Here is a 57,671-nt window from a genome sequence, read left to right on the forward strand (position 1 = left end):
AAGCTCAACGCAATCGCAATGATCACCAGCAGGATCATTTCATAACTCAGTGCATGAATTATCCTTCTTTTGGACATCAACATTTTAAAACTCGTTCATTTAGATGAAAGCATTTTATTTTGATAATATTGATCAATCGAATTAGATTCTTTCAAAAGTTTTGATAAATGAATATTAATCAGGAACAGCTGATCATTTTTAAGACCGTGATTGAAAGCGGCTCATTTTCTGCCGCGGCCAGAAAGCTCGGCAAAGTTCCTTCGGCGGTCAGCATGTCGATTGCCAATCTGGAAATTGACCTCAATTTATTGCTTTTTACACGTATTGGTCGTGAGCCAGTTCCCACACCCCAAGCCCTGACCTTATATGAAAAAACCGAACAACTCTTGATTGAAATTAACCAGTGGAAACAGCAGGCTTTTGCCCTGAGTCAAGGTCTGGAATCTGCCTTAAATATTGTGGTGGTTTCTGAACTGCTGCATACACAATGGATTGACTATATTTCACTGCTGGAAAAACAGTTTCCTGAACTGCAAATCAACATTTTTTCCGCGCCACAGGAAGATGCATTAAAAATGCTGCTCAACCAGACTGCGCAATTGGCACTCATGTTTGAACGTGAACAGCTGGAAGCGCGTGAACAGTTTGTCGAACTCAAACGTGAGGCCTTGGTGCCTGTTGCAGCGATCAACTCTCCATTAGCCAGATTTGAACAGCTGAGCTATGAGCAAATTTTGCAAAGCCGGCAAATTGTGGTGGCAAGTCGCGACCGCAGCATCAAACCGGAACTGTTATTTTCAAAAAGCTACTGGCGTACAGATAACCATTTATCTGCTTGTGCCATGATTCAGCAAGGTCTGGGATGGGGTGTTTTACCTTTAGAAATGTTAAATCAAAATCCACATATTCAACAGCAACTTAAAATTCTTAATTTTCTGGATTTCACTCCGAAATTTGAATATTTTGTCGACCTGGTCTGGAGTCGCGAAATCCAGCTCGGCGCAGCTGCTCATTTTTTGATTAATCACATCCGAAATTCAAGAAAAAACATAAAATAGACAGGCCTTATACGCGCTTTTTACTTTGGATAACAGTAGATTGTGATATAACAAATAAACGGGAAATAACTTTAAGAACCACACGACAATGACTCAATCAGCTTTAGATCAATTAAAAAACCTCACCACCATTGTTGCCGACAGTAGCGATTTTTCCGCGATCGAAAAATTTCGCCCGCTTGATGCAACCACCAATCCTTCGCTGATTACAGCTGCGGCAAATCAGCCCGAAAATAAGGAACTGATTGAAGCTGCCTATGAACAGGCGAAATCTGAAGGTTATAACGGCGATCTTCTGGTCGAGCGTACCATCGATATCCTGACGGTCAAGTTTGGTGTGGAAATTCTAAAACTGATTCAAGGACGTGTTTCTACTGAAGTGGATGCAGCCCTGTCTTACGATACTGAAGCCACCATTGCCAAAGCCAAAGAGCTGCTGGAATTATATAAAACCTACGGTATCGATCAGAACCGTATCCTGATTAAAATTGCTTCTACCTGGGAAGGCATTCAGGCAGCAAAAGCCCTCGAGGCTGAAGGAATTCATTGCAACTTGACGCTGTTATTCGGCTTGCATCAGGCCCAAGCCTGTGCGGATGCCAACGTCACCCTTATTTCCCCTTTTGTTGGCCGTATTCTGGACTGGTACAAAAAAGCAGAAAATGTCGATCATTATCCGATTGAGAAAGACCCGGGTGTACTTTCAGTCAAACAGATTTACCATTTTTATAAACAGCATTGCATTCAAACAGAAGTGATGGGTGCAAGTTTCCGCAGTATCGATCAGGTACTGGGATTGGCGGGTTGTGACCTGCTCACTGTTTCTCCAAACCTTTTGGCAGAACTGGAACAGGATCAGCGTGAAGTGGTGGCCCAGCTTTCCAGCGATCATGCTCAGGCGCATTGCCAGCATCAGGTTGAGCCTTTAAGCAAAGAAAGTTTTAAAGCCCAGATTGAAAAAGACTTAATGTCTTCACAACTCTTACAAAGCGGCATTGACGGATTTATTAAGGCACGTGAGCAGTTAAGTACTTTATTGCGCCAGTCTTTTGGCCTGGATGCTGAAATTAAAGCTTAATTGACTCATATCTTCCCCTAAAAAAAGCCGATTTTGTTATAGTGAACAGGTCGGCTTTTTTTATGATTTGAGAGTTTATTTTGTTCGGCATAACCGATCTTAGCACCTATATTATTGGCACCACCCTAATTGTATTGCTACCCGGCCCAAATTCACTGTATGTGATGTCCATCGCTTCGCGTTTCGGAATAAAAGCCGGCTATAAAAGTGCTTTCGGTGTCTATACCGGCGACCTGATTTTAATTCTACTGACGGCATTGGGTGCAGCCTCATTACTACATGCTTTCCCCTGGGTATTTACCTTACTGAAGATTATTGGTGCAATTTATTTAAGTTATTTAGGCATAAAATTACTGATTGCTGCATATCACAGCTGGAATGCACTGCCTTCAAATGCCCAGATAGCAACAGTAAAAGAAAATATTGAACAGCTGCAACCCTTTAAAACTGCGCTGACCATCAGTATTTTAAACCCCAAAGCCATTCTCTTTTATTTGTCTTTTTTTGTGCAGTTTGTCGATCCGGCTTATGCTTATCCGGCAGTTACCTTTACTGCACTAGCAGTGATCTTGCAGATCATTAGCATGAGCTATTTAACCATTCTGATTTTTTCTGGTGTAAAACTGGCGTCTTATTTTACTTCCCGTTATAAAGTGACAGCCTCATGTGTAGCAGCTGTGGGGCTGTTATTTTGTGGTTTTGGTATTAAGCTTGCCACCTCAACCTTGTAATTTTTAGGCGCATCAAAGCAAATTAAACTTATCAACAGCATATAAATTATGGCGATGATGGCTTTTCGGCTAAAAATGAAAGGCGTATGATTAGTACACTTTTCATCATTATAAGATGATCACAGCAAAGGATTTATGCAAAAATTTCTAGAAGACTTTTCCGTCCCTGCGGTATTTGCAGGTTTTATTACTTTTCTGGTTGGGATCAGTGTTTCATCGGTATTGGTGATTCAATCGGCCCAATTACTGGGCGCATCTACTGAACAAATCACATCTTGGTTCTGGGCATTGGGCTTAGGAATTGGGCTGTCAGGTTTGATTCTCTCCTGGAAATTTAAATATCCGGTTGCCACCTCATGGTCTACTGCTGGACTGGCGCTTATTTTAGCCACCGGCAGTGGTTATAGCTTGCAGGAAGCCATCGGTGCATTTCTGGTTTGCGGTTTGCTCAGTGCCATATTAGGTTTTTCTGGTATTTTTCAGCGCGTGTTATCCTATATTCCCCAGAGCTTAACCAGTGCCATGTTAGCGGGGGTACTGCTCAAATTCGGCATTGCGCTTTTTGCCAGCATGCAAAATGATTGGGGATTCATCCTTTCATTATTAACCGTCTATATTCTGTCTAAACGCCTGTCACCGCGTTATAGCATCGTCATTACGGTGATTGCCGGACTGCTGCTGTGCCCCATATTCATGCAGTTCCATCCAGCAAACATTCAATTTAGTTTAGCCCAGCCGGTATGGACAACGCCTGAATTTAGCTGGTCGGCCACTTTGGGTTTAGCGCTGCCTTTATTCGTCATTAATATGGCATCCCAATATTTACCGGGTCTGGCCATGATCAAGAGTTATGGCTATGAACCAAATATCAACCAGCTGATTGGCTGGACAGGTACGGCGCAAAGTGTTTTGGCACCGTTCGGATGTTTTTCCGTAAATATTGCCGCAATCAGTGCTGCAATCAGCCTGGATGATCAGGCACACCCCGACACGAAAAAGCGCTACATTGCCGGAATAAGCTGCGGCTTTTTTTATATCCTGATGGGTTTGTTTGCGGCAACGCTGACCAGTCTTTTAATGTCATTCCCTAGCGTGTTTATCACCGCACTAGCAGGTATTGCTTTATTCGGGACCATTGGACACAACATTGCACTTGCTTTTCATCAGCCTGCTGAACGCGAAGCTGCATTATTAACTTTTTTATTCAGCGCTTCTGGAATCCAGTTTTTTGGTATAAGTTCAGCATTCTGGGGGTTAATTTTTGGTATTGCCGTATCCATCATATTCAAGTTTAAAGTCGCCAAATCCTGAAAAATAAACATCTTCTGGACCATTCATAATCCAGTACAGGGTTATGCAGGATATTGATTTTTTTAATATTTCTTCTTAAGCTATGCCTGATGGCATAGGCAATTCCTAAAGGAATGGTTTTAAGTACTTGCAATAATAAATAGAATGAAATGACATCAAACACAAATACCAGCAGATCCGGTCCCAGTTTGCCAAAGCCTTCGGGCTGGACCAGAAAAGTTGCACCGGTTACTTCTGAAGGAATAGCCAAACCCAATAAGATATAAGCCTATAAAATAGCATTCATCTCATCTCTTCCTCAATCTGTCTTTATAAGGCTATCTTACCTAGATTAAGTCTTTTCCAGTCTTTGAAATATTGAATGATCTAGAAATTAGACAATAAAGCAGAAGCACTATATTTTTGTATAAACTGGATTGTTTGCTGAAAGGTCTGCTGACTGGCCTTTTTACCCATCATAAACTGATACTCATGCACTAGAAACTCTTTAGATTCCGGATAAAAAACCTCGGTTACCGGTATTTTCTGGCGAAGCAAAGCATTTACAAAAGGTACCGACTGGGTCTGGGTCAAAAAGTCTTTATTTCCTCCACTAATGAATACCGGAGGATAATTCACGGTTAAATATTGAATGGGAGAAATACTTTTTAAAAAATCCGCATCATCCTTTTTATTGCCCGTATAAGCCTGGACCAGATTAACGATGCCCCATTCGATGAGTTTCACTTTATCCGGAGCAGTATTAATGAAGGCATTCAGATCATAAATACCACAATGCAGGATCAAGCCTTTAATTTGCTCCCGTTGAATAAACGGTGTAATGGCAGACTGCCGGGAAAAATCTGGATTACTGATTAAAGCGGCATAATGGCTGGCTAAATTGGCGCCTGCCGAATCGCCCGCCAAATACATGCGCCGGGCATCAATATGGTAAATCTTGGCATGCTCGCTAATAAATTTTAATGCCTGATTAATTTGCAAGAGCTGCTCAGGATAAATCATTTGCGGCGCAAATTGGTATTCGACTGAAACCACGTTATAACCTTGGTCAGCCAATCGTTTAAAGTAGCCTCGAGCATGTTCTTTAGAGCCTGAAATCCAACCACCGCCATGAATCCACACCACGGTAGGCCGAATTCCCAACGCTGCAATATCATGCGGTTGGTAAATATCCAGATGCAGTGCCGGATTTTGCAGATAGACAATGTTGGTTTGCACCAACACTTCAGGAGCATGCCGGTCAATAAACTTTTTTTGCACATTGGTCGATGCATTAAACACACTGGCAATGACCTTGCTATTGCTTTGTATATTCTGGCAAGCACTACTGGAGAGTGCAGCAATGAAACATAAACTTAGACTAAAGGATTTGGAATACACAGTTTGCCCTATCAACTTCCCCTCAGAATCTAAAAGGAATCATTATATTTTCAAGCATTTTAAAGATTGTTTAAACATTTGAAAATACTGGTTTTAATATCGAGTTTTTGAGTCGGTTTTAAATGCAAAGCAGAACACACTTATATTTATGATTTTTATATAATTTAATGAATTTTAAAACATTTTTCACAGAGTAAATTGATCAATCCGACACAATATGCTATCTATAAATAATAGCTACATAATAAACTCTAAGGAATCATTCTTATGTCTTATCAAAATATTTTAGTTCCTGTTGATGGTTCTGAGATTTCTTTCTCTGCGGTTAAAAATGCAGCTCAAATTGCCAAAGCGTTTTCCAGTCAATTAACACTGATCAGCCTGGTTACTGAAGACCCATTTTCTGAAGCAGATTTCTATTATCCATCTCCTATCATGAAAGAATATTTTGTTCAGGCTTATGCCAATGCCGAAAAAGCATTGGAAAAAGCCAAAGCGATTGCCGCTGAGTATGGCGTGATTGCAACCCCTCAAATCATTAAAGGCAACATCTCGGAAGAAGGCATTCTTGAAACGGCTGAAAAATTGAAAACCGACCTGATTGTGATGGGTTCTCATGGGCGTAAAGGTTTTCAAAAATTCCTCATGGGCAGCTTTGCTCAGGATGTTTTAAAAACCACCAAGCTTCCTGTTTTAGTGGTAAAAGAATAAGTTTAAAAAAAATGAGCCCTTAAAAATCCAGGGCTCATTTTGGTTTCCTGTTTTCATGACATGATTATCCAAACTGGCTATATCATTCGTACTTTTATCTATTCAGCTACATTCATAAGGAAATTTCATGACTTATAAACATATTTTGGTTCCAGTAGATGAATCCCCTATTTCTTATGCAGCTGTTGAACAGGCACTGGCTTTAGCCAAGCCTTTAAATTGCCAGGTCACCATTACCAGCGTGATTGCTGTTGATCCTTTTGTTGGTGTTGATTTTTATAAGGTCGCACCGGCAATTACCGATTACTTTATCGAAGCTGAAAAAAATGCACAGTTAAACCTGGCAGAAATCAAGCAATCTTTCATTCGCGATGGCATTACAGTCGATACCAAAATCGTTCGCGGTGTATCACCTGCTGAAGGTATTATGCAGGTTGCCGATGAAGTGGGTGCCGATTTGATTATTATGGGCTCACATGGTCGTACCGGATTTAAAAAATTAGTGCTGGGAAGTGTGGCTCAAGAAGTCTTGACCCAGTCTCCAATTCCCGTACTGATTATGAAAGTCTGAACCATAAAAAAGTCCCTGTAATCAGGGACTTTTTATATAGGCATGTCTATCATTGGCTTCTGCTGACCTCCATGCACTTGATCTCAAGCGAGTGAACGGTCTGGGTCATATTTGCCAAAGAAGCGATCTTGAATCAACATTAAATATAGCCACAACAAAATTTATGTTTTGGAAATATGCTGATGCAAGTTTTGCAGATAAATTTCTGCCTCAAGTTTGCTGGTAAAGTTTTTTTGATAACTCCCCATTGCCTGAATATTGTTCGGTGTATATTCAATCAGCACAGCAAAATTTCCGTCAGCCGCATTTTTTGAAACCCGAATTGCAATGATATGCTGAGAATTTAGGTAAAAACCATCTTCAATTTTAACTAACAAAACCAATCTCCAGTCTATTTAGTAAAATGACAGGCTAATGCAATCACAGTCTGTTAAATGATAAAAGCTCACCTGAAGATGAGCTTTGACCTGGCTATTTTAAGCCATAACAGTGATTTATTCGACACTTTTGAAGTAATTATACAATATGAATTATGTCTTACTCTGACAGGATTGAATTAAGTCAATCTAAACATAAGCAGCATTTTCAGCCCTTACAATGCTTGAAATATCAACAAAAAAGCCTTTTCCCAGTCTGCACCAAGAAAAGGCTTTTCATGATTCAATCAATGCTCGGTTAGATACTCAACATACTGTTCAAGGTTTCAGAAACGTTTTTCGATTTCACTTGTGGTTTTAAGGCCTCAAGTGCTGCTTTGACTTCACTGCGCTGTGGTTCAGCCAAGGTATACCAGCGAGAAAGCACTTGTAATAAACGTGAACCGACAATCGGGTTTTTCTCATCCAGATATTTGGCCAGATCAATGTAGTGCTGAACACCAAAACTCCAGGTATTGACCGGATTAGCATTTAAGCCGCCACTGACCGAACGAATACGGTTAGGATTGCCCAAATCGTAGTCCGGATGTGAAGTCAGGTATTTGATGGTTTCTGCATTTGCTTTTGGATGCGCTGCCTGAACCATAAACCATTGATCTAGCGACAAGGCTTCATCTTCAAAGCGACTGTAGAAGTCTGCCAAGACTTCCTCGGCTTGTGGTGCATCATTCCAGACCAGAACTTTAAGCGCTCCCAAACGTTCCGACATGTTACCAGTATGATACTGCTCATAAGCGAGGTCAAAGGCATAGGCATCGCCCTGACGCGCCATCATACCCAGCATGATATTTCTGAGTGCACGTACACCCATCGCCTGAGAGAATTCACGTTGATTATCTGGGTCTAGCTCCAGATAAGTCTCTTTGCAGAATGTACCCAGTTCACGTGCCAATGTGTCCAGCAAAGCATTACGCTGTTCCTGAATTTTGGCAGGATGATAATCGGCATCAATACGGCTACCCAAATAGCCTTCAGTCGGGACATCTAGCAAACGTGAAGCCAATAATGGATCTTTCTCAATGACTTCAGGCAAAGTATTTTTCATGGCCTGAATATAAATGCCAGCATCATGACCTTCCAGCAAAATACGTTCCAGCAGGGTTTGAGTGGCCTGCCACTGGTTGAAACCATTGGTTTCATATTGCATCAAGAAAGCCAGTTCTTCGTCTGAATAGTTGAATTCAAGATTGACCGGTGCCGAGAAATTACGCAGCAATGAAACCACGGGTTTTGCCGTTAGGCCGCTAAATTCAATAGTTGCCTCATTTTGATCAAATAAATACACGCCATCTTTTACGCCATTTTCAAACAGCGCTTCAGATTGCAGCGTATATTGCTCACCTGTTTCCGCATTAAACAGTGCTAAAGCGACCGGGATAGGAACCGCTTTCAGGTTTGGATATTTTGCATTCGCTTTTAAACTTTGTTTAAAGCTTAAGCGATAGGTTTGAGTTGCAGCATCGTACTCGCCTGTGGCTTGCAGTTTTGGTGTACCCGGCTGGTTATACCAGATCAGGAATGCAGATAAATCGACACCTGAACCGACTGTCAATGCAGACACCCAGTCTTCAACCGTTACCGCCTGGCCGTCATGACGGCGGAAGTATTCGTCTGTGCCTTGACGGAATTTTTCCTTGCCAAGTAGCGTCGACATCATGCGGTTAATTTCCGCACCTTTTTCGTACACAGTTGCGGTATAGAAGTTGTTAATTTCTACAAAGTGATCTGGACGTGGCGGATGCGATAACGGACCGGAATCTTCAGGGAACTGGTGGGCTTTGAGTACAGCAACGTCATCAATACGTTGTACTGCCGCGGACTGTAAATCTTCCGAGAAAGACTGGTCACGGAATACGGTTAAACCTTCTTTCAGGCATAGCTGGAACCAGTCACGGCAAGTAATCCGGTTACCGGTCCAGTTGTGGAAATATTCATGCGCAATCACCGACTGTACCCGCATAATTGCTGCATCAGTCGTGTATTCCTCATCGGCAAGCACGCATGAAGTATTGAAGATATTCAGACCTTTATTTTCCATGGCACCCATGTTAAATGCACTGGTTGCCACAATCATGTAATTGTCCAGGTCATAGGGACGACCATAATGTTCCTCATCCCATTGCATGGAATGTTTCAGTGCTTCCATGGCAATGTGACATTTTGGAATATCTTTTTCTTCGGCATAAATTTCCAGCGAAACGTTACGGCCTTCAGAGGTCACATAGGAATCTTTCAGTACCGCCAAATCACCAATCACGCAGGCAAATAAATAACTTGGTTTTTTGGTCGGATCCTGCCAGATGGTATAGTGGCGGCCTTCACCAGCCTCGCCCGCTTCCATCAGGTTACCGTTGGCTAACAGTACCGGAAATTTTTTATCAGCTTCGACACGTGTGGTAAATACAGACAGCACATCCGGACGGTCTGGATAGAAGGTAATTTTACGGAAGCCTTCAGGCTCGTTTTGCGTTACAAACAAGTCGTCACCTGCCTGATACAGACCTTCCAGCTGGGTATTGCTTTCCGGGTGAATAACCACTTCCGTTTCCAGAATGACTTGATCTGGTGCATTGGCAATCACCAGTTGTTCTGAATCGAGGCTGTAATCCGATGCAGTCAGCAGCTTGCCGTTTAAGCTAATGGATTTTAATTCCAGATCACGGCCCAGCAGCACCAAATCTCCGGCAGTCTGGCGCTGCATCACCAGGTTTGCATTGACCTGGGTATGATCGCTATATACCTGAATATCCAGATTGATTGAATCCACCAAAAAAGAAGGTTTTTGATAGTCTTTTAAATAAACTGTTTGGTCTGCTTCAACCACCGGGTTTGCCGCGATATTCATATAATGTCCTAATCCTGTCGTTCTTAAGCCAAGACTTTGTTGTTGTGAAATGCTTCGATCATACGACAACTTTCGCAATCTGTCTGTGCCATTGATTTAAGTCATATATGGGCATGTTCCTTTCAGTTTTCAATTCAAATTGCGCACATTGGTACGATTAATGTCCTTATTGATGACTTAAGGTGCATAAATGAAGCACATGCTACACATCAACATTGTGTATGCCCTTACTTTCCAGCTATACCTTCGAAGGTCGAGATAGTGCTTTTTGCATATATATTTGTATAACTTTAACTTTTTCAGATTAGATAAAAAGACTTAACCCAAATTGACACTCATTTTCAAGATGACTACATTTTGAGCACGCTTTTTGCTTGTATTCATCTGTGTAAAGCGCACTATAAAATTAAAGCAAAACCAGAAGAGGTGTATTATGTATTTAAAAGACCATATTGTTCGTGTCGAAAATATCAAAACCATGCAAAACCTTGATGCTGCCGGAATTGATCACAAAGTAATTGCCATGTTTCTGAGCTGTGAAGGTATTCCGATGCAATCGGCGGACATTTGCGCAATTTTAAACAATTACGATGCCCTAGGAAGCAGAAAAATTCCGTCCAAAAAAGTTCAGGCCTTGATCAATGCAAAGCAGCTAGGAGAGGAGGATGAGTCACTGCCTTGCCCTGCCTCTTATTAACCGGAAAATGACCTACTGATTCAACCCCCATCCTTCTGACTCAACCCTATCTTTATTGTGTCATGGTGGAGATGAAAGATCTGGTCTTCATCTCCACATTTCTCAATGCATTGTAAAACTTAGGCTATTTTTTCAGCTCCATACTGTGTGGCTCGCCGTGCCTAGCGAATTATTTTCCATTCAGCACTATTCCATCACGTCACGGCAAAAGACAGGTGTATAATCGGTGCAATGATTAACCCGACTTGTGATCGATTCCTTCCATGCTTCTTCAAATTCTGCAAAAACAGCTCGATGAAAGTACATCATGCCCTTTATGTCAGGCATCCATGTTCTGGATAGAAGCTGAGCAGTACGATCAGGCAATGAATTTTCATGAATGCAGCCACTGCCATCACCGTCTGTTTCAGGACGGTCGCGGCAACTGCCACTGCGACACCTGTCTGGCCAAGCGTAAAAAAATGCTGGCTGAAACACGCCTTCAGGAACAACGTCAACTCAAGTCCAAAGAAAAAGATGCTGTTGAATACCGTCTGGATCAAATCAGCTTTTTAAATAAATTGTTTTTGCTCAGTATTCTGGATAATCAGGTGCAGGAATATACTACGCATCATGAATATATAGACTGGGAAAATATTAAATATCATTCCCTTACACCGAATTACCTGTTCCAGAATTATTTGATCAAGCAACTGGTAAAAGAACAGATCCTGATTGCCAAAGATTTTGCCTCCGAAGCCAGTCAGTACTATGTCAATGTGCGTTTGGACGGTTATTCGGAACCGAGTCTGTTTAGCATTACCCAGCAACTCAGAAACTGGTTTTATGAAAATCTAAGCTTGGGCGTACCCTTCAAGAATGCCGATGAAGTCAAAAATGCACTATACTTGGTACTGTATCAGGAAATTATTCAGTTCGCCCAGTTTTACTGTCGTACCTGGGGCATTCAGATTGCCGGGAATAACAGCTTTCAAACGTTCTGCTATCGCCTGATGGATTCTCTGGCGGTGGGTCAGATCTACTATCTGGTACAAACTGCTTTAGAATATTTGCATCAGCAAAAAGCCTTGCAACCACGCAATGAAAATTTTATTAATACCAATTTGTTAAAGAAAACCTTACAGCAATATCGTGAACGGTCCGTGACTGAAAAATGGGAAACCTCCACCCTGCCTCGTCCACACAATATTCCTTTTAGCAAGATGAGCGAAATCCTGTTGTTCCGCTTTCTGGGCTATGATGAAAGTATTTTTTTCCAGCCCATCTGGAAGTTATGGAAAAAAATTGAATCGCGATTAAGTTTTTATTCACAAAAACGCTGTATGTATTGTGGTTCTAATGAACTTACTGTCGATTATGATGCTGAAAATTATGTGACACTCTGCTGTCGAACCTGTAAGCATCAAGACCACTATTTTACCCAATAGAATTTCACCCGCTAAACGGTGAAGCATATGTCCAGTTTCTCCGACTCCACCCTATACAATTTAAGGAATAATCCCATGCATCAAACTTCAACATTGGTCGAGCAGATTGTTGAAGCCTGGACACAACTGCAAAGCCAGCAGCCTTTGGTGCAATGCATGACCAACAGTGTTGCAGCGAATTATGCAGCTAATGTATTGCTGGCTGCAGGTGCCTCGCCAGCCATGATTGACAATCCGTTCGAAGCCGAAAGCTTTACCACGATTGCCGCTGCACTGAGCATTAATTTGGGCACCCCAACTCAGGAACAGATGCAGGCCATGCAAATTTCTGCACAAACGGCGCAGCGTACCCATACTCCGTGGGTGCTCGACCCAGTTGGTTATGGTCCCATTCTAAAATGGCGCTCGGACATGGTGGATGAATTACTGCAATACCATCCCACGGTCATTCGCGGTAATGCTTCCGAAATCAGTACGCTTGCAGGCAACCAGGTAGAATCCAAAGGCGTGGATAGCACTTTGGACAGTGCCGATGTCTATCATCAGGCTAAAGTACTGTTAGCCCATGCTGACTGTATTGCCATTTCTGGTGAATCCGATTTTATTTTGACTAAAGAGCTAGATGTCGTAATTCAGGTCAATGGCGGTTCTTATTTACAGCCCAAAGTCACTGCGACAGGTTGTGCACTGGGTGCATTAATCGCAGCTTATTGCGCTGTTACGTCACCAACGATTGCGACGATTGCAGCCCATACCCATTTTGCCATTGCCGGAAAATTGGCATTCGATCAAGCTCAAACGATCGGACATTTTAATGTGGCCTTTATGGATCACATCCACAGTTTAAATCCGGACTTCATCCGGCAATATGCGGATCTTAAAATTCTTGCACTTTAAGTTTAGTCTTCTTTCCTGTTACTAAGGTTGACCTGGCTCAGATTGTAATGACCGGGTCTAAGCTTATATCCATGCAATATCGGTATAAAATGTGAATGATAATGAAAATTTAATAGACTTTCCGGTCTATAAATAAATTAAATAGAGTTTCCAAAATCGTTTGCAAATCCAATTTGCAGATACAGAGCAAACCCATGCCATCAAAATAGTCAGGGACATGCTGCATAAAAAAATTGCTATGCGGGGTGGCTTTATTTCTGAGACGTTGAATATGTTCGGGTGTCGTTTGGGGCATGACATGAGGATAGACAAAAATATCTTCTCGACGTTTTTGCACTTCAGATTTACGCTGCTGAATCTTTTGGAGAACTGTTAAATATTGTTGAGGAATTTCTTTGCCTACACGCGGAAAGAAATGTTGTGAGCGGGATGCAAAATAAGTATAAATTTTAGGCTGTATGATGGTCGGCACAAACCATAATGGAATGACGGGATGTCGAATCCGGTGATTGATTGCAACCCGGATTGCGGTTTTAAGGGTTCTGTTGCCTTTACGATAAGCCGGTAAAATACTCGCCCGGTAACTCACCACAAAGATAGGCTGTCCCTCCAGAGAAAGCTTAAGCACAGGAATAATATTTTGCCCCACCCGTGTATCTTTATGATAATAATGAACCACCAGAACAGAAACGGCATCCTGATCATAGACAAAATTATAAATTTCTTCCTCGCACGAATCCGGAAAAATTTGCCGATCAAATTCACAGATCACTTTAAAAAAACGATGCTTTTCTTCAGATGCAAGTTTTGCAAAATCGACAATCGTTTCTGTAATACGCATCAAATTGATCCAATTTTTTGATATTTATGAATTATTACTGATTTCAGCTGACTTAAATATCACTAGAAATGGTGATTTAAATCCAATTCATCCATTTTTTCACACGGTTGCCGCATGACTGCACCCTCCTTGGATATAACAGTAAAGCACAATAAAAAAGCCCAACAGATCAAGTCTGTCAGGCTGTTTCGATTGGTCAAAAGAGTGGATTAAAAGATATCAATCTCTGGTTTCAATCTTAAATCATCCACTTTATTCAACGTGACTTACTCATACTATCTAAGGATAGCTAATAAGCACGGACTTAATCCGGTTCTCTTCCAGTTCAGTCACTTCAAAGTAAATGCCACGATATTCCAGTTTAGCTCCCAGACTGACTTTACCGTGAGTTTTTTCCAGAATCAGACCGGCAAGGCTGATATAACCTGCCTCTTCTTCAACCAAATCCAGCATACCCAGCTCCAGTTCCAGCTGATACACATCAAGCATGCCAGAAGCTTTCCAGGTATGGTCATCAATTTTCACCAGATCAAGCTGCTCATCGGCATCCGGAAACTCGCCAGCAATCGCCTCAAATACATCCAGAGGAGAAATCAGACCTTGCACATTACCAAATTCGTCACTCACCAATACCAATGAACCTTTCGAGCTACGCAAGGTATTAATGGCATCGATGACTTTCATTTTTTCAAAAATATAAATTGGACGATGGCGTTTGATTAAAGCCTTGAGCTGTTCTGGATCTTCCAGTACATCAAGGAGCTCTTTAGCCCGAACCACGCTCAGAACCTTATCCAGGTTGCCCCGGCATACTGGAAACAGGCTATGCGGTACAGCAAGTACCTGTTCACGAATCTGTTCAGCGCTGTCATCCAGATTCACCCAGGAAATCTGGCTTCGAGGTGTCATAATCGAGGCAACTGATCTTTCTGCCAGGGTTAATACTCCCCCAATCATGTAACGCTCTTCATCAGCAAAGGTTTCTTGTGCTTCAAAGTGTTGTGCACTATCAGCCATGGTTTCCACTTTACCACCCATCAATTTCAGGATGGAATCTGCGGTACGATGCCGTAATGGAATTTTGGATTCATGCTTTGTAGCATTGCGTTTTGAAAACTGGTTAAAGGCTTCAATAAGAATAGCCACACCAATACCTGAATAGATATAACCTTTAGGAATGTGGAAACCAAAACCTTCGGCAATCAGGCTGATCCCGATCAGTAACAGGAAGCTTAAACACAGGATGACGACAGTCGGATGGCGGTTGACGAATGCCGTCAATGGCTTAGAAGCAATCAACATGACAATCACGGCAATGGTCACAGCAGCCATCATCACGTAAATATTATCCACCATCCCCACTGCGGTAATGACAGAATCCAGGGAGAAGACTGCATCCAAGACTATAATTTGCGCTACTACCGCCCAAAAACCGGCATAAACAACTGAGGATGTCGATTGAACTTCAATCTTGCCTTCCATTTTTTCATGCAGTTCGGTCACGGCTTTATAGACCAGGAATAATCCACCAAAGAGTAAAATCAAATCCCGACCTGAGAAGGATAGACCTGCAATTTCAATAATGGGTTTTGTGAGTGTCACTAGCCAAGAAATAACGGATAGAAGCCCCAAACGCATAATTAATGCGAGAGAAAGGCCAATAATACGTGCTTTATCACGTTGTTCAGGAGGAAGTTTTTCTGCCAAAATGGCAATAAAGACAAGGTTATCAATACCTAAAACAATTTCTAAAATAATAAGGGTTAGTAAACCCACCCAAATTCCCGGATCTAACAAAAACTCCATTAGTTCACATCTCCGTTTTCACGAATTGGGTTAAAAACAAATTTAAACCGGCACGGCGAGGGATCCATATAAGTGACCTTTTCAACAATAGATAAATTTATTATGCACAATCTGTTAAATTTGTAATTAAATTTTTGTATTGTTAGCGCTTTAATCTTAGCCAGATATACAATTCGGCCTATTTTGACGCTTTTACTTCATCTCTTCATCTGATTTTTGGCTTGAGAAAATATCAGTTTCTCTCATTAACAAGATCAGCCTCCGAAGCTTTTTTCACCCGAATATAAAGATAACCAGGATGATTGAATTGAATCAATGAAAGCTAAATTCAACCAAACAGGCTTCCACTCCAGGCAACACATTTACAGCACGTGTTAATCTAACCAATGAAAAGTATTGACCGTATAGATAATTTCCAAAATGTGCCCTCAACCAGTAATGAAGGGGTAGCTTAATTTAGATTTCTTATTTAATTCATGTCAGGTGCGGTCGATGAGCGTTCGTAATTGCCAAAAGTTTAAAATGTCCTGGCTGCTCACTCCCAATATGACATCCTTACAGCAAGGTTATTTTCAGAACTTATCCAAATCCTCAGGCCCGGGTAGAAGTGTAAATTTTGCTCAACTCAGGATATTGCAGGGTATTGCCAGATTTCATCAAGATAAAGCCTCCTGCAGCATATCCGGACTCAACGATCCGGCTTAATTTTATTTTTTGTAAGGAAACTTATAATAATAAGTTTGCTTATTGCAATATAAAAAACTTGATATATATTAATATCAATAAAAAATGTGTGTTGTTTGGCAAAATCCGATTTAAATAAGACGCTTTTCAACAAATTAAAATTACAACAATCTTAGGGAGGCTTTTCTCCATGACTAAAAAGTACAGCAAATTCCTACCTTCCATTGCTGAAGATTTCTCTTTGGAAAATTTTCCTTATTATTGGGTCACTCAAGTGCATGCCCAATACATACAAAATGTAGATCACGCTTTGAAAAAATATGGTCTGGACAATTCACGTCGCCGTATTTTACTGTCGCTAAAATCCAAACCGCATGCCAGCGTGTCAGACCTCTCAGAAATGGTCATTTCCAAAATGTCGACCACCACCAAAATCGTCTATCGCTTAAAAGATGAAGGACTGGTTGAAACGTATTCATGTGAAGATGACGCCCGTATTACCCGAGTGGTTTTAACGGATAAAGGGCAACAAATGACCAATAAGATTAATGACCTGACCAATGTGGTTCTGGAACAATCTTTTGAAGGCCTCACTCCCCTGCAAATTGAAAAGATGATGGAAAGTTTAAAATATATTTTTAGAAATTTAGCCCATTAAGTTGGGTTGAATTCACAAATCAACAAAATTATTTTTTAGTTTTACTTTACAATATTGTAAAATATATTGTTTTCTCTTTAAATTCATTAAAAATAAGTTACAATAATAAAATACAATTACAACAATTTCTGGGGAGAAAATACAGATGACAAAAAAATACAGTAAATTTTTACCGTCTACAGATAATTTCGATTTGGAAAATTTCCCCTATTACTGGGTAAGCCAAGTCCATGCTCAATACGTACAAAATGTTGATCATGCATTAAAAAAATATGGTCTGGACAATTCACGTCGTCGTATTTTACTCGCTTTAAAATCTAGACCGCATGCCAGCGTGTCAGATCTCTCAGAAATGGTGGTGTCCAAAATGTCGACCACCACCAAAATCGTCTATCGTTTAAAAGATGAAGGTTTAGTTGATACTTATTCTTGTGAAGATGATGCACGCATAACCCGCGTAGTGTTAACCGATAAAGGTGATCAAATGACGCAGAAAATTAATGACCTGACCAATGTGGTTCTGGAACAGTCCTTTGACGGTTTAACTCCTTTACAAATTGAAAAAATGATGGAAAGTCTGCAACATATTTTTAAAAATTTATCACGATAGTTTAATTTTAAATTTCAGTTAAATACTGACTTTTTCTATTTTAGACTTCGAAAAAATACAAAATTAATACATTTTATTCTATTTTTTAACGAAAATATTACGTTAATAAATTAAAAGTTGAATTTAAAACAACGGGGAAAATAAGAAAATGACCAAGAAATATAGTAAATTTTTACTTTTATCCAGTGAAAATTTTGATTTAGAAGAATTTCCCTACTACTGGATTACTCAAGTTCATGCGCAAGGTGTAAAAAAACTAGACCATGCCCTGAAAAAATATGGCCTGGACAATTCGCGTCGCCGTATTTTACTGTCTCTAAAATCCAAGCCGCATGCCAGCGTATCAGATCTCTCCGAAATGGTGGTGTCCAAAATGTCGACCACCACCAAAATCGTCTATCGCCTAAAAGATGAAGGGCTGGTTGAAACGTATTCATGTGAAAATGATGCCCGTATTACCCGAGTAGTCTTAACAGATAAAGGACAACAAATGACCCTGAAAATTAAGGATCTGAGTAATATTATTCTGGAACAATCCTACGAGGGTCTAACTCCTTTACAAATTGAAAAAATGATGGAAACCCTTAAACAGATTTTTAAAAATCTATCGTAATAATCGAGGCTTAATCGAAAAAATTCAGCTGGGGGCTCATTTTTTCAATTTTTGCTTTTGGAACATGTGAGCATTCAAACTCAACCTCTGGAAACCCTTCTACAAAACAACGAATATCTGGGGAGTTCCAGCTTAGCCATTCATCTAAACGCTCATGAGGAATAATAATCACCGAGCGTTTCACATTTCCAGGTTCATGAAAATCTTTCATCATGGGGTGATCAATCGCATCCATCGTAATCATGGTTGCTGAACGAATAATTTCCTCTCCGATTCGGCAAATCTCATAGAGCGCTGCAATATAAAAAGCCTGTCCATCCTTTCGCCATACTCCCCAGCGTTGCGGCTTGTTCTCAATATATTTCGACTCATAAAATTCACTCACTGGAATCACGCCAAATTTGCATTTTGAAGCAGCATTGATAAAAGTCGGTTTTTGGAGCAATGTTTCATTTCGAGCATTATATGTTTTCAGGGCAATGCTTTTGTCTTCCGCCCATTTCGGTACCATGCCAAACCTAACCTTACGCCACTCCAAACCTTGGGCTGATTTAAATAGCAAAGGCAACTCATAATTTGGATAGACCTCATCTGGATAGTCAAATGGAATATCAGGAAGATTCAAATCACGGAGCTGCTTTAAATTAAGCGGTTTAAAATTAGCGCACATAAAACCAGATATAAATTGAAACTTACTCTATTATAGCTTGTATGAGATACTTTTTACTTTGCTGTACTATGTGGTAGCGTTAACCAATGTGTACGGCTAAACTCTTCCAATATCCACTGTCCATTAAAGCGCCCCAAGCCTGAATTTTTCTCCCCGCCAAAGGGTGCATTCGGTTGATCCGCCACGGTGATGGCATTGATATGCGTCATCCCTGCATCAATTTGCATCGCAAAACGGGTTCCACGTTCTAAATCAGAAGTACATACTGCGCTGGATAGTCCATAAGCCGTGTCATTGGCTAAACGCAAAGCCTCGGCTTCATCTTGAGCCTTAATGACCGGCAAAACGGGACCAAAACTTTCTTCTTTGGCTAAGCAGGACTCTGGATTTACATCAATAAAAATATGAGGTGGAACTACATTATCTTGAATCTCCCCTCGTACAATGAGTTTGGTTCCCTCTTGTAGTGCCTGAGCAATGATCTGTTTGATTTTTTCAACTTGCGCGACATTAATCATCGGGCCAATCAGGGTATCCTCTTGCTGAGGATCACCATAGGCAATATTCTTAGCCCGAATGACCAGTTTTTCAACAAAAGCATCATAAATTTTAGCATCGACAATCACCCGATTGGTACTCATGCAAATTTGTCCCTGATGCAAAAAACGCCCTATCACAGCCAGTTCCACCGCCAGATCCAGATCAGCATCATCCAGCACCATTAAAGGTGCATTACCGCCCAATTCCAGCGCAATACGTTTGAGATGATTGCCAGCAATAGCCAGTTGCCCGACACGTTTTCCTACCAAAGTTGAACCTGTAAATGAAATCAGTTTCGGTGTATCGTGCTCAACAAAGTAATCCCCTATTTCACTGCCTAAACCCGCAACTACACTGAATATTCCTTGAGGGAGACCTGCTTCTTCAAAAATCTTGGCCAGCAACAATCCCCCTGTAATAGGCGTATCACTTGCAGGCTTTAACACCACGCAATTTCCTATCGCGATAGCTGTAATCACAGAACGCATACTGAGGTGAAAGGGAAAGTTCCAAGGGCTAATTACCGCAATGACACCTAAAGGTTTCCGGATTACATAACTTTTGCGACCAGGATCGGTCGATTGCAATTCCTGGGTGTTCATTCTTTCAGGAAATGTCATGGCTTCATTGATAATGCCCAATGCTGCATCTACTTCAATATTGGCTTTGAAACGTGTACTGCCGGATTCCTGAATAAGCCAGTGAATGATTTCTTCACGTCTATTTTTGATTATATCCAGAACTCGGAGGATGAAGCTTTTACGCTCAGAGGCTGACGTTTGCGACCATGTAGCAAAACTCCCTTCCGCTGCCGAATAAGCACTATCTACATCGACAAGGCTCGCAGCCTGCAATTTCAAAATAAGTGCTTGAGTATAAGGATTGAGATTATTCAGCGTATGCGTTGAAGTTCCTTTCAGCCAATGACCGGCAATAAATTGCTGATCGGAAAATTGATAAGCTTGCATACCTCATCCTTTTTATCATTCTGGTTTTATATTTAATGTAAAACCTAATACCTCAAAGCGCCAGTGTAAAAAGAATTTCGTAACTTTTAGACAATAAAAAAGCCTCCGAAGAGGCTTTTTTACTACACAGGATTAGTCACCTGTATAACCTTTTAACTTCAAACGTGCTGCATGAAGTAGCGGTTCGGTATAACCAGAAGGCTGTTCACCACCTTTGAATACCAGGTCATAAGCTGCCTGGTAAGCATAGCCATTGAATGCTGGAGCCATTGGCGTATAAAGCGGATCGTTTGCATTTTGCTCGTCCACAATTTTCGCCATACGCTTGAATACTTCTTCAACTTGCTCTTTGGTTACGATACCGTGACGTAACCAGTTTGCAACGTGTTGAGAAGAAATACGTAATGTTGCACGGTCTTCCATCAAGCCCACATCGTTGATATCGGGAACTTTAGAACAACCCACACCCAAGTCAACCCAACGAACCACATAACCCAAGATACCTTGAAGGTTATTTTCAAGTTCTTTGGTTTTCTCTTCTTCAGACCAGTTGGTATCTGTTGCCAAAGGCGGTGTTAACAAGTCATCTAATGATAACGGCTGAGTGTTCAACAATTCTTTTTGACGCTCAGACACGTTGCATTGATGGTAATGGATCGCGTGAATCACCGCACCAGATGGAGACGGTACCCATGCACAGCTTGCGCCCGCTTCCGGATGCTCAATCTTGGTTTTGTACATGTCGGCAAGCATATCCGGTTTTGGCCACATGCCTTTACCAATTTGCGCTTTACCACGTAAACCCGCTTGAAGACCGATCATCACGTTACGGTTTTCATATGCCGGGAACCAGATTTGTGACTTCACTTCACCTTTACGAACGAATGGACCAGCTTCCATGAAGGTATGGATTTCATCGCCTGTACGGTCCATGAAACCGGTATTAATGAAGATGGTACGGTCTTTCGCTTGCGCGATACAGTTTTTCAGGTTCACAGATGTACGGCGTTCTTCATCCATGATCCCGATTTTCAAGGTCTTCGCTGGTAAGCCAAGCGCCTGTTCAGCACGTTCAAACAGTTCAACTGCAAATGCAACTTCTTCTGGGCCGTGCATTTTTGGTTTCACGATATACATCGAACCTTTACGCGAGTTCTTGATCGTGTTTTCACCTTTGATGTCTGCAAAAGTCAGCAATGGCGTGATTAACGCATCCATGATGCCTTCGTAGATCTCTTGACCATCTACCAGGATCGCAGGGTTTGTCATTAAATGACCCACGTTACGAAGCAGCATGAGTGAACGGCCGTGAAGCGTCGTTTCACCACCAATCAGGTTTTTGTGGGTACGGTCCTGGTTCAATGTACGAGTCACGGTTTTACCGTTTTTCTCGATTGATTCAGACAGTGTACCTTTCATTAAGCCTAACCAGTTACGGTAGCCTTCAACTTTCTCTTCAGCGTCTACCGCTGCAATAGAGTCTTCCAAATCCTGAATGGTTGTTACAGCAGCTTCAAGCACGAGGTCTTTTACGCCAGCAGCGTCAGTTTGACCAATCGGGCTGCTTGCATCAATTTCAACAATAACGTGCAAGCCATTGTTTAGAAGTACGATTTCAGTTGGTGCAGCTTCATCACCATTGAAACCTACAAATTGAGCTTCTTTCGCTAAGGTAGTGGTTGAACCATCTTTTAGCGTCACAACCAATTTTTTGCCTTCAACCGCATATTTGGTTGCATCGGCATGTGAGCCATTTGCCAATGGGAAGGTTTCATTTAAGAAGTTTTTAGCAAATGCAATAACTTTTGCACCACGAACCGGGTTATAGCCCTTACCTTTTTCCGCGCCACCTTCTTCAGAGATTACGTCAAAACCGTAAAGCGCATCGTATAAAGAGCCCCAACGAGCGTTCGCAGCATTTAAGCAGTAACGTGCATTACGCACAGGAACCACTAATTGCGCACCAGCCAATAATGCGATTTCTTCATCTACATTTTCTGTGCTGATTTGGAAATCTTCTACTTCTGGTAATAAGTAGCCAATTTCTGTAAGGAAAGCTTTGTAAGCTTCGAGTTCAAATTTGTTGTTGCGGTGCCATTCATCAATTTTAGCTTGAAGGTCGTCACGCTTAGCCAATAGTGCTTTGTTCTTTGGGCTAAGATCGACAACGACTTGTTCAAAGTTTTTCCAGTATGTTTCGCTGTCCAAACCAGAACCTGGTAGTGCTTCATTTTCGATGAAATCGTAAAGTTCTTTAGCAATCGCTAACTTGCCTTTTTGAATACGTGCAGTCATTGTCTTTCCTGATATTGCTACTTTTTATAACAAGAGATTCTAGTATACCGATTTATACCTAGCTGAATAGTACTATCACATTCCTAAATAATGATCATTTTCTAATAAATGAATATAGACATCATTCAAAAAAATGAAGATCACCAATGCAACATTATTATTTGCCTGAATACCTTTTTATAGTTTATAAAGTTTTAAAAATGTCGAAATTAGACTTAAGTGCAGAATTTTGCTTTAAAACCACCCAAAAGCTGTATTTCTCATCGCTGTCGAGCAAAGATTAAGCCATGAATAGAACAAAATGTCGATAAAATACTCAAACTATTTATGTAAAAAAAGCGCCTGTTTAGGCGCTTGATCTTTAGCTGGCTTCCGAGGCCGACCCCTGTATTTGTCGATGTTCAGAATTCAGATATTCATCGGACTGCATTTCCAGTAAACGTGAACGCGTGCGTTCAATTTCAAAAGCAAGTTTCTCGCCCTGGTAAATATCAATAATACTGTCTTCCGAAGTCAACAGGAGTTTGACGCCACGATCGTAAAACTCATCTACCAGATAAATAAAACGGCGTGTGCCTTCCGACAGGTAATCGGTCAAATGCGGCACATTACTGACCAGTACCGTATTATAAATATTGGCGATTTCAATGAAGTCAGCCGGGCTACGCGGTTTTAAACACAGCTCCGAATATTCACACCACAACACATCTTCGGTATGACCAATGGTTTCCACAATACGGTTATTAATGATAATCGGTTCTTGTGACTGGGTCTGGGTCTGGGTTAAAGCGCTAAAACGCTGGGCAATCCAGAGCTTGTGATCATGCGTTAATGGATGTTTAAACAATTGTGCCTGCTTGAGCACACGCAAACGATAATCAACGCCAGCATCCACATTGAGAACCACGCAATGTTTTTTCACCATTTCAATGGTCGGGATAAAACGGTCACGATGGATTCCGTTCTTATACAAACCATCTGGCGCAATATTTGAGGTCGCCACCAAGGTAATGCCACGGGTAAGCAGCTTCTGGAATAACTCACTCAGAATCATGGCATCCGTGACATTGGAAACAAAGAATTCATCAAAACAGATCACCACCGCTTGCTGGTAAATCTGGTCTGCAACCTGATCCAGCGGATTACGTTGCCCTGACAACTTATTCAGCTCACGATGTACATGCTGCATGAAATGATGAAAATGCATGCGCATTTTACGGCGAAACGGAATTGATTCAAAAAACTGGTCCATTAACCAGGTTTTACCTCGCCCAACTCCACCCCACATGTATACGCCTTTTGGTGAAGTTTGACGACGGAAACGGCGAAACGCTTTTTTTGAAGCTTTAAAACGCTGAATCAACTCTTGCCAAACACGATCCAATTCATGTACAGCCTGCGCCTGTGCATCATCCGGCATGAACTGGCCAGACGCGATGGCCTGTGCATAACGCTCCGCAGGTGACAAAGGGATAAAGGCTGTACTGTGCTTAGAATTTAAATCTGACATATGATTGAATACTATTTTAGGCTATTGAAAGTATAGCGAAGATTGAGATGGAATATATAACACTTTGGCATTAACACACTTAGGCTATTTACTAAACTATTTAAAGTACTGCCGTGGACTGTGTCCAAACCAGCGCTTAAAGGCATGATTGAAAGCTGCAGGCTCCGAATACCCCAGTAATTCTGCAATCATTTCAATGGAATATTCTTTATATTCCATTAATCTTAATGCCTTGTCTTTAATCAATTGTTCACGTATCTGTTTATAACTGCTTTGCACCTGTTGCAATTGATGCCGCAATGTGCGCTCCGGAATTTGCAGGGCTTGTGCTGTTTCCGCCATGCTAGGCATTCCCCCTTCTTGTAGTTCCAGATAATCCTGTACACGCTGCACCAGAGCAGGTACGGACTCATCTCCCTTCAACCGCTCCAACTCAGCAATACATTTGCTTTCATAAAGATTAAAGGTCATTTTGTCTGCTGAAGGGATCTGCACATCTAACACGGCATCATCAAACCAGAATTCCGCAGACTCGGCAGCAAACTGCAATTCAGCACCATAGTACTCCTGATAAATATCTAAAGCCTGCTGATTTTCAGGCTGTGCAAATGGCAGCTCTATATGCATTCGGGGAATACTTAAGCCCATCATTTTGTACAGATCCTGAATAAATTTATAAGTTCCTGAAATTTCACATTGTGCTCGCAACAGTCCAAGTTTACTGTTTAAATCCTCAGGTGCGTAACACAAAGCCACCTTTTGTGCTTTATATTTTAGGCTTAATACGCCTGTTAAATGGGTTAATGCCTGATAGCGAATCCCCTGCTTTAAAGCAGTACGGATATTTTCACTGCTAACCAGCAACATCAGTAAAGGACCATAGCCGGCAAGTGCATAATGCTGGCCAATGAACAGACCTTTTTCTGGTGCCACATCCTGCCCAATGACTTTCAGCACATCCCATTCCAGACCCGGATGAATAATTGAGCTCGGATCCAATGCATCCGCGCGCAATCCAATACTTTGAAGTTTCGGATCAACATCAATCCCAGCTTTACGCATGCCTTGAATTAAATACATCAAGCCGAGAATTGAACGTTTCATAGCAGGATCACATCAAAATAACCTCTCAATTTTTACTATAATTTTTCATGCTTGCAAATTGCCGAAACTATCAATTTTTTTGTCATGGCTATCATGTCAGTGATCTCAGCCTTGCTATAACCTATAAAAAAATAGAAATCATAAGGCCAATAAAAATATGTATGCTCAAGCCCAGCCCCAGCCTATGCCAGTACAAACAAAGATTGCCATTATTGGTGCAGGTTTTGGCGGTTTGGCAATGGCTATACGTCTGCTACAAAGCAATATGCATGATTTTGTGATCCTGGAAAAAGCTGTTGATGCAGGCGGAACCTGGCGCGAAAACCAATATCCCGGTGCTGCCTGCGACGTCCAGTCCCATATGTATTCCCTTTCTTTTGCACCCAAAAGCGACTGGTCAAAACGTTATGCTGAAGCACCTGAAATCTTTAAATATATACAAGATTTAATGACCGATTATGATTTAGAAAAGTACTGCCAGTTCAATTGTGAAGTTTTGGCTGCTCAATACAATGAACAAAGTTGCGACTGGAAACTTAGCCTGAATAATGAGCAGACTTTGATTGCTCAATTCGTGGTTTTTGCATCCGGCCCTTTACATGTGCCACATATCCCACATGTCAAGGGCATTGAAAAGTTTCAGGGTAAAGTTTTTCATTCCTCACAATGGGATCATCAATACGACTTGACAGGCAAAAATGTTGCTTCCATTGGCACAGGTGGCAGTGCAATTCAATACATTCCAGAAATTGCAGCTCAAGTTAAGCAACTTTATGTGTTGCAGCGTACTGCGGCTTGGGTCATTCCCAGAGATGAACGCCGCTATTTCAATATTGAAAAGAAATTATTCAAAAAACTAGACTGGTTCAGAAAGCTGCATCGGGCACGCCTATATTGGTCAAACGAATCTCGTGTGGTTCCCATAGTTCAACCTGCAGTGATGAAATACACCCAAAAACTGGCAGAAGCATTTATCAAGTTTCAGGTCAAAGACAAAAATCTGGTTCAAAAACTGACACCCGATTACATTATGGGATGCAAACGTATTTTAGTATCCAACAAGTACTACCCCGCTTTTAACCGAGGCAATGTTGAACTGGTGACCGAGGCTATTCAGGAATTAACCGAAAGCAGCATCATTACCAAGGATGGCAAAGCGCGCGAGATTGATTGCTTAATTTATGGAACCGGCTTTATTACCGATCCACGGATTTATTTAAAATCCTTTCGTTGTACTGGCGAACATCGGCAGGAACTTAAAGATACCTGGAAAGACGGTGCAGAAAGTTACTATGGCATCAGCACCAAAGGCTTTCCGAATTTATTTCAGTTGCTGGGACCCAATACTGTTTTGGCACACAACTCCGTGATCTTTATGATTGAATCTCAGGTCAATTATATTCTGCAAATGATTGAACTGGTCAAAAACACTCAGAGTCATGCCATTGTGATCAAAGATCAGGCACAGGACCAGTTCAACCAGCGTGTACAAAAATGGATGGATGGCACAGTCTGGCAATCGGGTTGTGTGAGCTGGTATCAACAAGATGGTGGCAAAAACTTCGCCCTGTGGCCAACCTATACCTGGAAATACTGGCTACAGACCAAGAAGCTTAATCCTGCTGATTTTCGTCTGCTAAATAAAACAGCTGGAAGTCGTGCAGCCTAAATCATTAAGGCTCATAATAGGCAGGTATTTATTCGCTGCTTAATTCTTTATGCAATCCTTTTGGTTGATTTTCCAGTTACTCATTTGTTTGGCACTCGGATTTGTTTTGGCAAAACGTTTACCCTCGTGGCTAGAACATCTTGCTTTTAAGACGCTGCCCTATTTTACGTATATTCTGTTGATTGCGATTGCCATTGAGTTTACGCAAACATTGCATACGATTGCTCAGCCTTGGCAAATTCTGAATTATGCTGCTGTTTTGGCCCTACTTACCAGCATCGGTGCATTCCTCTGCTGTTATGTGCTATTCAAACTCTTGGGGTATCAACCCAGTCACGGCAAAGTATCCATAAACCTGGTCAGCAAATCCCTCATCAATATCAGCTATGCTTTTATTGCTCTGGCCTTCGGTTATGTACTGTCTGAATCTGTAACCAGCATGGGCTATACCTTACAGATCACTACTTGGAATTTATTGCTGGTATTCATGTTCTTGATTGGCCTGGATCTCGCCTATTCACCCTTAGACCGCTCCTGGTTGAACTGGAAAATTTTACTGGTACCGCTGGGCTGTATAGTCGGCTCACTACTGGGTGCTTTCGTTTCAGCGACATTGATTCAGGACATCAGCTTAAAAGATCTCATCATGCTGTCCCAAGGTTATGGCTTTTATTCCATGACCGGCATTGTGGTCACTGAACTCAAAAATGCCCATCTTGGCAGTATTGCACTGATGAATGACCTGTTCCGAGAAATTCTGGCGATTGTGTTGATGTATATGATTGGTTGGCGTTACCCACGTTCTGCAATTTCTTCTGCAGGCGCAACAGCAATGGATGTCACCTTGCCCATGGTCAAACAGGCCTGTGGCAATGATTTTATTCCCCATGCCATGGTCAGCGGTTTTATTTTGTCAGTCTTGGCACCTGTAGTGGTGAGTATATTAGCGGCGATTTAATTTTTCATATTTATCCCTCATCTAAGTAATGCTAATCAGTTAAGGAGTTGAGAAATAAACTCTTTAATTTTTTAGTAATTCATGGCGGAGTCGTACCGTTTTAAATCAAATCCTTGCAGCTCATTTGTTACTTTGGTTTCGCCCTAAGAAGCATTGCTTCGTAAGACCAAAGACATCTTGCGGAGCAATGCTCCTCACCGCAAAACTCATCAGCCACTATCAACTCGCAAATTTATCGCAGAAACAATCATTTTTTATGTAGTCCTGCCTCAAACAGTTGCGGATGACTTTTCCGCATATCAAATATAGTCATAAATTTAAAAAGAAAAAGCCATTCAATTTCTTAACTGACTGGCCTTACTAATCTAACTCCTTTCGCAAGAGGAGAAGGCTTGTCCATTTTTACAATAATGAGACGTTCTCTCTCCCTTTGGGAGATGAGGAGCACTGCTCCAACAAGGGAGAGGGTGTAAAGTTACAAGGTCGCCAAAATATCTTTCAGCATTTGACGCGGATTTTCCGACTTGGCAATTGGACGGCCAATCACCAAATGCGTAGAACCATCCAGCATAGCCTGTTTCGGCGTTACGATACGTTTTTGGTCATCTGCCGCAGAACCTTCTGGACGAATTCCCGGGGTCACTAAAGCAAATTCCCGGCCCAAAGTTTCACGCAGCATTTTGGCTTCCTGAGCAGAACAGACCACGCCATCCAGGCCACTTTCCTGAGTGAGTTTTGCAAGACGTTTTACTTGCTCAAATGGCTCAACATCCAGACCAATATCTTTTAAATCTTCACGCCCCATTGAAGTCAGCACAGTCACTGCAATCAACTGGGTATTATAATTACCCGCTTTCAAGCGCTCTACACAGGTTTCCATCATCTTGCGACCACCAGATGCATGCACATTCACCATCCAAACGCCTAAGTCCGCTGCAGCACATACCGCCTGAGCTGTAGTATTGGGAATATCATGAAACTTCAAGTCCAAGAAAACTTCAAAACCCTTGTCATGCAATGCTTTCACCACACTTGGGCCTTCATGCGTAAATAACTCTTTACCAACTTTCACCCGACATAATGCAGGGTCTAACTGCTCTGCAATCGTTAATGCGTCATATTGGCTTTTAGCATCCAGTGCAACAATGATACTCAAGAGACTTACCTTCGCTCAGACAAAAAAGAAAGCCTATTATAAAAGGTATTCCAAGCTTTAACAAAGTGATAAAAAATTAGTTAAGCGAAATTATTGCTTTGAATTTTCATGATGAGATTAACGTATATAGATAAAAAAACACCCTGAAGCATTTACCTTAGGGTGTTTTAAAATTGATTCAATCTTTCGGTTCAAGCTGGCTGGCTAAAACCTAAAAAATATCGCCAACATACAGAATTACAAGGGATTAGACGAACGATCATTCGGATGAATGTCTAAAACTGTTTTTTCATGTCTGCTATGGGCTGCTGCCTCAGCCGCCGCCAACTGTGCAGCCTGTATTTGTTCTTTTCGAAGATGCTCAATGTCCTTACGTAGACGCTTAATTTCCCAATGATTTTGAAATACCCGGAAAATTTGAACCCCTAACAACAAACCCAATACCACCCCTAATGCCAAGGTTAATAACAGCAATAAACCTAAACGCATTGCAGGTACCTGCGTAAACAGCAGATCAACCGAAAGTTCAGTACCGTTTTGTAGTACAAGCGCTAATGAATAGCCAAAAAGTACAATGAGTAATGCGACTAAAACGTAACGCATAAACACCCCATAAATTTTTTATTACTGTGCAGATTCGTTTACTGCATCACGTAATGCTTTACCAGGTTTAAAATGCGGAACCGCTTTTGCCGCCACCTCAACAGATCGACCTGTTTTAGGATTACGCCCCACACGTGGATCACGGTGATGCAAAGCGAAACTGCCAAAACCCCGAATTTCAATACGATTATCAGACGATAATGCAGCTATCATTTGATCAATCATAATCTTAACAGCTTCTTCAACCAAAGGCTCTGCCAAGTGTGGATTTTTTAGGGAAATTCGTTCTATTAAGTCAGACTTATTCAGTGCTTCCGTAGTCATCTGCGACCTCTTTAATTATCAAGCTACTTTGTAGATGAAACGATAATAACCTGTTTAAATACAAAACGGTAGCGTAATAAGTTAATACTACGCTACCGTTTACAGTATTTGTGTAAAAAGTATTAGTTAATTTACATTAACAATACATTTTCACCTCTACTTAGTTGCCCATTTGAGCTTTGATCAAATCACCAATAGTCTTAGGACCATTGTCTTGACCAGCCGCAGCTGTTTTCAAGTTAGCAACCGCTTCTTTCTCTTCAGCTTCGTCTTTCGCTTTGATAGACAAGTTGATAGAGCGAGATTTACGGTCTACATTGATGATTTTAGCTTCAACTTCTTGACCAACTTCAAGGAACTTAGTTGCATCTTCAACGCGGTCGCGGTTGATTTCAGATGCTTTAAGAGTCGCTTCAACTTCGTCAGCTAACTTAACAGTCGCGCCACGAGCGTCAACTGCAGTTACAGTACCTTTAACAAGCGCACCGCGTTCGTTAGCAGCCAAGAAATCGTTGAACGGATCGCTGTTCATTTGTTTGATACCAAGGCTGATACGGTTGCCTTCAGCATCTACAGACAGGATAACCGCTTCAACAGTGTCACCTTTCTTGTAACGACGAATCGCTTCTTCGCCTTGTTCGTTCCAAGAGATGTCAGACAAGTGAACTAAACCGTCGATACCACCTGGTAAACCGATGAAGATACCGAAGTCAGTGATTGACTTGATTGTACCTGAAACTTTTTCGCCTTTGTCGTGGTCTTTAGCAAACTCTTCCCATGGGTTAGCACGAGTTTGTTTGATACCCAAAGAAATACGACGACGTTCTTCGTCCACTTCAAGAACCATAACATCAACTTCGTCACCAATCTGAACAACTTTAGATGGGTGGATGTTTTTGTTAGTGTGGTCCATTTCTGAAACGTGTACTAAACCTTCAACGCCTTCAGCGATTTCAGCGAAGCAACCGTAGTCAGTCAGGTTAGTTACGCGTGCTTTAACGATAGAACCTTTAGGGTAACGGTTCATGATCGCTAACCATGGATCTTCGCCTAATTGTTTAAGGCCTAAAGATACGCGGTTACGTTCGCGGTCGAATTTAAGTACTTTAACAGTAACTTCTTGTCCAACTTCAACAACTTCTGAAGGGTGCTTGATGCGTTTCCAAGCCATGTCAGTGATGTGAAGAAGACCGTCGATACCACCAAGGTCAACGAACGCGCCGTAATCAGTAAGGTTCTTGATTGTACCTGTAACTGTTTGACCTTCTTCAAGCTGAGCAAGAAGAGCTTCACGGTCAGCTGAAGATTCAGCTTCCATAACAGCACGACGAGATACAACAACGTTGTTACGTTTAGCATCAAGTTTGATTACTTTGAATTCTAACTCTTTGCCTTCAAGGTGAGTTGTGTCACGGATAGGACGAGTGTCTACCAATGAACCTGGCAAGAACGCACGAACTGGACCGATGTCAACAGTGAAACCGCCTTTAACTTTACCAGAGATAACACCAGTAACGATTTCGCCGTCTTCAAAGATTTTTTCAAGTTTAGTCCAAGTTTCAGCACGTTTCGCTTTTTCACGTGATAAAACTGTTTGACCCATACCGTTGTCAAGAGCTTCAACAACAACGTCAACAGTATCGCCAACTTGAACTTCAAGTTCACGTTGGTCGTTTAAGAATTCAGCGCGGTCAACGATACCTTCTGATTTAAGGCCAGTGTCAACTGTTACCCAGTCAGAGTCGATGTTTACTACAACGCCTTGGATGACTGCACCCTTTTCAACGTTGAGGTTTAATTCGCTTTCTTCAAAGAGGGCTGCAAAAGATTCGGTCATGATATACCTGATAAAGTCAGCGGTCTTGGATCAGACAAGGCCGGTTTAATTAAGCTTCCACATAGTCCGTAATAAACTGATCAAGCTATGCTTTAGCTGAAAATTCTTTAATTGGCTAATTGCTGGTCAACAAAGGTGGTCATCAACTTGAATACTTCATCAATGCCCAATGTAGAACTATCGATAATATAAGCATCTGCTGCTGGCTTGAGTGGTGCGACGGTGCGCTCCATATCACGTTTGTCTCGAGCTTGTATATTAGCTAAAATGTCGTTTATTTTAACATCTAGCCCCATAGCCTGCAACTGCTTTACTCGTCGCTCCGCTCGGGATTCAGCCGATGCCGTCAGGTAAATCTTGGCTTGAGCTTCCGGAAAAATGGAGGTTGCCATATCCCTGCCATCTGCAACCAGTCCCGGAGCTTGTGCAAATGCACGTTGACGCTCCAATAGCGCTGCTCTAAGTTCTGGAACTACCGCAACTTTTGAAGCAAACTCTCCCACCCGTTCGGTACGGATGGTTTGAGTCACATCTTCACCATCGAGTTCGATTCGGGTACCCGATTCAGTCGTCACAAATTTTATGTCTAAATTTGTTGCAATTTTAACGCACTGCTCCAGTTCGGAATCCAGGCAATCAAGTAAATCCTGTTGATGTAATGACAGCCCGAGCAGACGATATAGAGCACCTGAATCAAGCAAATGAAATTGATAATGTGCTGCCAGTTTAGCCGCAAGTGTGCCTTTTCCAGAACCACTCGGCCCATCTATGGTAATAATTTGAACTGTCATTAATTTTCCACTTTACGCTATACAGTTTTAGCTAATTTTGAAAAACCTAGTTTAATCGCAGATTTAAGCTGTGCAAGGATTAATTTACTGATAAAAGGTGCACGTGCCTGCAATTCAATGGTATAGGTGACCAGGGTCTTGTCGGCAGCTTTGGCTTCGAACTCGATAATGCCCAAATGGTGTTTCACCAAAGGATTCTTCACAATCTGGTATTCGATACGCTGGTTCGGTTCCAGCAGGGTAATCTGTTCCCGTAAAGGCTTGATGGGACCAAAACCCATACGGCGTATCGAGCCCACCCCATCCGGACGCTCAGGATCACTGGAATCTTTAACCCGTTCGACCTGAATCGGTGCAAAAGCCACATTGTAGGTCGCATGCTTGGATAACAGATCAAAAACCTGATCGACGGGTGCGTTAAATTCTTTTTTTACTTGAATAGAATTCATGACTTATCCTGATTTTTATTGACAATACTCATTGTCATTATAGTTTACATGATTTGAATTAATGATTTTGATCATTTAGAGATTTTTCTTGTAATTTCTGCAATCGCTTTTGCTCACGGCGCTTCTTGAAAAAATTGCTGAGCTGCTGGGAACATTGTTCCTGCATACAACCTGCTTCATATTCGAAAACATGATTGTAATACCCTGTTTCAAATAATCGACGCACGCTCATTAAGGAACCTGCTTTCGGTTCAGTTGCGCCGAACACGACCTTGGAAACCCGTGCATGAATCAAAGCCCCAACACACATGGTACAAGGCTCCAACGTCACATAAAGCACCGCATCTTCAGGTAATCGATAGTTATTCAGATTTGTACAGGCCTGGCGCAAAGCCTGAACTTCAGCATGGGCGGTCGGATCATTTAAAGAAATGGGTGCATTATGTCCTGCACCAATAATCCGGTTTTGACTGACGATCACCGCGCCCACAGGAATCTCCTGTTTTGAAGCTGCAATTGCAGCCTGCTCATAAGCAAACTGCATCCAGTATTCATCAGTCAGTTGTGTAACATCAGTCATAGGGTTAACTGATGATGCCGTAATGCTTCAACAGCTCATTCCAGCTTTGAATACTGGTCACTGGCGGACAATCAGACAAGATGGTTTTTAAAGAAAAATCACTGCCTTTTACCCATTCCGGAGACAGGTCTTTATCGACCAGACGTGCCCGCACACCCTCAACAAAATCAGGATGGCGAATCTTCCAGTTGGATATCTGCGTTTCAAGTTCGAAAACTTCATTCCAGGAATGAACGCGCTTGCCCCACTGCCAGAGCAGCCAGGTTAATGCAGCTGTAGTAGGCGAACCTTTTTGCAGGTTTTCACTGGCTTGACGGAGCCAGTCACTGCGTGCATCACTGAGGCCAATAATAGATTCATAGTCATGTTCAAAGTTCACCCCGCGGCAAACACTATGAATGACATCGAGTGAATTTTGTAAGGGACCCGGACCCACCGGACGGTGCATACTGTTTAAAGTGTCATCAATGGCACGAAAATCCCCAGCAGGATAATGTCCCCAATCAATATTCAGCACTTTATCCAGCACATTGTCACGCTGTGCATCGCAAATATGGGTTGCCCAGCCAATTCCATAAGCACCGGCAGAGGTCATAATTGAACCGGTTAAACCGGTAAACAGGCCAATTGCTCCCCGGTCTGCCAGGAAGCGTGTCGCACCGACATCCGGATACAAGCCGATATTGATTTCAGGCATTGCCAAACGTGAATAAGGCGTCACCAGACGGAATGGTGCAGCCATAAACAGGCCCAGACCACCACCCATCACATAACCTTCGCCCCACACCAATACCGGCTTGGCATAGTTATGCAGCAATAAATCCAGTGCATATTCCTGTTCAAAGAATTTATTTGCCGTTGCAACTTCATCATTAATCACCAGCTGACGAAGTTTACGCACATCACCACCCGCACAGAAAGCCTTCGGGGTAGTTGAATCCAGCCAGATCGCTTTTACCGCATCATCATGGTGAAAATCTTGGAACACTTCCAAAAGTGCGGTAACGATAGATTCATCCAGGGCATGTAGAGATTTCGGCCGGTTCAGGCGAACAATGCGCCAACCATTGATGGCTTCTTCTACAATGAGATCAGGATGATAATTTTTTAATTCAGGAGATTGTGTCATGCGTCCAGCTGCCAATTGATCGGCTCAATGCCATTTTGTTTCAGATAATTATTTGCTTTTGAAAATACTTTACAACCAAAAAAACCACCACGATTTGCTGACAGAGGAGAAGGATGTGCAGCTTTTAATACCAGGTGTTTATTTTGATCGATACGTTGTCCTTTACGTTGTGCATAGGCTCCCCAAAGGATAAATACGATATGCTCACACTGCTCATTTAAAGCATCAATCACATGATCGGTAAAGTCCTCCCATCCACGTTTTTGATGTGATGTCGGCTGTCCAGCCTCAACAGTCAATACCGCATTGAGCAATAACACACCTTGTTCAGCCCAATGGGTTAAATCGCCATGCTTGGGAACAGGAATCCCCAAGTCGGTGTTTAATTCATGAAAAATATTACGTAAAGATGGCGGTAATGCAACCCCTCTTTGCACAGAAAAACTTAATCCATGTGCCTGATTAGGCCCATGATATGGATCCTGCCCCAGAATAACGACTTTAACACGGTTGAAAGGTGTTGTATTTAAGGCATTAAAAATAAGGGAATTAGGAGGATATATAATTTTATCTGCATGTTTTTCAGTCAGCAAAAACTGTTTTAAATCATCCATTTTCGCACTCAGCAAAAAATCGCTTAATGCATTTTTCCAACTTGCATCCAACTGGATTTTATCGAGTTTAGCTTGCTGTTGTTCCGTTAAAGACATACCTGCTTCCTAATTTTTTCGACCAGACCAAACTTTCTTATTGTCTTCAAATGTGTACTTGAAGATCTACGGTTGGATTTTGGAATTTCATGCCTTGTTGTAATTTTTCATACATTTTAGGATCTGCCCACTCCACTTGAACCTGTTCAGAAAACACAATCTGGTCAAGACTGAGCACACCCATTTGCGTATTTTCAATATCTTCGATAAAGCTTTGTGCATAACCGGTATCGGTTTCATGCACAATCACCGAATAAACCTCCACGTCGCCTTCCCCATTTTGGGTAATGGTCGAAGCCAGCACTTGCTGGGCCAGATAGAAAAAAATACGTGAGAACTGTTCTGCAGAGGGTGAAACAGGTAAAGATACCCAGCGTGCACTAAATTTTTTGCACGCCTCAATATATTCAGCATCATCATGCTGCCAGAAGCAGATTGCATGATCAAAACTGTCAAAAATATCCTTGATCACCCCTTTTAATAATCCGAAGTCATATACCATTTGACCATGATCGAGCCTGGACGCCTTGAGCAACAATTCAACTTTATAGCTATGACCATGAATTGAACGCTTACAGCGGTCCGATGTGCAATTTCGCACAATATGAGCATTTTCAAACTTAAATAACTTACGAATTAACATGTGCCCTGATGCAATCAAAAATCTGTGAATTAAATTTGATTATAAAGCAAAAGTGAAAGTTATAAAGCAAAAGTGAAATTCTGAACATTAATTTTACTGTTCAAGAGCATTGGAGAAATACATTAAGTTAAATAGAGGTGTTTCTCATTTTTCATCGTTTCTCGGAATCTGATTAGAATGGTGCCATGCTGCGAGATGCCACATACACCGCCTTATCCTTTCGCACCAGATCACTACTGAACTGGCGTTTACGTTCACCGAGCTGCACTTCAATTCTGGCTTTAAAATACGCAGATTTTACATCTAACAGATTGCCAGCCTCACTTCTCACCTCTGCACCAAGCTGTCTAAACGGTTCAATCTCCCAAAGCTCATTCACACTGGAAAAATACTCTAAATTGGCTTGGCGTTGTTGCAACAGCTGTTGCACCGTGTTGATATCCAGTTTGGGATCGAGACTGGCCAGCAGCATTGCCGGAGCAGTATTGATATTCACCTTGGTATCAACATTGGGGTCAGCACTCACATAATCGGCAATTTGCAGATATTTTTTTCCTTCAAAGCCACGTACCAGTTTCAGTTCTTCTACACGATGAAATTTGCTGTTTGCCGGTAAATAGCCCTGTGGCAATCCCTGATAATAACTGGCTTCTGCACCCATCGAGCCTATGGTTTCGTTATCGGCATCTTGCCAGTCAATGACCGCTTCACTTAACTTTTCCGGCAATCCCACACGCAGCAGCAGTTTCTCAAACCAGGCTTTTGCCTGAGGATTGGGCGTACCATCCGTATTTACCAGGCTGTTTAAATTAAATTTGCCTGATTGATCTTCTAAAGTTCCCGCAATAAAACCATCCTCTACAGGAAAAGCCGGCATCGGTTTGGCCCAGTTTTCTTGCAAATAATCAATATTACCGGCATTTTCCGCATCATCGACCAAAAGCTCTGAAAAAAAGGCTTCAGCACTTTTAGCATACAACAGTGACTGGTTTTGACGCATCAAATATGCCGTGTTTTCAGCTGTATTGGCCTGTCTTTTGGCAATGGTCGCAGCCAGGATGGTGGCCAATGCCACCATGACCAGAATCGTAATTAAGGCAACACCCTGTTGCGGCTTTATGTTCAATTGAGTCACACCTTAAGATGTAGATTTATTTGTATTGCTATTTGCATTGTTATTCAAAGTACTATTCTGCTGTTTTAAATAATCGGTGTTTAATAAACTGAAAATCCACTCATAGGCCACATCTTTGACGGTCAGTTTAATTTTAATGCCCTTCGGCAAGACCTGTTTTTGTATGACATCGTTTAAATCCGCCTGCCCCTCTGGCCACGCATTAAGCTCATTCGGATTTAATACCACAATTTCAAACTGGTCGACATCATTTAACAGCACACTGGACTCAGGCTGATCCCGCCCTGTACTGTTTAAATTGCGATATTTCAGCCGATACAGTTTCTTTTCATCGGCACGATATTGATATTCCACGCGCTCATCCGGCGAAATCCCCTGCTGCAAAGGATCAGTCACACCGGTTTTGCTAAAATTAAATCGGCCATTTTGCAAAACCAGAGCAGGCTGAATATCGTTATTGATATTGGCATTCAGTGGCACAGCCTGAACGGTATCACGCAGAATCTGCTGATAGGCTTCCTGCAACTGACCCAATTGCATTTCGTGTTCAGCATTACGGTCCTTGACCTTGATCATATAATCAAAGACTTTCCAGCCTAATGCCGAAAGCACGCTAAAGATGGCAATCGCCACCAAAAGTTCAACCAAAGTGAAACCTTTTTTATTTTTTGCAGTCTGCTTTTTCATGCTTTGGCCTTCGGGTTAAAGAAAACCACATGGGTCACCCCTGATTCAACCTTGCCAGTTTCCGCATTAAACAAACTGACCTGTACTTCTATGCGTTGTACATTGGGACTGATGGTCGATTGCGCAGATTTGTCAATTTGCCAGGTTTCTCCTTGCTGGGTGACCTGTTTGGACTGGGTTCCCTGCAGCCATTCCTGATTCACTTCCATCAGCGCCACTTCATTTAAGGCCACGAATTGCGCCTTGGTCCTTAAAATGGCATTTGAAGTGGCCTGAGTGTATTGCATCGCCACTTTGGTAAAGGCAATTGCAGCAGTGGCGAAAATTGCCAGGGCCACCATCACTTCCAATAGCGTAAAGCCTGAGCGAGGATAAACGAAACAACGTTTCGTCCGAGCGCAAGATGACGAACTATGTTCGGAGTACACACGATTAAGTCGAGTACTACTCGATCGTGCCGCAAGTCCGAAAGCTATGCTTGAGGAGCAGCGATGAGGCAAACAACGTTTCGTCCGAGCGCAAGATGACGAACCATGTTCGGAGTGCACACGATTAATTCGAATAATACTCGACCTGAGCGGCATTGTCGCGCAAGAAAGTCCGAAAGCTGTATCTGAGGTGCAGTGATGCTTTGAGTATCTAGCTTGCATTAATTTTACCCAGATGATCAATCTCGATTTCTTCACCAATCGGACGCTGCTCGAAATAAAACTGAATCCGTACCGGTTTGGCCTCGCCATTGCCCAGCCATACCAATTTAGGTGCATTGGAATTCAGCAAATCGTCATTATTGGCATTTTCATGGCGATGATCGAGGGCAGTAATACTGAATGAAACATGCTCAGGCAAAGTTCGCTCGGGAAATTCTGAATACTTCTGCCATTTTTTATTTTCAGTCAAAGTAGCATTTTGTTTATTTTGCAAGGATGGGATTAAATATTCCATTACCCCATAATGAAACGGCGATACATCTGTGGCACTGTGTACATCCAGGGCAAAAATCCGTGCCTGATCATTGGCTTCACGGTTAATCCTGTGTAAATCCATCATAAACACTTCCCGTGCCTGCATGGCTTTACGCTGGTCTACCCCGTTAATATTGGTCAGAATTAAAGATGCCATGATTGCCATAATCACGATAACCACCATCAACTCGATCAAAGTAAAACCACGAATTGAAAATGATCGGATTGGTTTCATGGCATACCTTTAAGTAAACTGTTCCGCAGAACTGACCTGCTTGGGCATTGCCAAGGCCTGATCAATATAAGCTACGCGTAATGTGTCACGCGACCCCAGATAACGCTGGTAAAAACTGGAATTCAGAATAGCTGCAGCGCCATGCGTTAGGGCCCAAATAGATGCCAGATAATCGCGTGTAGACATGCCACTTTGAATACTTTCCAGATAGCTTTCAGTCATACGGATAATAATGCGCAACCGCTGTTTTCTGACCTGATACAGTTCGCTAAATAAAAGATTGATCCCTATACCGGTGGTAGAAAGACGTTCTTCAATTTGATGGAACAGTACTGTTCGCTCAGGATGATGTAAATGATGCAGCATAAAGAAGGCCAGATGCTCTGGAAAAGCTTTCTCCGCGTCCTTAATCATCTCGAGCAACATGTTCTCATTACGAATAATGAGTAGCATGTAAAGCTCATCCTTACTTTGAAAATGTTTATATAGAGTTCCCTTTGCCAGATCGAGTTCTGCTGCCAACGCATCTAGCGTCATCCCTGATTCGCCATTTTCTAACAGCAGCTGCTCTGCAACCTGAAAAATTAACGCTTCTCTTGCTCGAAACTGAGCCTGACGATCCATCTTCACTCTGTAATTCTCTTCTGCGCTTATATCAATTTAAATTATTTACTTTAAATTAAGGAGGTTTTCAAAGTTCCGCATTGTAATGAAAGCAATTTCCTCAACGGACTTATCATATACATCACTTAAGGCTTTGGCTACATAGGGGACGTATTTTGGCTCATTAGACTTACCTCTATAGGGAACTGGTGCCAGATAAGGACTATCCGTCTCAATTAACACCCGATCCAGTGGCACCTGTTTTACCACATCACGTAAATCCTGGGCATTTTTAAAAGAAACGATTCCGGAAAATGATACATAGTAACCACAATCCAGTACAGCTTTAGCGGTTTCCCAATCTTCAGTAAAACAGTGCAAAATGCCATGCGTGGATTTTTCAGCCCGGATGATATCCACAGTATCGTGTTTGGCAGCGCGGGTATGCACCACCACCGGTTTTTTCACCGCCTGAGAGGCATGAATATGACGGGCAAAACATTGTTTCTGTTCGGCAATAAAATCGGTGCTATGGAAATAGTCCAGGCCGGTTTCACCAATTGCCCAGACTTTTTCAGGCTGTGCCAGTTCAATCAGATAATCTGTCGTGGCGCGTGCCATGACCGCCGGATCTTCACAGGGATGAACACCGACACTGTACCCAACATCAGCATGACGTGCTGCAATTTTAGCAAGCTCGATATGGTCATCCAAATCAACCGATATCGTCATGAATTTGGATACTCCTGCTTCACGCGCCTGAGCTAATGCCAAGTCCAGATTGCCATCATAAGGCGTTAGATCCAGCATGGTTAAATGGCAGTGAGTATCTACAAACACAGTGATTTCCTAAATCTTTTAAATATCTACATAGTGTAACTAGTTCGACCCTCAGACTTAAGACCTGTAAGCAACTTTTCAGCTTCTGATTTGTAATAAACGCCTTTTTCTCCGGTCAATTGCATACCAAAACCTTGTAATTTGATGCCATTTTGTTTTTGGGAGACCCAGATAACCTTGCCTGTTAAAGGAATTTTTTGTGATTGTTCGGGTAAGGTTGCCAGCACAAACACTTCTTCACCAAGCTTAACCGGCTGTTTGGTCGGAATAAACAATCCTCCACCAACAACATAAGGCATATAGCTGGCATACAAAGTTTCTATATCCGGGATATTGGCATGAATAATACCGCCCATACGTGGTTGCATTTTTATTCCCCTTAAAAATATTTAAATGTTCATTAGTTTTATACACAATTGATCAAGCACTAAATTGCTTTGTACATTTTGCTCAATATATTGTTTAGCTTGCTGCAAATCAGAATAAACCACAAATAAAAATTCCAAGGTATATTGTTCGGATAATACACTCAAATCAAGATCGGAATTTTTAACTTGCTGACTGAGCTTGACACAAATTAAATCTGACAACAAGTATTCAAACATTTGTGAAAAGTCACTAAAATTTAAGACTTTATTCCACTTGGTCGCAATCGCCATCGGCATATTTTTTTGCGTGACCAGTTTTTGCCAGTCCATTAAAAATTCTTGTCGCTTATTTAACCACTCCGTTTCAGCCAGCTGCATGGCCTGTAATGGCATCTGATTAGATAAATTCATCAACAGTTGTTTTTGCATTTGATCTAAATTGGGTAAATGCTCGGTTAAATACGCATCTGCTTGCGAAGAAGAAATACGATCCAGCGCAAAATGCTGCAAACGGCTGCGAATGGTCGCAGGAAGCTTTAGATAATGATCGGCCAGTAAAATAATGACTACCCGATCACCCGGCTCTTCCAAGGTTTTGAGTAATGCATTGGCAGAGGCGATATTTAAAGCCTCTGCCGGTTCAATCACAATCACACGCCAGCCATCTACGGTTTGCTGCACAAAGGGCAATAAATCACGGATTTTCTCAATCTTGATTTTGGCATTCTGCTTTTTATTGTCTTCATCTGTGCTGATATGAACATAGTTGGGATGGGTATCAGACTTTAACCACAAACAACTGCCACATTCACCACAAGGGGCATTATTTTCATGACGATTGGCACATAACACCCAAGCCAAAAAATATTGTGCAAAAGCTTCCTTGCCACAGCCTTTTTTACCATAAAAAAGCAGGCCATGCCCCAGTTTAGGAAAGCGTCCGGTCAAGGTCTCCCAAACCGTTTGCTGCCATGGATAAACTTGTGCCACAACATTATTTTGCATGGAGCTGTTCACCTTATTCGAAGCAAGAAACATCCATCTGATTCAAACGATCCAGATCTGCCTGGGTATCTACACCCGGTGGCAAGTTGGCTTCTGCAACAGCAATTGCAATACGATGACCATTTTCCAGTACACGTAATTGTTCCAGACTTTCCAGTTTTTCCAGCGCACCCATATCCCAGGACACATATTCTTGCAGCAAATTCACACGGTAGGCATACAAGCCCAAATGACGGTATGCCTGCTGATGTAATTGCTGAATTTCTTGTTTTGCACCATCACGGTCATAAGGAATCGTGGCACGGCTAAAATACAAAGCCTGGTTATATTTGGACATCACCACTTTCACAATACTGTCGCGCTGAAACTCTTCCAGACTATGAATTGGCTCACAGAGTGTCGACATGGAAGATTCAGGTTGCGATTCCAGTAATTGAGCCACCTGCTGCACCAATTGAGCCGGAAGCAGAGGTTCATCACCTTGTACATTGACAATAATGTCTTCGCTATCCCAGCCTTTAATGCGGGCAACTTCACTTAAACGGTCGGTGCCAGAGGGATGATCTGCACTGGTGATGACAACATCCACGCCTTCTGCACGGCAAACTTCTGCAATACGCTCATCGTCGGTTGCAACACATAAATCATCAAAACCAGCCACTTTTTTCGCCTGGTCGACCACTCGTAGAATCATGGCACGACCATGAATTTCCAATAGCGGCTTGCCCGGCAAACGGGAACTTGCAAAACGTGCTGGAATAACAATATGTTTCATAAACAATGAACCTTAAGAGATTGGAATGCCAAGTTGCTGTAACTGTTGATGCAAGACATCGTAGCATTGTGGTGAAAGCTCTGCTTCAACAGGAACCACCCAGATTTCCCGTTTAAAATTTGGATTTTGCTTTAATAGGGGCAGCAGTTTTACCGCATCTTTTTCCGTGGTAATAATGGGATTGTTATCTTCAAACTGCAGATCCGTAATTTCATAATCATAGTGGTCAGGAAATTCATGGCACTGAAACTGGTGAATTCCCATGGAATCCAGGGTGCTGTAAAAACGTTGCGGAAAACCGATACCCACGACAGCATAAAAATTATCCGCCGGATTAAAAGATCTTTCATCTTCCGCATCATTCAGCAAATAAGGCGCAGCAACTTCTAAATGCATATTCAGTTCGGAATTGGGCTGACTGGCATGCTCAATGACCGTTGCTGTTGTTAAGCGGCTTGGCGGTTCGCGTAAATATCCTTCAGGCAATAACTTTTGATTACCCAAACCACGATTCTGATCCAACACAATCCACTCAATCTGGCGCGCCAAAGCCCAGTGCTGCAAACCGTCATCACTGATAATTAAATCCAGCTCATGTTTAGACAACAAATATTCAATACTACGCTGACGGTTTGAACCTACCACCATGGGTACACCAGTTGACTGCACAATCAGGCAGGGTTCATCTCCCACAATCTCGGGGAGCGATTCCAAATCCACATAGGCGGGAAATGGTCCTTTTCCACCGTAACCGCGACTGATGACACCGACACGGACATTTTGGCTTTGTAGATAATTGACCAACTGAATCAGCAGCGGCGTTTTACCGCTACCACCAACGGTAATATTGCCAATCACCATCACCGGAACGGGAGATTGATAGCTGGCTTTAACGCCACATTGGTAAAGCTTTTTGTTGAGTAAAAACCCACCACGATAAATCCATGACAAAGGTCTAAGCACAATCAACCACTTGGCCTGTCTATTCCAAGCATCTTGAATAAATTGTGCGAATGACATAAATCAGTGTTCCTCGAAATTACGCTGATGCAATTGATAGTAAGCTCCATGTTGGGCAATCAATTCTGCATGCGTACCCTGCTCGACAATTTTACCGTGATCCATCACCACAATGCGATCCGCATTTTCAATGGTGGATAAACGATGGGCAATCACGATCGTTGTCCGGTCTTGCATGGCTGCATCAAATGCCTTCTGGATAAAATACTCTGATTCATTATCCAGTGCACTGGTGGCTTCATCCAGAATCAGGATCGGTGCATTTTTCAAAATGGCACGTGCAATGGCAATACGCTGGCGCTGTCCACCCGAAAGGTTCAAGCCTTGCGCACCTAGTTGCGTGTCATACCCTTGTGGCAAGCTCATGATAAAGTCATGGGCATAGGCAGCTTTTGCGGCCGCAATGATGTCTGCATCGGTCGCATTTTCAAGCTGGCCGTAGGCAATATTTTCACGTACAGTGCGGTTAAACAATACCACCTGCTGGTTCACCATGGCAATTTGTGTACGCAAGCTATGCATGTCTATATCTTGAATATTCTGCTGGTCCAGATAAATATGGCCAGAACTCAATTCCTGAAAACGTACCAGCAAATTGACCAGAGAACTTTTTCCCGCACCTGAACGACCGACCAATGCAATGGTTTCTCCAGCCTTGACATTCAGGTTGAAATCCTGAATCGCGTGATGCCCATCTGCATAAATCAGGTTGGCATTTTCAAACCGAATATTACCTTTAAGCACTGGCGTTAAAGCGCCTGCATTTTGCTCTTCCGGCAAATCCAGCAATTCAAAAACGGAATGTGCAGCAGCCATACCACGTTGCAGCTTTTCATTGATATCCGTCAATGCCTTGATCGGTTTGCTTAACATACCGGCTGCTGTAATGTAGGCAACAAATTCACCTGCGCTGGTATCCCGTAAAATTTCTGGCCGTAAGGCAATCCAGATAATAATTGCCATGGCAATGGACATAATGAACTGCACAACCGGGCTATTCAGTTGCTGCACCACCACCATTTTCAAACCGCGTCTTAAGTTTTCCAGCGAGTTTTCACGAAAACGCGTTTGTTCATATTCCTGCCCGCCAAAACCCTTAACAATTAAATTCCCATTCACCGTTTCCTGCACCACATGGTTAACATCCCCCATGGTGTCCTGAACTTGCAGGGATAATTTACGCATACGTTTTGATGCTTTGCGAACCAGCAACCCCATCAGTGGAGCAAAAATCAGAATAATCAGGGTAAGGCGCCAATTGCTATATAACAGATAGCCTAACAAACCAATTGTAATCAGACCTTGCTGGACAAGGGTTTTTAGAGATTCAGATGAAGCAGCCGTTAATTGCTCCACGTTATACATGATTTTAGCGGTAATATGTCCGCTGGTATTATCCAGATAATATTGCGATGGAAGTTTAAGTAATTTTCCAAAAACTTCCTGTCGGATATTAAACACCAGATTACGTGAGATGACTGCGGTATAATAGCCTCCAATAAAGGAACCTAAACCGCGAAAAAACATCAATAAAATAACCAGAAAAGGAAATATAGAAGTAAAGTTCTGGTCTCTGTGCTGGATGGCGGTGATGATTTTTTCCAGTAATTTCGCAATGGAAACCTCAGTCGCTGCACTAATTGCAAAACCGATAAAAACCAGTATTGCCACACCCCAAAAAGGTTTCAGATATCCTAAAAGACGCAGATAGACCTTAAAATCTTGCTTCACTCATAACCCCTAGACGGAACTTTGGTACTAATATTGACGTTCACAAAACCTAACTGTCCTGCTACATCCATCACACGAATGACATCCTGATGCGTTGCCTTGGCATCCGCAGCAATAACAAACATTAAATCACGCCGATCATTGGAAATCTGTTTAATTGCGGTACTTAAGTCGACCACTTCCTTACTGGCAATCGATTGTCCATTAATAGAATAGTGTCCAGAAGCATCTACCACCACTTCAATTTTATGATCATACTGCTTGGGAGGCACCCCTTGCGCATCCGGCAAGGTTAAATTCATGCGGCTAAACTGGTTGAATGTGGTGGATAGCAGTAGAAAAACCAGGATAAACAGCAAACAGTCAATCATGGGTGTCAGGTTAATGTGAATATCTTCAACTTGTGTACGTTTGAATTTCATGTTTCACCACCTTAACCTGCTTTTCTAATATCTTGTTCTTCATCTGTAGAATTTTGATAGAAAAGTGCTGCATGAAATAAGGTCGATTGCTGTTCAAGTTCTGCAATATATTCTTGTACCAAACGCTGAAAATAGCGATAGGCAAACAGTGCCGGAATGGCAATAAACATCCCGGCTGCCGTCGTGATCAACGCTTTTGAAATACCCGGAATCATTAAAGTGGGATTGCTATTGGTGCCTAAATCAATCACCAGGAAGGATTCAATAATGCCCAGAACCGTACCCAACAAACCTAAAAGTGGTGCTACCGCACTCAACGTTCCCAAGAAGTTGATGTTTTTTTCCAGATAACCAATTTCTTGCGATGCAGTCGTTTCCATCTGTGCACGGGCAAATTGCTGATTTTGATTTTTACTTTGGTAACCCGCCATAAAAATTCGACCTAAAGTACTCGCTTGCAAGGCTTGATCCTGCTGTAACTGCTGCATGACCGCATCAGTATTTTGCGCAGAGTTTAGCAACAATACCTTAGGCAAAATCATTGATTTTTTTAAGCGAATAAAGCGTTCAATCGTGATTGCAACGGTAAAAATTGAACATAAAACAAGGGGAAGCATAAGCCACCCACCCGCCTTAACTAATTCCCACATATGTTTTCCCCAATAAAAATTTTAAAAATTATTCTGCAAAACAGATATTTAAAATACCGTCCAATTCATCAAGTGAATGGTATTGAATAACAAGTTTTCCCTTGCCTTGTTTATTATGATCAATCTTCACATCTGCACTGAAACGCTCTGCCAAACGCTGCGTCAGTTGCTGAATATCGGGTGCAATTTCAGCTTTTGGTTTTTCTTGTTTTGGCGTATTAAAGTCGCGTACCAGTTGTTCGGTTTGGCGTACAGATAAACTTTTTTCAATCACATGTTCTGCAACTTTAAGCTGGTCCTTGGCTTTCAAGGTCAGAATGGCACGTGCATGCCCCATATCCAGCAAACCTTGCTGCATGAAGTCTTTTACCGATTCAGCCAATGTGAGTAAACGTAACAGGTTGCTGACTGTGGTACGCGCCTTGCCGACAGTATCTGCAATTTCCTGATGGCTCAAACCGAATTCTTCATGGAAACGCTGGAGTGCCATCGCCTGATCAATCGGGTTTAAATCCTGACGCTGAATGTTTTCAATCAATGCCAGGGCGATGGCAACCTGGTCATTCAAGTCACGAACAATTGCAGGAACTTCTGTTAAACCCGCCAGTTGTGCAGCACGCCAACGACGCTCACCAGCAATAATTTCATAGGGATGCTTTTCATCATCAATTGGACGAATCACAATCGGCTGCATGACCCCATGCTTTTCAATCGATGCTGCCAGCTCCTGAAGATCTTGCTCATGAATAAAACGACGCGGCTGATATTCACCGCGTTTTAATAAATGGACATCAATCTGTTTCAGCTGACCATGATCTAACGCTTGAGCTTCCATTTGTAATTTTTCTTTCTGGATTGAGCCAAGCAAGGCATCCAGACCACGACCTTTAGCTAGTCCGCGTTTTTTTGTGGTCATGCGTTACTTCCTTTTTTTACTTTACTTTTCTTTAACATCTCAGCTGCCAGATTCAGGTAAGCAACTGCACCCTTGGAGCTTTTTTCAAAATAGATAATCGGCAAACCATGTGCCGGTGCTTCAGCCAAACGTACATTACGCGGAATCACCGTATCATAGAGTTTTTTGCCAAAATACTGTTCCAGTTCTTCCGACACATCACGGGTTAATGCATTGCGTGCATCATACATGGTACGCAGCACACCCACGATTTCAAGGTCAGGATTCAAAGCCTGCTGAATGCGGTCAATGGTTTGGGTTAAATCGGCCAGACCCTCCAGGGCATAGTATTCACACTGCATCGGAATCAGAACGCCTTGCACTGCTGCCAAGGCATTCACCGTGATCAAGCTCAAGCTAGGTGCACAATCTACGATAATATAATCAAAAGAAGATTCAATTTCTTGCAATGCTTCTCGTAAAATATATTCGCGGCCATCCTGCTCGGCAATCGCAAGTTCCACACCCGCCAAATCACGGTTAGCCCCGAGAACTTTATATCCCACTTCTGCTTTGGTAATTGCAGTTTCAATCGGGACTTCACCCAATAAAACATCAGTGACCGAATACAAAAGATCATTTTTCTGGATCCCAGACCCCATCGTGGCGTTGCCTTGTGAATCCATATCCACAAGTAAAACGCGCTTTTTTAGAACAGCTAACGATGCTGCCAAATTTACTGCGGTTGTGGTTTTACCTACGCCACCTTTTTGGTTCGCAATCGCAATAATTTGTGCCATGGTGACCCCAATCCTTCGAAAAAATTAAATATGTTTCAATAAAAGCAAGTGACGTTGTTCGTCTAAGCGTGGAACTTTAAGCTCAATAATCTCACAACTGAATTCATTTTTTAAAGCATTCACTTCATCTTCAGGAATTAAACCTTTCATTGATGCAATAATACTTTGCTCATGCATAAAGGGTTGAGATGCAGCCACAAAATCGGTTAAAGAGGCAAATGCCCGACTGGTAATAACATCGAACTGACCCAGTTCCTGAATGCTTTCTTCATTTTCGACACGCGTCTGTACAGCTACCACATTTTTTAGTTTTAAATCGGCAATAAACTGTTTCAGGAAACGGATTTTTTTACCGTTCGAATCGAGCAATACACACTGGCGTTCAGGCTGGCATAATGCAATGATCATGCCTGGCATACCGCCACCCGTTCCGATATCCAGCAAACGGCCCTGAGGCAAATCTTTCAAAATACTCAAACTATCCAGCAGATGCTTCACCAGCATCTCTTTGGGATCACGAATCGCGGTCAAATTATATGCTTTATTCCACAGTACCAAAGCATCCTGGTATTTGAGTAATAAATTTAAAGCCTCATCGCTAAGCTCCAAACCCAAAGCTTGACTACCCTGCTTAAGTTCTTTGAAAAACTGATGCATATACAAATAACGTCTCGAAAAGTTAATGGAAGTATACCGATTTATACAACAAGTCACAGTAGCTTGTGCTTAGTGAATATGCACTTAATCGTACAAGCCTTGCTTAATTTGTTGATCCAGTACATTTAATCGCTCAGGAGTGCCAACATCGACCCAAACGCTCTGCATTTTGGATGCAGAAATTTGTTGCTCAAGCATGGCTTGCTTTAACAAAGGTGCCAGTGGTCGCTTGCCATTTTCCAGGCCTGCAAACATCCCGGGATGAATCACCGCAACGCCGCTATAGGTCAGTGCTTCACCTGGCTGGTTTTGATCAAAAGTATATGCGCGACCATTGGCCAGGGTAAAGTCACCATTTGGATGTTGAGCCGGATTCTCAACCAGAACCAGATGGGCGAGATCATTTTCCAGTTTCACATCCAGTAAAGTTGAAAAATCCATGGTGCTCCAGACATCACCATTCACCAGAATAAAGGGTTCTTGACCCAAAAGCGGTAAGGCATTAATAATGCCACCCGCTGTTTCCAAGCCTTCGCCTTCATGTGACCACAAGATATTGACGCCAAATTGAGAGCCATCTCCCAATGTCTGGGCAAGCTTTTCACCCAGCCATGCCGTATTAATCACAATATCCTTTATGCCAATGTTTTGCAGTTTTTCAATATGCCAAACAATCAGGGGCTTTCCACCCACTTCCAGCAAGGGTTTTGGCGTATGCAAAGTCAGTGGACGCATGCGGTTACCCAATCCCGCAGCAAGAATCATGGCTTTCATTTATGCAGCAACCTCATAGCAACCATATTTGGCTTCAAATTTCGGCATTACCTTCGCTTGAATAAACTGCATAAAAGGTTGCAGTTCTGCATAAGGCTTGCTTTCTTCGAGTAAATACCACATGACACGCGGTAAATCCTTGAGATAACCCGATTTGCCATCGCGTTCAAATAAGCGCACAAAAATGCCCAAAATTTTAATATGGCGTTGAATAGCCATCATGTCAGCATCTTTTTTAAACTGTTCGAAATCACGGTCCTGCTTTGCCGATTCAGGCAACAGGTCATAGAAAGTTTTAAACCATGTATAAACACGGTCCGCATTCCACTGTACATAAGCATCGCGGGTAATTGAAATCAAGTCGTAGGTATCTGCGCCAATGACGGCATCCTGAAAGTCAATCACACCCAGATTGGTTTCGCCTTCAATTTTCATCAGGTTGCGGCTGTGAAAGTCGCGATGCACAATCACTTGCGGCTGCGCCAAGGCAGCGTTGGCTAAAATGGCAAAAGTGCGTTTAATTAAAGCACTCTCCTCATCTGTCGGTTGAATGTGCAGTGAAGGCAACATCCAGTCCGTCAGCAGTTGCATTTCTGCAATCAGTTTTTCGTATGAGTAATCTGGAAAATGATGTGTTCCATCAATCGCCTGTAATTGAATCAGCTGTTTAAAACTTTGCTCATAATAATGGTCTACCGTTTGCTCATTGAGCAAGGTCGAAAGCAGGACATCACCAAAATCTTCCAGCAGCAAGAAGCCCAATTCCAGATCTTTGGCAACAATATGCGGTACACGTACACCATTGTTATCAAAAAATTCATCGATCGTCACAAAAGGCCCACAATCTTCTTTTTCTGGTGGTGCATCCATGAGCATAAATGTTTTATTATTCAATTTGATTCGTGCATAACGACGGAAGCTTGCATCGCCTGCCAAAAAATGAGTCTCAAATTGATCTGAACCAAGTACAGATGTAATCCATGTTTGTATCAATTGTTCACGTTGTGTATTCATTTGCGATAAATTCTAATACAGGCTGAGTTTTTAAAGTGCTAAGTGTAGCCACTTATCAACTTTTTCTCTATGATGCGAGAATAATTAATTGCGATTAAGCATACTTGGTTAATGAAACAAATGAAGCATCAGTTTAAATTTAATCCTTTAGCGACTGCTATTTTAACCCTTTTATGTGGCAGCTCGATCTCAAGCTATGCTGAATCCACAATTCCGGCTTCGACTGTCGACAACCAAAAAATGAAAGACAGTATTCAGGAGTCGTATCCTGGACAACAATTTTTTGAACAATATTATGTAGACAAATCCTCCCCGGAAGCCCAGCAGCGTCAAGGACAGCATTTAAGCTCTGCTTATTGTAAAGGTGCCTGGATTACGCCGATCAGCCCGGATACCAAAGCTGCAGATCCAGACAATGCAACATCTACAGTAACTGCAGATTATGGCCATTATGACCCGAATGGCGATTCCGTTCTCGAAGGCAATGTATTAATTGACCAGCAAGGCCGCCAGATTCGCGCCGATAAAATTACCATTGACCAGACCCAAACTTATGCCAATGCACAAGGCCGTGTGCAAATGGCACAAGCCGGCTTATTGGCACAAAGTGACCAGATCAATTACAACTTAAAGACCCAGCAAGGCGATTTAAATAACAGCTACTACATTTCTGAAGAGCAGCATGCGCATGGCATGGCAGAAAAAATTGCCCGCACATCAGAAAATGTGGTGGTGATGAATAATGCCACCTATACCACCTGCCCACCCGATGAAAAGCCGGGCTGGAAAATTCAGGCGGATAAAATCACCTTGAACAAGGAAACAGGACGCGGTGAAACACGCGGAACCAAACTCTATGTCAAAGAAGTTCCGGTGCTCGCGGTACCTTATTTCAACTTCCCGATTGATGATCGCCGTACCACAGGTATCCTGAATCCAAATTTCGGTTTTTCTAACGATGGTGGCGTAGAGCTTGCAGTTCCTGTTTATTTAAACCTGGCACCGAATTACGATGCAACCGTTACACCACGCTACATCGGTAATCGCGGTGCAATGCTTGAAGGCGAATTCCGCTATTTAACGGAAAATTACGGCTCGGGTATGATTTGGGGCGGCTACTTGGCTTCAGACAGCGAATATAACGACCAAGACCGTAAAGCTTTACAATTTTTACACAACTGGCAAATCAACAATCAGTTTTCTACCAATGTTGAATATAACTATGTTTCAGATAAAGACTATTTTGCCGATTTAAACAATAATCCAAATTCTAAAACCACTTTAAACTTGCGCCGTGCCTGGGAACTGAACTACGGCAATGGCATCCCTGGCCTTCGAGCCCAGTTAAAAGTAGAAGATTTCCAGACTGTAGATAAGTCGGTTTCCGACCAAGATCGTCCTTATGCACGTTTGCCGCAATTTTTACTCAACTATACAGGCGGTGACCCGCAAGGTTTACAATTTGAATTTGACCATGATACGGCTTATTTCAAAAAAGATATCAATGCTTCCAGTTTAACCAACAATAACTCTTACGAACCGAGCGGCACGCGAATTTACAATGATTTTTCGGTACGTTACAACTATCGCAATCCCTGGTCGTTTGTCATTCCTGAAGTATCGCTACGCAATGTAAATACGTTCTATGATAAAGACACGCAACAAGTTATTAACCAACAAAGCCAGACTAGCTCTTCAAGTGAAAATCAATCGGTTACCATCCCTGAATTCACTTTAGATACCGGTTTAATCTTTGAAAAAGAAGGCAAGTATCTACAAACACTGACTCCTCGTGCCTTCTACGCCTATGCACCCTATAAAAATCAGGATGGGCATCCAAACTTTGACTCGGCTCCTGCATCCATCAATTACGATCAGCTCTTTAACTCTCGTCGTTTCTATGGACATGACCGTTTAGAAGATAATAATTTCCTGTCTTTAGGACTAAGTTATAGTCTATTTGATGAAGTCGGTTTGGAACGCCTAAAAACCAGCGTCGGTCAAAGCTTCTTTTTTGAAGATCGTCGGGTAACGCTAGAAAATGAAACTGATCAGTTTGATACTGAGCGCCGTACCGGTCCAATTTTAAGCGTATCCAGCCAACTGTCGCAAAATTTCACCTTAGGTGCAAATTCTGCATGGATGTCGAATGGTGATAATGCCCAGCGTGATTTGCAGCTGTATTACACCGGCAATCAGGGTAACCTTTATAACCTGGGTTATTTCTACCGCAAAGATATTCCAAACCGCCAAGACCAGTATGACCAGGTTGTTGCATCATTCATTCAACCTGTAGCCAATAACTGGCGTATTTTAGGTCATGCCCAATATGATCTGGACAATAATGTCGCTCGCGAGTATTTACTCGGCGTAAATTATGAGTCATGTTGCTGGGGCATTTCGGTATATGGTCGTTCTTACTATAACGACCTGGACAACGTGAATGATGAAGGTGTTTCACCAAAACGTGCCATTATGGCTGAAATTAGCCTCAAAGGTTTAGGCGGTTTCAACAACAAGCTGTCATCTTTACTCGAAAGCCGTATTCTAGGTTTCAATAATATTAATCAATCTTGGACACAACGTTAATGAAGACAATACAGTTAAAACATTTTTTTAAAGCGACTGCGCTTGCTTTAGCCTTATCTTCATCAATGACTACATTTGCGCAACCCTCAGATGAAGTGGTTGCCCTGGTAGATAACAGTGTCATTTTAAAAAGTGATTTAGAACAAGGCATCGCCGAACTCAAACATCAGCTACAAACACAAAAAAAACAGCTGCCACCGGAACAGTATTTACAGCAGCAGGCACTGGACCAGCTCATTAGTCGTCAAGCGCAACTTGAACAGGTTAAACGCTACAATATCAAACCGAATGAAAAAGAACTGAATGAAGCTGTGCTTAAGGTTGCGGGCCAATCTGGCACCAAGAGTTTAGAAGCATTCCAGCAAAAGCTTGATGGTTTTGCTCCAGGGACTTATGAATCCTTGCGCAATCGCATTGCAGAAGATTTGGCAATTAATCGCCTGCGTCAGCAAATTGTAATGTCCCGAATCAAAATTAGTGATCAGGATGTAGAAAACTTTTTAAAAACGCCACAAGGTCAAGCAGCTTTAGGCAGCCAGGCACATGTGATTCATATCCGTGTATCGGGTAATGACCAGGCAGCATTAGAAAAAACGGCAAAACTTGTCAAAGCCGAACTGAATAACAGCAATGATGTTAAAGCAATTGACCAAAAGTTCACCACCAAGACCGTTAAGGTCGAAGGTGCAGATATGGGTTTTAGAAACCTGTCTGACATCCCGGCTGAACTGGCTGCCCGCGTAAGCACGCTGCAGGAAGGTCAAACGACCGACCTGATTCCGGTACGTGACGGCATTCATGTTTTAAAATTGATTGAACGCAAAGGCGGCGAGCAAAAAGCGATCGTATCGCAATATCAGGTACGTCACATTCTGATTCAGCCTTCTGAAGTAGTAAGCCCTGAAAATGCCAAACAACAAATCGACAGCATTTACAACCGTTTAAAAGCGGGTGAAGATTTTGCCGTATTGGCCTCTACTTTTTCCAATGATCCCGGTTCTGCACGCGATGGCGGCAGCTTAGGCTGGGTGAACCCGGGTGTCATGGTGCCTGAATTTGAAGCACAAATGAAAAACACACCTGTCGGTCAGACCAGTCAACCGTTCCAGACTCAATTTGGCTGGCACATTCTGCAAGTGACTGATACACGTCAACAAGATATGACGCGCGAATATCAGCAACGTATGGCACGTCAAATTCTGGGTGAACGTCAATTTGATGCTGAACTGGATAGCTGGTTACGTGAAATTCGCAGCAATGCTTTTGTAGAAATCAAAGATCTAAATCTGGACCGTAAAAAAAATAAATAATCCTTAGATGATTTGAGTTAAAAAACCAGTTGCCTAAACAACTGGTTTTTTACTGTCGACAAGAAAATACATTATATCTATTCGCTTGTGCTCAAATAAAAAAGCCTCTCATAAAGAGAGGCTTTTAAGCATTAACAATTAACGATTATTTTCGTCGTCTTGAGAATCTTCAAATTTTGTTTCGCTTTCAAAACCCGGGTTTGATTGACCACCGAAGCCACCTTGACCACCGAAGCCACCTTGGCTACCAAAACCACCTTGACCACCGAAGCCACCTTGGCTACCAAAACCACCTTGACCACCGAAGCCACCTTGGCTACCAAAACCGCCTTGACCACCGAAGCCGCCTTGACCACCGAAGCCACCTTGACCACCGAAGCCACCTTGAGGCTGACCGCCACCAAAACCGCCAGCACCTTGAGCACCAGCAGGAGCACCGGCAGGACGTGGATTACGTGCAGGAACAACTGTAGAAATCGCATGTTTGTAAACCATTTGGCTTACAGTATTTTTTAACAAAACAACATATTGGTCAAATGATTCAATATGACCTTGTAACTTAATACCATTTACAAGGAAGATAGAAACAGGAATACGTTCCTTACGGAGAGAATTTAAGAACGGATCTTGTAAAGTTTGACCTTTAGACATGTTATAACTCCAAAAAATTAAAAATCAGCGCAAAAAACTATCTTTATTTCTCAATAAAAATTATAAAAAAGATAGTTACTAAATTTTGCTTTATCCGTAACACTTTCGCAAGTCTTCTTGAGCCTGCTGGACCGTCAAATATGTTTTAAAATTATGCGATTCTTGCAAAGATCTTAACCAAGTATATTGACGTTTTGCCAGTTGTCGTGTTGCAAATAAAGACTTATCCTCCATTTCCCGTCGTTTTTCGACACTTAGATCACTTTTTTGTATAAATTCTAGAGCTTGTCGATAACCAACTGAGCGCATGGAGGGCAAATTATCATTTAAATCATATTTTTCAATCAAACCTTCTACTTCATGTAAAAATCCAATATCCCACATAGTTTTTAAACGTTGTTCGATACGCTTGTGTAATTCTACACGATCAGGCAATAAAGCATGATTATGAAATGTGTAGCGATATGGTATATTTTTGGGTTGTTCAGCTTGTAGTTTTGTAATTGGCTGTCCGGTCAGTCTAAATACTTCCAGGGCACGAATAATGCGTTGCTTATCACTGACCTTAAATTTCTGACCCGCCAAAGCATCGACCTTACATAATTCCTGATAGACCGACTCCCAGCCTTCACGCTCCGCCTTGGCCTCAATTTCAGCCCGTACCGCATAATCCGCACTCGGTAAATTACTCGACAATCCTTCCAATAAAGCCTTGAAATACAGCATGGTACCACCAACTAAAATTGGGGTTTTACCGCGTGCATGGATATCATCAATTAACCTGCAGGCATCTTCGACAAACTGGGCTGCCGAATAGACTTCCAGGGGAGTGATAATATCGATGAGATGATGCGGATAACGTGCCTGCTCCTCCTTCGTCGGCTTCGCGGTACCAATGTCCATGTCCTGATAAACCAGCGCAGAGTCGACGGAGATCAGCTCGAAATGACCCTGCTCATAAAGTTCACATGCCAAAGCGGTTTTACCACTTGCAGTTGGTCCCATTAAATTGATGACCGGCAATTGATTCGACATGTACAACTACTCTCCTCGAGCAAAAAGTTTATCTAATTGTGAAAGTGGAAATGCACGCCAGGTGGGGCGTCCATGGTTACACTGACTGGCAAATTCGGTTTGTTCCATCTGGCGCAGTAAAGCATTCATTTCAGAAAGACTTAAAATACGATGCGCACGTACTGCTCCATGACAGGCCATACCTGCTAGAATCTGGTCACGCTTTTGCAACAATCCCTGTGCTTCATCATTGGGATCGAGATCATTCAGCAATTCAGGGACTAAGGCTGCAAAATCAGCCTTGTGCAAAATGGCGGGAACACCACGCACAATCACCTGTTCATCGCCATATTGGTCAATTTCCAGACCCAGTCGTGCCAACTGGCTTTTTAACTCATCCACCCGCATCGCCTGCATACGACTGATGCTGATCACTTTAGGAATCAGCAGTTGTTGTGATGTCCAGAATTCAGGCTTATCCCATGCGGCTTTCATTTGCTGCAACACAATGCGTTCATGCGCTGCATGCATATCGACAATAATCAGGCCTTCGCTGTTTTGCGCCAGAATATAAATGCCATGTAACTGTGCAATGGCGATACCCAGCGGATGTTCATCCACGTAGGTCGATTGCGGCTTTTCAATATGATGACTACTTAGGCTATTGATTTGAGAAGATGGAATATCCGTTTCTTCGCGTAACGGTGCCAGATAGCTTTTTAAGGCATTATTCAGCTGTTGTGAACCTGAATAGCTATTTGCGACATGAGATGAAGCATAATGCACCGTTTGCGGACTGCTGGCATTAAAATCACTTAGCAAATCGGTAGAAATTTGCGCTTCCGGTTGTGGCGTATACGCATCTACCGCCTTATGCAGTTGAAACTGTTCCTGATAACGCGGTTGCGGCTGCACAGCAGCAAGCTGATCTGCTTCATCCCTTTTCATGGCCGAAGCCAGTTCAGCTGTGGCCGTTTGAAATTGAGACAACTTTTCTTTAGCAAAATGACGTACAAACTCATGTACTTCACGCTGATTTAAAAAGCGGATTTCATGTTTGGTGGGATGCACATTGACATCGATATTTTCAGGATCAACTTCCAAAAACAGCAAATAGGCCGGATGCTGGTGACCGTGCAGAATGCCATCATAAGCCATACGCAAGGCATGCGAGATGGTCTTGTCTTTGACAATCCGGCCATTCACATACACATATTGCAAATCGGCTTGCGCACGCGCA

General features: G+C 42.3%; 59 protein-coding genes (2 of these 59 only partly in view). 16 read left to right on the forward strand and 43 right to left on the reverse strand.

Annotation, left to right across the window (positions count from 1 at the left end; all coding sequences use genetic code 11):
- A protein-coding gene (aceI, locus tag BLP85_RS01155; RefSeq protein WP_092818323.1) for a chlorhexidine efflux PACE transporter AceI crosses the window boundary here: on the reverse strand, positions 1-83 show its beginning. 346 nt of this gene lie to the left of the window's left edge; 83 of the gene's 429 nt are visible here — the first part of the coding sequence; the start codon lies at positions 81-83; the stop codon falls past the left edge of the window.
- A gap of 84 nt (positions 84-167) precedes the next feature.
- Here aceI and aceR point away from each other — a divergent pair, with 84 nt between their 5' ends.
- The 4 genes from aceR to BLP85_RS01175 all read left to right on the forward strand — a co-directional run bounded on the left by aceR (position 168) and on the right by BLP85_RS01175 (position 4,178).
- Positions 168-1,058 (forward strand): HTH-type transcriptional regulator AceR, encoded by an 891-nt coding sequence (gene aceR / locus BLP85_RS01160; protein WP_092818324.1) that lies wholly within the window; start codon positions 168-170, stop codon positions 1,056-1,058.
- A gap of 88 nt (positions 1,059-1,146) precedes the next feature.
- Positions 1,147-2,136 carry a transaldolase gene (gene tal, locus BLP85_RS01165; protein ID WP_092818325.1) on the forward strand — a complete coding sequence of 330 codons (990 nt, stop codon included), beginning with the start codon at positions 1,147-1,149 and terminating at the stop codon, positions 2,134-2,136.
- Positions 2,137-2,216: 80 nt separating this feature from the next.
- Positions 2,217-2,867, forward strand: a complete 651-nt coding sequence (gene leuE, locus BLP85_RS01170) for a leucine efflux protein LeuE (RefSeq protein ID WP_092818326.1) — start codon at positions 2,217-2,219, stop codon at positions 2,865-2,867.
- A gap of 135 nt (positions 2,868-3,002) precedes the next feature.
- Positions 3,003-4,178 carry a benzoate/H(+) symporter BenE family transporter gene (locus tag BLP85_RS01175; protein WP_092818327.1) on the forward strand — a complete coding sequence of 392 codons (1,176 nt, stop codon included), beginning with the start codon at positions 3,003-3,005 and terminating at the stop codon, positions 4,176-4,178.
- Here the strand turns inward: BLP85_RS01175 and BLP85_RS15170 are convergent.
- Positions 4,159-4,434: a DMT family transporter gene (locus BLP85_RS15170; protein ID WP_409449172.1), complete on the reverse strand. Its 276-nt coding sequence runs from the start codon at positions 4,432-4,434 to the stop codon at positions 4,159-4,161. The two genes, BLP85_RS01175 and BLP85_RS15170, sit on opposite strands and share 20 nt — an antisense overlap.
- A gap of 110 nt (positions 4,435-4,544) precedes the next feature.
- On the reverse strand, positions 4,545-5,558 hold the full coding sequence (locus tag BLP85_RS01185) for an alpha/beta hydrolase (protein ID WP_092818328.1): 1,014 nt from the start codon (positions 5,556-5,558) through the stop codon (positions 4,545-4,547).
- A gap of 267 nt (positions 5,559-5,825) precedes the next feature.
- Here BLP85_RS01185 and BLP85_RS01190 point away from each other — a divergent pair, with 267 nt between their 5' ends.
- Complete coding sequence (locus BLP85_RS01190) at positions 5,826-6,269, forward strand: universal stress protein (RefSeq protein ID WP_092818329.1); 444 nt, start codon at positions 5,826-5,828, stop codon at positions 6,267-6,269.
- Positions 6,270-6,396: 127 nt separating this feature from the next.
- Positions 6,397-6,840 (forward strand): universal stress protein, encoded by a 444-nt coding sequence (locus BLP85_RS01195; RefSeq protein WP_092818330.1) that lies wholly within the window; start codon positions 6,397-6,399, stop codon positions 6,838-6,840.
- A gap of 161 nt (positions 6,841-7,001) precedes the next feature.
- Here the strand turns inward: BLP85_RS01195 and BLP85_RS01200 are convergent, their stop codons facing one another.
- The gene (locus BLP85_RS01200) at positions 7,002-7,217 is read right to left on the reverse strand and encodes a hypothetical protein (RefSeq protein ID WP_092818331.1); all 216 of its coding nucleotides are present in this window, start codon (positions 7,215-7,217) and stop codon (positions 7,002-7,004) included.
- Between the two features lie 298 nt (positions 7,218-7,515).
- Entirely contained in the window at positions 7,516-10,122 is a 2,607-nt protein-coding gene (pepN, locus tag BLP85_RS01205; protein ID WP_092818332.1) for an aminopeptidase N, read from the reverse strand.
- A gap of 433 nt (positions 10,123-10,555) precedes the next feature.
- Between pepN and BLP85_RS01210 the strand changes: the two genes are divergently transcribed.
- From BLP85_RS01210 to thiM, 3 genes are all read left to right on the forward strand, one after another.
- Positions 10,556-10,819 (forward strand): hypothetical protein, encoded by a 264-nt coding sequence (locus BLP85_RS01210; RefSeq protein WP_092818333.1) that lies wholly within the window; start codon positions 10,556-10,558, stop codon positions 10,817-10,819.
- A 263-nt stretch (positions 10,820-11,082) separates the two neighbouring features.
- Positions 11,083-12,246: a hypothetical protein gene (locus BLP85_RS01215; protein WP_092818334.1), complete on the forward strand. Its 1,164-nt coding sequence runs from the start codon at positions 11,083-11,085 to the stop codon at positions 12,244-12,246.
- A 75-nt stretch (positions 12,247-12,321) separates the two neighbouring features.
- A complete protein-coding gene (thiM, locus tag BLP85_RS01220) occupies positions 12,322-13,143 on the forward strand; it encodes a hydroxyethylthiazole kinase (RefSeq protein WP_092818335.1) in 822 nt (273 codons plus the stop codon).
- Positions 13,144-13,252: 109 nt separating this feature from the next.
- On the opposite strand, the gene BLP85_RS01225 is transcribed toward thiM, so the two are convergent.
- Together BLP85_RS01225 and BLP85_RS01230 are read right to left on the reverse strand one after the other, a co-directional pair.
- Positions 13,253-13,984: a hypothetical protein gene (locus tag BLP85_RS01225; protein WP_092818336.1), complete on the reverse strand. Its 732-nt coding sequence runs from the start codon at positions 13,982-13,984 to the stop codon at positions 13,253-13,255.
- A 279-nt stretch (positions 13,985-14,263) separates the two neighbouring features.
- Entirely contained in the window at positions 14,264-15,790 is a 1,527-nt protein-coding gene (locus BLP85_RS01230; protein ID WP_092818337.1) for a TerC family protein, read from the reverse strand.
- An 874-nt stretch (positions 15,791-16,664) separates the two neighbouring features.
- On the opposite strand from BLP85_RS01230, the gene BLP85_RS01235 reads away from it, so the two are divergent.
- The 3 genes from BLP85_RS01235 (at position 16,665) to BLP85_RS01245 (ending at position 18,355) form a co-directional block, all read left to right on the forward strand.
- Positions 16,665-17,132 (forward strand): MarR family winged helix-turn-helix transcriptional regulator, encoded by a 468-nt coding sequence (locus BLP85_RS01235; RefSeq protein WP_092818338.1) that lies wholly within the window; start codon positions 16,665-16,667, stop codon positions 17,130-17,132.
- Between the two features lie 145 nt (positions 17,133-17,277).
- Entirely contained in the window at positions 17,278-17,742 is a 465-nt protein-coding gene (locus BLP85_RS01240) for a MarR family winged helix-turn-helix transcriptional regulator (protein WP_092818339.1), read from the forward strand.
- 148 nt (positions 17,743-17,890) lie between these two features.
- On the forward strand, positions 17,891-18,355 hold the full coding sequence (locus BLP85_RS01245) for a MarR family winged helix-turn-helix transcriptional regulator (RefSeq protein WP_092818340.1): 465 nt from the start codon (positions 17,891-17,893) through the stop codon (positions 18,353-18,355).
- A 10-nt stretch (positions 18,356-18,365) separates the two neighbouring features.
- Here BLP85_RS01245 and BLP85_RS01250 read toward each other — a convergent pair whose 3' ends face one another.
- The 5 genes from BLP85_RS01250 to BLP85_RS01270 form a co-directional block, all read right to left on the reverse strand.
- Positions 18,366-19,025 carry an SOS response-associated peptidase family protein gene (locus BLP85_RS01250; RefSeq protein WP_092818341.1) on the reverse strand — a complete coding sequence of 220 codons (660 nt, stop codon included), beginning with the start codon at positions 19,023-19,025 and terminating at the stop codon, positions 18,366-18,368.
- 53 nt (positions 19,026-19,078) lie between these two features.
- Positions 19,079-20,533, reverse strand: a complete 1,455-nt coding sequence (locus BLP85_RS01255; protein WP_092818342.1) for an aldehyde dehydrogenase family protein — start codon at positions 20,531-20,533, stop codon at positions 19,079-19,081.
- Between the two features lie 132 nt (positions 20,534-20,665).
- Positions 20,666-22,828: a malate synthase G gene (locus BLP85_RS01260; protein ID WP_092818343.1), complete on the reverse strand. Its 2,163-nt coding sequence runs from the start codon at positions 22,826-22,828 to the stop codon at positions 20,666-20,668.
- 361 nt (positions 22,829-23,189) lie between these two features.
- Entirely contained in the window at positions 23,190-24,338 is a 1,149-nt protein-coding gene (zapE, locus tag BLP85_RS01265; RefSeq protein WP_092818344.1) for a cell division protein ZapE, read from the reverse strand.
- Positions 24,339-24,434: 96 nt separating this feature from the next.
- On the reverse strand, positions 24,435-25,442 hold the full coding sequence (locus tag BLP85_RS01270; RefSeq protein ID WP_092818345.1) for an AraC family transcriptional regulator: 1,008 nt from the start codon (positions 25,440-25,442) through the stop codon (positions 24,435-24,437).
- A gap of 157 nt (positions 25,443-25,599) precedes the next feature.
- On the opposite strand from BLP85_RS01270, the gene BLP85_RS01275 reads away from it, so the two are divergent.
- The gene (locus BLP85_RS01275) at positions 25,600-27,111 is read left to right on the forward strand and encodes a flavin-containing monooxygenase (RefSeq protein WP_092818346.1); all 1,512 of its coding nucleotides are present in this window, start codon (positions 25,600-25,602) and stop codon (positions 27,109-27,111) included.
- 49 nt (positions 27,112-27,160) lie between these two features.
- Positions 27,161-28,069 carry a LysO family transporter gene (locus BLP85_RS01280; protein WP_092818347.1) on the forward strand — a complete coding sequence of 303 codons (909 nt, stop codon included), beginning with the start codon at positions 27,161-27,163 and terminating at the stop codon, positions 28,067-28,069.
- A gap of 475 nt (positions 28,070-28,544) precedes the next feature.
- Here the strand turns inward: BLP85_RS01280 and pyrF are convergent, their stop codons facing one another.
- The 28 genes from pyrF to BLP85_RS01420 form a co-directional block, all read right to left on the reverse strand.
- Positions 28,545-29,225, reverse strand: coding sequence for an orotidine-5'-phosphate decarboxylase (gene pyrF, locus BLP85_RS01285; RefSeq protein ID WP_092818348.1), 681 nt, complete (start codon positions 29,223-29,225; stop codon positions 28,545-28,547).
- 237 nt (positions 29,226-29,462) lie between these two features.
- On the reverse strand, positions 29,463-29,828 hold the full coding sequence (locus BLP85_RS01290; protein WP_092818349.1) for a lipopolysaccharide assembly protein LapA domain-containing protein: 366 nt from the start codon (positions 29,826-29,828) through the stop codon (positions 29,463-29,465).
- A gap of 21 nt (positions 29,829-29,849) precedes the next feature.
- Positions 29,850-30,152 carry an integration host factor subunit beta gene (locus BLP85_RS01295; RefSeq protein WP_086174991.1) on the reverse strand — a complete coding sequence of 101 codons (303 nt, stop codon included), beginning with the start codon at positions 30,150-30,152 and terminating at the stop codon, positions 29,850-29,852.
- Between the two features lie 160 nt (positions 30,153-30,312).
- On the reverse strand, positions 30,313-31,989 hold the full coding sequence (rpsA, locus tag BLP85_RS01300; protein ID WP_086195468.1) for a 30S ribosomal protein S1: 1,677 nt from the start codon (positions 31,987-31,989) through the stop codon (positions 30,313-30,315).
- Positions 31,990-32,096: 107 nt separating this feature from the next.
- Positions 32,097-32,780, reverse strand: a complete 684-nt coding sequence (gene cmk / locus BLP85_RS01305; RefSeq protein WP_092818350.1) for a (d)CMP kinase — start codon at positions 32,778-32,780, stop codon at positions 32,097-32,099.
- 17 nt (positions 32,781-32,797) lie between these two features.
- Positions 32,798-33,229 (reverse strand): SRPBCC family protein, encoded by a 432-nt coding sequence (locus tag BLP85_RS01310; RefSeq protein WP_092818351.1) that lies wholly within the window; start codon positions 33,227-33,229, stop codon positions 32,798-32,800.
- Positions 33,230-33,287: 58 nt separating this feature from the next.
- On the reverse strand, positions 33,288-33,809 hold the full coding sequence (tadA, locus tag BLP85_RS01315; RefSeq protein ID WP_092818352.1) for a tRNA adenosine(34) deaminase TadA: 522 nt from the start codon (positions 33,807-33,809) through the stop codon (positions 33,288-33,290).
- Positions 33,810-33,813: 4 nt separating this feature from the next.
- Positions 33,814-34,938, reverse strand: a complete 1,125-nt coding sequence (locus BLP85_RS01320; RefSeq protein WP_092818353.1) for an enoyl-CoA hydratase/isomerase family protein — start codon at positions 34,936-34,938, stop codon at positions 33,814-33,816.
- Positions 34,935-35,648, reverse strand: coding sequence for a uracil-DNA glycosylase (gene ung, locus BLP85_RS01325; protein WP_092818354.1), 714 nt, complete (start codon positions 35,646-35,648; stop codon positions 34,935-34,937). Before ung ends, BLP85_RS01320 begins: the two co-directional genes overlap by 4 nt.
- A 46-nt stretch (positions 35,649-35,694) precedes the next feature.
- Positions 35,695-36,291, reverse strand: a complete 597-nt coding sequence (locus tag BLP85_RS01330) for a 6-pyruvoyl trahydropterin synthase family protein (protein ID WP_092818355.1) — start codon at positions 36,289-36,291, stop codon at positions 35,695-35,697.
- A 172-nt stretch (positions 36,292-36,463) separates the two neighbouring features.
- A complete protein-coding gene (gene gspK, locus BLP85_RS01335) occupies positions 36,464-37,411 on the reverse strand; it encodes a type II secretion system minor pseudopilin GspK (protein ID WP_171259632.1) in 948 nt (315 codons plus the stop codon).
- A gap of 18 nt (positions 37,412-37,429) precedes the next feature.
- On the reverse strand, positions 37,430-38,113 hold the full coding sequence (gene gspJ / locus BLP85_RS01340) for a type II secretion system minor pseudopilin GspJ (RefSeq protein ID WP_092818356.1): 684 nt from the start codon (positions 38,111-38,113) through the stop codon (positions 37,430-37,432).
- Complete coding sequence (gspI, locus tag BLP85_RS01345) at positions 38,110-38,541, reverse strand: type II secretion system minor pseudopilin GspI (protein ID WP_228143236.1); 432 nt, start codon at positions 38,539-38,541, stop codon at positions 38,110-38,112. Before gspI ends, gspJ begins: the two co-directional genes overlap by 4 nt.
- Positions 38,542-38,752: 211 nt before the next feature.
- Complete coding sequence (locus BLP85_RS01350) at positions 38,753-39,313, reverse strand: type II secretion system protein (protein WP_092818358.1); 561 nt, start codon at positions 39,311-39,313, stop codon at positions 38,753-38,755.
- Between the two features lie 9 nt (positions 39,314-39,322).
- Positions 39,323-39,937, reverse strand: coding sequence for a TetR/AcrR family transcriptional regulator (locus tag BLP85_RS01355; RefSeq protein WP_086199969.1), 615 nt, complete (start codon positions 39,935-39,937; stop codon positions 39,323-39,325).
- Positions 39,938-39,982: 45 nt separating this feature from the next.
- Positions 39,983-40,756: a TatD family hydrolase gene (locus tag BLP85_RS01360; protein WP_092818359.1), complete on the reverse strand. Its 774-nt coding sequence runs from the start codon at positions 40,754-40,756 to the stop codon at positions 39,983-39,985.
- 26 nt (positions 40,757-40,782) lie between these two features.
- Positions 40,783-41,124: a PilZ domain-containing protein gene (locus BLP85_RS01365; protein WP_092818360.1), complete on the reverse strand. Its 342-nt coding sequence runs from the start codon at positions 41,122-41,124 to the stop codon at positions 40,783-40,785.
- 21 nt (positions 41,125-41,145) lie between these two features.
- Positions 41,146-42,129 (reverse strand): DNA polymerase III subunit delta', encoded by a 984-nt coding sequence (locus BLP85_RS01370; protein ID WP_092818944.1) that lies wholly within the window; start codon positions 42,127-42,129, stop codon positions 41,146-41,148.
- 13 nt (positions 42,130-42,142) lie between these two features.
- Positions 42,143-42,904 (reverse strand): 3-deoxy-manno-octulosonate cytidylyltransferase, encoded by a 762-nt coding sequence (gene kdsB, locus BLP85_RS01375; protein ID WP_092818361.1) that lies wholly within the window; start codon positions 42,902-42,904, stop codon positions 42,143-42,145.
- Between the two features lie 12 nt (positions 42,905-42,916).
- Complete coding sequence (lpxK, locus tag BLP85_RS01380) at positions 42,917-43,924, reverse strand: tetraacyldisaccharide 4'-kinase (protein WP_092818362.1); 1,008 nt, start codon at positions 43,922-43,924, stop codon at positions 42,917-42,919.
- A gap of 3 nt (positions 43,925-43,927) precedes the next feature.
- A complete protein-coding gene (gene msbA, locus BLP85_RS01385) occupies positions 43,928-45,655 on the reverse strand; it encodes a lipid A export permease/ATP-binding protein MsbA (protein ID WP_092818363.1) in 1,728 nt (575 codons plus the stop codon).
- Positions 45,652-46,077, reverse strand: a complete 426-nt coding sequence (locus BLP85_RS01390; protein ID WP_092818364.1) for an ExbD/TolR family protein — start codon at positions 46,075-46,077, stop codon at positions 45,652-45,654. The genes msbA and BLP85_RS01390 overlap by 4 nt, the downstream gene beginning before the upstream one ends.
- Before the next feature lie 11 nt (positions 46,078-46,088).
- Positions 46,089-46,727, reverse strand: a complete 639-nt coding sequence (locus BLP85_RS01395) for a MotA/TolQ/ExbB proton channel family protein (protein ID WP_092818365.1) — start codon at positions 46,725-46,727, stop codon at positions 46,089-46,091.
- Between the two features lie 28 nt (positions 46,728-46,755).
- A complete protein-coding gene (locus BLP85_RS01400) occupies positions 46,756-47,643 on the reverse strand; it encodes a ParB/RepB/Spo0J family partition protein (RefSeq protein ID WP_092818366.1) in 888 nt (295 codons plus the stop codon).
- Positions 47,640-48,422 carry a ParA family protein gene (locus BLP85_RS01405; RefSeq protein WP_092818367.1) on the reverse strand — a complete coding sequence of 261 codons (783 nt, stop codon included), beginning with the start codon at positions 48,420-48,422 and terminating at the stop codon, positions 47,640-47,642. The genes BLP85_RS01400 and BLP85_RS01405 overlap by 4 nt, the downstream gene beginning before the upstream one ends.
- Positions 48,423-48,446: 24 nt before the next feature.
- Positions 48,447-49,079 (reverse strand): 16S rRNA (guanine(527)-N(7))-methyltransferase RsmG, encoded by a 633-nt coding sequence (rsmG, locus tag BLP85_RS01410; RefSeq protein ID WP_092818368.1) that lies wholly within the window; start codon positions 49,077-49,079, stop codon positions 48,447-48,449.
- Between the two features lie 84 nt (positions 49,080-49,163).
- Positions 49,164-49,853, reverse strand: a complete 690-nt coding sequence (murU, locus tag BLP85_RS01415; RefSeq protein WP_092818369.1) for an N-acetylmuramate alpha-1-phosphate uridylyltransferase MurU — start codon at positions 49,851-49,853, stop codon at positions 49,164-49,166.
- Complete coding sequence (locus BLP85_RS01420; protein WP_092818370.1) at positions 49,854-50,867, reverse strand: aminoglycoside phosphotransferase family protein; 1,014 nt, start codon at positions 50,865-50,867, stop codon at positions 49,854-49,856.
- A gap of 120 nt (positions 50,868-50,987) precedes the next feature.
- Here BLP85_RS01420 and BLP85_RS01425 point away from each other — a divergent pair, with 120 nt between their 5' ends.
- Positions 50,988-53,456, forward strand: a complete 2,469-nt coding sequence (locus BLP85_RS01425) for an LPS-assembly protein LptD (protein ID WP_092818945.1) — start codon at positions 50,988-50,990, stop codon at positions 53,454-53,456.
- Positions 53,456-54,766, forward strand: a complete 1,311-nt coding sequence (locus BLP85_RS01430; RefSeq protein ID WP_092818371.1) for a peptidylprolyl isomerase — start codon at positions 53,456-53,458, stop codon at positions 54,764-54,766. Before BLP85_RS01425 ends, BLP85_RS01430 begins: the two co-directional genes overlap by 1 nt.
- Positions 54,767-54,904: 138 nt before the next feature.
- On the opposite strand, the gene hfq is transcribed toward BLP85_RS01430, so the two are convergent.
- The 3 genes from hfq to mutL all read right to left on the reverse strand — a co-directional run.
- The gene (gene hfq, locus BLP85_RS01435; RefSeq protein WP_092818372.1) at positions 54,905-55,417 is read right to left on the reverse strand and encodes an RNA chaperone Hfq; all 513 of its coding nucleotides are present in this window, start codon (positions 55,415-55,417) and stop codon (positions 54,905-54,907) included.
- Positions 55,418-55,507: 90 nt separating this feature from the next.
- Entirely contained in the window at positions 55,508-56,452 is a 945-nt protein-coding gene (gene miaA / locus BLP85_RS01440; RefSeq protein WP_092818373.1) for a tRNA (adenosine(37)-N6)-dimethylallyltransferase MiaA, read from the reverse strand.
- A 6-nt stretch (positions 56,453-56,458) separates the two neighbouring features.
- Positions 56,459-57,671, reverse strand: the 3' portion of a protein-coding gene (gene mutL / locus BLP85_RS01445; protein WP_092818374.1) for a DNA mismatch repair endonuclease MutL. Its footprint extends 758 nt past the window's final position; only the last 1,213 of its 1,971 coding nucleotides appear in the window; its start codon lies beyond the right edge, outside the window; its stop codon occupies positions 56,459-56,461.

Origin of the sequence: Acinetobacter kookii, assembly GCF_900096895.1 — a bacterium.
Classification (GTDB): domain Bacteria; phylum Pseudomonadota; class Gammaproteobacteria; order Pseudomonadales; family Moraxellaceae; genus Acinetobacter; species Acinetobacter kookii.

Excerpts from the sequence above, each read along its gene's own strand:
- aceR (WP_092818324.1), top strand. The coding sequence starts at position 168 with ATGAATATTAATCAGGAACAGCTGATCATTTTTAAGACCGTGATTGAA.
- tal (WP_092818325.1), top strand. The coding sequence starts at position 1,147 with ATGACTCAATCAGCTTTAGATCAATTAAAAAACCTCACCACCATTGTT.
- BLP85_RS01175 (WP_092818327.1), top strand. The coding sequence starts at position 3,003 with ATGCAAAAATTTCTAGAAGACTTTTCCGTCCCTGCGGTATTTGCAGGT.
- BLP85_RS01190 (WP_092818329.1), top strand. The coding sequence starts at position 5,826 with ATGTCTTATCAAAATATTTTAGTTCCTGTTGATGGTTCTGAGATTTCT.
- BLP85_RS01195 (WP_092818330.1), top strand. The coding sequence starts at position 6,397 with ATGACTTATAAACATATTTTGGTTCCAGTAGATGAATCCCCTATTTCT.
- pepN (WP_092818332.1), bottom strand. The coding sequence starts at position 10,122 with ATGAATATCGCGGCAAACCCGGTGGTTGAAGCAGACCAAACAGTTTAT.
- BLP85_RS01210 (WP_092818333.1), top strand. The coding sequence starts at position 10,556 with ATGTATTTAAAAGACCATATTGTTCGTGTCGAAAATATCAAAACCATG.
- BLP85_RS01215 (WP_092818334.1), top strand. The coding sequence starts at position 11,083 with ATGCTTCTTCAAATTCTGCAAAAACAGCTCGATGAAAGTACATCATGC.
- thiM (WP_092818335.1), top strand. The coding sequence starts at position 12,322 with ATGCATCAAACTTCAACATTGGTCGAGCAGATTGTTGAAGCCTGGACA.
- BLP85_RS01225 (WP_092818336.1), bottom strand. The coding sequence starts at position 13,984 with ATGCGTATTACAGAAACGATTGTCGATTTTGCAAAACTTGCATCTGAA.
- BLP85_RS01230 (WP_092818337.1), bottom strand. The coding sequence starts at position 15,790 with ATGGAGTTTTTGTTAGATCCGGGAATTTGGGTGGGTTTACTAACCCTT.
- BLP85_RS01235 (WP_092818338.1), top strand. The coding sequence starts at position 16,665 with ATGACTAAAAAGTACAGCAAATTCCTACCTTCCATTGCTGAAGATTTC.
- BLP85_RS01240 (WP_092818339.1), top strand. The coding sequence starts at position 17,278 with ATGACAAAAAAATACAGTAAATTTTTACCGTCTACAGATAATTTCGAT.
- BLP85_RS01245 (WP_092818340.1), top strand. The coding sequence starts at position 17,891 with ATGACCAAGAAATATAGTAAATTTTTACTTTTATCCAGTGAAAATTTT.
- BLP85_RS01250 (WP_092818341.1), bottom strand. The coding sequence starts at position 19,025 with ATGTGCGCTAATTTTAAACCGCTTAATTTAAAGCAGCTCCGTGATTTG.
- BLP85_RS01255 (WP_092818342.1), bottom strand. The coding sequence starts at position 20,533 with ATGCAAGCTTATCAATTTTCCGATCAGCAATTTATTGCCGGTCATTGG.
- BLP85_RS01260 (WP_092818343.1), bottom strand. The coding sequence starts at position 22,828 with ATGACTGCACGTATTCAAAAAGGCAAGTTAGCGATTGCTAAAGAACTT.
- zapE (WP_092818344.1), bottom strand. The coding sequence starts at position 24,338 with ATGTCAGATTTAAATTCTAAGCACAGTACAGCCTTTATCCCTTTGTCA.
- BLP85_RS01270 (WP_092818345.1), bottom strand. The coding sequence starts at position 25,442 with ATGAAACGTTCAATTCTCGGCTTGATGTATTTAATTCAAGGCATGCGT.
- BLP85_RS01275 (WP_092818346.1), top strand. The coding sequence starts at position 25,600 with ATGTATGCTCAAGCCCAGCCCCAGCCTATGCCAGTACAAACAAAGATT.
- BLP85_RS01280 (WP_092818347.1), top strand. The coding sequence starts at position 27,161 with ATGCAATCCTTTTGGTTGATTTTCCAGTTACTCATTTGTTTGGCACTC.
- BLP85_RS01290 (WP_092818349.1), bottom strand. The coding sequence starts at position 29,828 with ATGCGTTACGTTTTAGTCGCATTACTCATTGTACTTTTTGGCTATTCA.
- BLP85_RS01295 (WP_086174991.1), bottom strand. The coding sequence starts at position 30,152 with ATGACTACGGAAGCACTGAATAAGTCTGACTTAATAGAACGAATTTCC.
- rpsA (WP_086195468.1), bottom strand. The coding sequence starts at position 31,989 with ATGACCGAATCTTTTGCAGCCCTCTTTGAAGAAAGCGAATTAAACCTC.
- cmk (WP_092818350.1), bottom strand. The coding sequence starts at position 32,780 with ATGACAGTTCAAATTATTACCATAGATGGGCCGAGTGGTTCTGGAAAA.
- BLP85_RS01310 (WP_092818351.1), bottom strand. The coding sequence starts at position 33,229 with ATGAATTCTATTCAAGTAAAAAAAGAATTTAACGCACCCGTCGATCAG.
- tadA (WP_092818352.1), bottom strand. The coding sequence starts at position 33,809 with ATGACTGATGTTACACAACTGACTGATGAATACTGGATGCAGTTTGCT.
- BLP85_RS01320 (WP_092818353.1), bottom strand. The coding sequence starts at position 34,938 with ATGACACAATCTCCTGAATTAAAAAATTATCATCCTGATCTCATTGTA.
- ung (WP_092818354.1), bottom strand. The coding sequence starts at position 35,648 with ATGTCTTTAACGGAACAACAGCAAGCTAAACTCGATAAAATCCAGTTG.
- BLP85_RS01330 (WP_092818355.1), bottom strand. The coding sequence starts at position 36,291 with ATGTTAATTCGTAAGTTATTTAAGTTTGAAAATGCTCATATTGTGCGA.
- gspJ (WP_092818356.1), bottom strand. The coding sequence starts at position 38,113 with ATGAAAAAGCAGACTGCAAAAAATAAAAAAGGTTTCACTTTGGTTGAA.
- BLP85_RS01350 (WP_092818358.1), bottom strand. The coding sequence starts at position 39,313 with ATGAAACCAATCCGATCATTTTCAATTCGTGGTTTTACTTTGATCGAG.
- BLP85_RS01355 (WP_086199969.1), bottom strand. The coding sequence starts at position 39,937 with ATGGATCGTCAGGCTCAGTTTCGAGCAAGAGAAGCGTTAATTTTTCAG.
- BLP85_RS01365 (WP_092818360.1), bottom strand. The coding sequence starts at position 41,124 with ATGCAACCACGTATGGGCGGTATTATTCATGCCAATATCCCGGATATA.
- BLP85_RS01370 (WP_092818944.1), bottom strand. The coding sequence starts at position 42,129 with ATGCAAAATAATGTTGTGGCACAAGTTTATCCATGGCAGCAAACGGTT.
- kdsB (WP_092818361.1), bottom strand. The coding sequence starts at position 42,904 with ATGAAACATATTGTTATTCCAGCACGTTTTGCAAGTTCCCGTTTGCCG.
- lpxK (WP_092818362.1), bottom strand. The coding sequence starts at position 43,924 with ATGTCATTCGCACAATTTATTCAAGATGCTTGGAATAGACAGGCCAAG.
- BLP85_RS01390 (WP_092818364.1), bottom strand. The coding sequence starts at position 46,077 with ATGAAATTCAAACGTACACAAGTTGAAGATATTCACATTAACCTGACA.
- BLP85_RS01395 (WP_092818365.1), bottom strand. The coding sequence starts at position 46,727 with ATGTGGGAATTAGTTAAGGCGGGTGGGTGGCTTATGCTTCCCCTTGTT.
- BLP85_RS01400 (WP_092818366.1), bottom strand. The coding sequence starts at position 47,643 with ATGACCACAAAAAAACGCGGACTAGCTAAAGGTCGTGGTCTGGATGCC.
- BLP85_RS01405 (WP_092818367.1), bottom strand. The coding sequence starts at position 48,422 with ATGGCACAAATTATTGCGATTGCGAACCAAAAAGGTGGCGTAGGTAAA.
- rsmG (WP_092818368.1), bottom strand. The coding sequence starts at position 49,079 with ATGCATCAGTTTTTCAAAGAACTTAAGCAGGGTAGTCAAGCTTTGGGT.
- murU (WP_092818369.1), bottom strand. The coding sequence starts at position 49,853 with ATGAAAGCCATGATTCTTGCTGCGGGATTGGGTAACCGCATGCGTCCA.
- BLP85_RS01420 (WP_092818370.1), bottom strand. The coding sequence starts at position 50,867 with ATGAATACACAACGTGAACAATTGATACAAACATGGATTACATCTGTA.
- BLP85_RS01425 (WP_092818945.1), top strand. The coding sequence starts at position 50,988 with ATGAAGCATCAGTTTAAATTTAATCCTTTAGCGACTGCTATTTTAACC.
- BLP85_RS01430 (WP_092818371.1), top strand. The coding sequence starts at position 53,456 with ATGAAGACAATACAGTTAAAACATTTTTTTAAAGCGACTGCGCTTGCT.
- hfq (WP_092818372.1), bottom strand. The coding sequence starts at position 55,417 with ATGTCTAAAGGTCAAACTTTACAAGATCCGTTCTTAAATTCTCTCCGT.
- miaA (WP_092818373.1), bottom strand. The coding sequence starts at position 56,452 with ATGTCGAATCAATTGCCGGTCATCAATTTAATGGGACCAACTGCAAGT.